Source organism: Pantoea sp. RSPAM1 (assembly GCF_038816185.1).
GTDB classification, from domain to species: Bacteria; Pseudomonadota; Gammaproteobacteria; order Enterobacterales; family Enterobacteriaceae; genus Pantoea; species Pantoea ananatis.
In genome coordinates this window covers 1,436,208-1,493,878 of the sequence record NZ_CP046137.1, presented here as the reverse complement: position 1 = coordinate 1,493,878, position 57,671 = coordinate 1,436,208, and the positions used below count along the sequence as shown (strand labels likewise).

Genomic DNA, 57,671 nt, shown 5'->3' with positions numbered 1-57,671 from the left:
ATCCCCAAACAGTGACGTCAGGCTGATGGTCGGCGTTTGTGTGAAGATACCAATGGTGGCGCTATTGCTGGCTACGTTACCGACGGCATCGGTGACAGTCACGCCCAGCGTCAGATTGCCATTAAGCAAGGAAGAGAGATCGCCGGACGGCAGCGTCACGCTCCAGTTGCCACCGGCCTGCACCGTGGTGTTATACGTCTTCGTCCCCAGGATAACGGTCACGCGTGAACCCACTGCCGCGTTCTCAATGATCCCGCCAATCTGTTGATCGACTGCGGCCTCGGCAATATTCAGCAGATTATCGCCGCCAAACAGGCCGGTCAGGTTATTCACGACCGGTACGGCATTCACGATGGCATTGACCGTTTCACCCACGCTGCGGCTGTTGCCTGCTGCATCGGTTAACGTCACGTTCAGGGCCAGTTCACCGTCGCTCAGCAGGCCGAGAACACTCGGGGGAACAATAATCGCCCACTTCCCGTCCTGGCCCACAGCGCTGGTCAGGGTGGTGCCGCCGATTGTGACTGCGACGGTTGCGCCTACGCCTGCAGAGGTAGCCGTACCGGTAATGGTCTGGGCAATCGTGGTGTCGATCGCGCTCAGCGTGCCATCACCAAAGACGGAATCCACTACCAGCGTCAAGGCGGCATTGACCACTTTGTTTACGGTAAGCGTGGCATCCGTCTGGTTGCCAGCCTGATCGTTAACGCGTACGCCAAAGACCAGCGCGCCGTCGTTGAGGCTGGACAGCACCTGCGGCGTGAGGTCAATGCTCCAGACGCCGTTAGCGCCAATGATTCCGGTGGCAACAGGGGCGCCATCGCCCACGTACAGGGAGATGGTTTGCCCCTCTTCCGCACCGGTTGTCCGGCCCGTTAATACCTGCCCGACAGCAATATCGGCGGCGTTAATCAGGTTATCGCCGAGGAAGGCGTCAATCTCAATCAGGGGGGCTGCGGTATCGACGTTAATGGTCCGGCTGGCACTGCCCACGTTACCGGCGGCATCGGTCAACTGCGCATTAATGGTCGTTTCACCGTTGGCCAACGCCTGCATATCACTGGCTGGCACGCTGGTAGACCAGGTGCCGTCGCCCTGCACGATCCCCGTGTAGGTTTTGCCATTCAGGGTTACCGTTACCGTACGTCCCGTTTCGCTGGTGTCCGCCGTACCGCTAATGATCTGACGCGTCGAACTTTCACTGGCGTTAACCACATCGTCACCCGTGAAGCTGTTAATCGTCAGTACCGGTGCCGTCAGGTCGATCTGAACGGTGCCGCTGGTGGTCACGGTATCCGTTCCGTCGGTGGCATTGACGGTAATCGTGACCGGGCCATCAGTGCTGCCAAAATCACTGACCGCTAAGGTTGTCGTCGTCCAGTTGCCGTTAGCATCAATCGTCGTGCTGTAATCCACGCCGTTGATCACGACGGTAACGACACCGGTGGCACCGAGATTTTGTGACGTTCCACTCACCACGACGCCACCTGCCTGCTGATCGACCGTGCTGATGATGTTATCACCCGATACGGTGCCCAGCGTGACCAGCGGTCCTGGTGGTGGTGTAAGATCAACTGACACCGTCAGATCCTGCGTGACCGGATTGCCCGCGAGGTCCCTGACGGCAAGCGTTAACGTGGTATCCGGTGCGACGAAGGTGCTCATTTGTTCTGGCGTCAGGGTCAGACTCCATGCACCGTTAGCACCGACAACCGCCGTACCTAATAGCGTGCCGTTATAGGTGACGGTTAACTCTGACCCGGTCTCCGCACCGTTGGCGATGCCGCTTAACACCTGAGGCTGAATACTCTCGGCATAATCCAGCCCATCATTACCTGCAAACGTCACACCGGTGATCGTTGGCGCCGTGGTGTCGATGACCAGGGATTCGGTGAGCGTCGTACTGTTACCGGCAGGATCGGTGACGGTAATGGCTAACGAATAGGTGCCATCGGTTAGGGCGCTCAGTTGCGCGTTACTCAACGGCAATGTCCAGCTTCCATCCGCCGCTATCTGGGCAGTGAAATCGGTGGTGCCGATAGTCACCACAACCTGTTGCCCGGCACCGGTTTCACCGGTATTGCCCGTCAGAGTGATACCGTTCTCGACGTCAGTGGCATTGACATAGCCGTTGCGTGGCAGCGGATCCACACTCGGGGCTGGCGGTGTCAGATCGGCGGTAAAATCAAACTGTGCCGTAGCCGGATTACCCGTTGCATCCACCACATTCACCGTCACGCTGTGCGGGCCACTTCCGATGGCATTCAACGCATTAGGTGGGATCGTGACGCTCCAGTTACCATTCGCATCAACGGTACCCGGATAGCGTGTTCCATCCAGATCCACGCTGATGCTTGCCGCCTGGTTTGCACCAAGGCTACCGGTCGTCCCGGTCAGCGTTACGCCAGCAGCAGCCTCGCTAATGTTCAGCACGTTATCACCACCAAACTGCAGGTCAGCAAAGGTGGGCACGGGAACGGTGACGGCGGTGACCACATTGAGCGTGGTGTTGTCGGTGTTGCCGGCAATATCCGTGGCGTTGACGGTAATAACATGACTGCCGTTGGGGATCTGCGCCATCTGCGCCGGCGTCAGGACCAGTGACCAGCTTCCGTCCGGCAGAACGGTTGCATTGAGTGGCAAATCGTTATTAAAGCCGCTAATGGTCACCGTGACTGTCTGGCCCTCGCCGCTGATACCTGTCGAGCCGGTCAGCGTCTGGTCTTGTGCCGCTTCAGCCGCATTCAGTGCTCCATCGCCGAACGGCAGAGTCAGGCTGACATCCGGCAGGGTTTGTATTGCCACCACAATGTTGCTGTTTATCGTGGCCGTATTGCCGTTGGTGTCCGTCATGGTTACCGCGACGGGCCAGTTACCGTCTGGCAGCGTCTGCAGTAATGCCGATGGCAGAGCCAGGGACCAGGTGCCATCACCGTTGAGCGTGGCGGCATAAGCCGTACCGTTGACGGTTACCGTAACGGAGGCGGCATTATCAATATTCAGATTGCCGCTCAGTGTGCCATCTGCCTGCGCCTCTATCGCGTTGATACGGCCATCACCAAATGGCGTATTCAGCGTCGGCGCGGGGATAGGTGCCGTGGCCGTCGTGAAGTCTTGCGTAACGGCAACAGAAGTATTCCCGGCCCGGTCAGTGGTGATCACGCTGATCGTGTGCGTTCCGTCTGCCAGACCGGCAATCACGTCGGGCGGCAGACTGGCGCTCCAGTTACCGTTCGCATCGACAGAGACGGTTAACGCCGTGCCGTCTACACTGACGCTGACGGTTTGTCCATCGCCAAACGGCGTAGTGCCGGTGATTAGCTGCACGGAGGCGGCTTCATTGGTATTAATCACATTATCGCCAAACAACGTGGCGGCTATCGTCGGATTGGCCGGTACGGTCACCAGAATCTCAACGCCTGCGCTGACTTCAGCCGGGTTGCCTGCCGCATCGCTGGCCGTCACCACCACCTGGGTCAGGCCATCAGGTAATGCATCGAGTGCGCCCGGCGCCAGCGTTAAGGTCCATGCACCATTGGCACCGACGGTCGTATTAAATGGCTGATCGCCGATCGTCACCACGATCGGGCTGCCCTCTGGCAGATTAGTCGCACTGCCGCTCAGGGTGAGCTCACCGGCCGCATCGGCCTGACTGACGATGCCATCACCAAACGGCGTATCCAGCGTCAGCTCTGGCAGTGTGCGGAAGGCCACATCCAGCGTGGTGCTGGTGTTGGTAGTGACATTGCCGCTGGCGTCCGTTGCGGTAATCGTCAGCGTCTGGAGCCCGTCATTGAGCTGCTGCAAATCCGCGGCGGGGATCGCCAGTGACCAGACACCATTCTCATCTGCACGGGTGGTGTAGGTGACCTGGTTCAGGACGACGGTGATCTGCGCGCCCGGATCGCTGTTGCCATTCACGGTCATATCCTGCAGCGACTCGGCCAGATTAAGCGATGTGCCTGCACTTAGGCTGATATCACTCAATACCGGTAATGTCGTGTCAATCGCAACATTGTGGTTAGCCAGGGCAGTATTACCTGCCACGTCATTTGCCGTGACGACAAAGGTCTGTTGCGAGCCGGAAGGCAGACCACTTAGAGCTGAAGACGGCACGGAGACCGTCCAGTTACCCGCCGCGTCAACGGTGCCGGTGTAGCCGACGTTGTTCAGCGTAACGGTCACTACCGTTCCCTCTGCCAGTTGCGTACTGCTGCCGCTGACATCCAGATCCGATCCGGCTTCAATGGCGTTGATAATGTCATCACTGGCGACCACATTCACGCTCAGGGTCGGCAGCGCCGCGTCACTGGCGATAACATTGAGGGTTGCGTCGCTGCTGGTCGGATTGCCTGCGCTGTCGGCGGCACTCACCACCACGCTCTGAGGCCCGTCCGGTAAGGCACTGACGTCAGCCTGTGGAATGGTCACCGTCCAGCGGCCATCTGCCTGCACTTCCCCAGTGTAGCTTTGCCCGTTGAGCAAAACGGTGATCACCTGACCCGCGGTCAAATTGGTACTGCCGCCGCTGATGGTTAAGTCCGCAGCCGCTTCGCCCTGGTTAAGGTAGTTATCCCCGCTGATGGCATCGAGTGTCAGTACCGGAAGCGACGCGCTGTCAGCGACCCGCGTCAGGGTCTGGGTGAGCGTGGTCTGGTTGCCTGCGGCATCGGTCAGCGTGACGTCCAGTGAGTAAGGGCCATCCGGTAAGCCCTGCATGACGCTGGCAGGTATCTCAAGAACCCAGGTGCCGTCAGACAAGACAAGGGTTTGATAGGTTTCGCCCTGAAGCGTCACCGTCACCGTTTGCCCTGCATCGGCCAGCGATGCAGTACCCGAAACGGGAATATTTTGCAGTATTTCCAGTGAGTTAATCAGATTATCACCGGTTACAGGATTCAGGCTGAGTTCCGGTGGGGTAAAGTCGACGATGATTGCGCTGCTCAAGCTGCCGCTGCTGCCTGTCGCATCGCTGACGGTGACGACAAGCGTATTCGCGCCTTCGGGCAAGGCCTGCAGGACGGTACTACTCAGCGTGACCGTCCAGTTGCCCTGAGCATCCACCGTGGCTGCATAGTCATTACCGCCTAGCGTGACGGTCACAATCTGGCCTGCGCCGGTCAGCCCTGTCGTGCCTGTCAGCGTTTGTTCACTGGCTGCCTCAATCTGCCCCAGATAGCTGTCGGCAAAGGGCGTATCAATGCTTATCGCTAATGTACCGGTCGCCACGGTAATATCACGGGTTTCAGTTGAAAGGTTACCCGCAGGATCGCTGACGCTCACCGTCAGGGTATAACTGCCCGCTACGACGTCTGCCAGGGTGCCTGCGGGCAGCGCAAAGCTCCAGTTGCCGTCAGCGCCTACCGTGGTGTTCCATACCTGTTTATTCAGGACGATGGTCACAATCTGCCCTTCACCCGCATCGCTGCTGCCGCTCAGGACGATCGGCGCCGTGCTTTCAGCGGCGTCTACGATATTGTCACCGGCGACGGGATCAAGCGTCAGGGTCGGTGGTGTGAGGTCAAGATTAACGTTACCGCTTACCTCGCGGCTGTTCCCTGCCGCGTCCGTGACCGTGACGGTATAGCTCGTGTTGCCTTCATTTAGTGCGACTAAGGCATTGGCAGGAAGACTCACTCGCCAGTTGCCATTTCCGTCTACCGTACCGGTATAAACGTTGCCGCCCAGGGAAACGCTCACGGTCTGGCCCACACCGCTTACGCCGGTCGTTCCGCTCAGCTGCTGTACGCTGGAAATATCCGTGGCATTCAGGATCCCGTCGCCGAAGGCCGTGATCACCACAGGATTGGGAACATTGTTAATCGCGACATTGAGCGTGCCTGAACTGCTCAGCGCCGCGCCCGTGGTATCCGTCGTCGTTACCGTTAAGGTCGCAGGGCCATCCGTGAGGGCTGCCAGAGCGGATGGTGGGACAATCACGCTCCATGTACCGCCAGCAGAGACCACGGCGGTGTAAGTGACATTATTAAACTGCAGCGTGACAGTGCTGTCTGGTGCCACATTGACGGTGGTTCCCGTAATGATTAACGGTTCTCCCGCCTCGCTGGCATTCAGGAAGTTATCTCCGCTTATCGTATCAAGTGCCACACCGGAAGCATTACTGTTGACCGTCAACGCAAGATCCGTCGAGGTGGTATTGCCTGCGGCATCGCTCACGGCAACCGTATAGGTGGCGCTACCATCAGCCAGAGTCGACAGAACGGAAGCAGGAACCGTGAGGCGCCACGATCCGTCCGCCAGGACGGTACCGCTAAACACATCACTGCCCACGGTCAGCGTCACAACCTGCCCCGCCTCCACGTTGGTGGTGGTGCCCGACAGTTCCTGATTGACCTGACGTTCAGCGCCGTCTACCAGATTGTCACCGGCAAATGGGTTCAGGGTCAGCGTGGGTAATGAAGCCGCATCGGCTTTCACCGTCAGGCTGCTGGTGTTCGTTGTGATATTGCCCGCTGTGTCGGTAGCGGTGATGGTCAGGGGATAGCTGCCGTTGGTCAGACCGTTCAGTGCCGCAGCCGGTACTTCCAGCGTCCAGCTACCGTCCGGATTGGCGGTGGTGCTGACGCTGGTTCCGTTAATGTTGACTACGATAACGGCATTACCTTCGCTGTTACCGCTCAGGACCAGGGGCTGCTGAAGTTCAACGGCATTAAGAACGCCATCGCCAGACGGTGTTGCTACCGTCAGGACTGGCGGTAAGGTATCAACCGTTACGTTGCCGGCGGCATTACTGGTGTTGCCGGCAATGTCGGTAAGGGTAACCGTATAAGGCACCGATCCTTGTGGCAGGGTTGAGAGCACCGCTGAAGGAATGTTCACCTGCCAGTTACCGGTGTTATCGACAATACCGTTGTAGTTGACGCCATTGAGCGTAACCACCACGCGCTGGCCTTCCCCGGTTACGCCACTGTTGCCGGTGATGGCACCGCCCGCTGCCGCTTCACTGCCGTTCAGTACGCCATCGACAAACGCATTGCCCGGTGTCGCAACCGGTAAATCAGTCGCCACAACGTTGATATTCGAGGTGCTGGTTGCCAGCGTATTGCCGTCCCCATCGGTAATGGTGGTGGTCACAGGAAGCGCGCCGTTGGGTAAGCCAACGAGGCTGCCCGCTGGCAGCGTCACCGTCCAGGTGCCATCCGCGCCTACCGTACCGGTGTAGCTGTTACCGTTAACGGTGACGTTAACAATGCTGCCAGCCGGGATATTGCTGGTGCTACCGCTGAGCACGACCTCACTGGCCACGTCATCGGCATTAAGATAATTGTTGTTTCCTGCCGGAGCCAGGGCAACGCTGCTTCCTGTTGCGTCAACCTGGAAGGTCAGTTCGGTGCTGGTGGTATTACCTGCGGCATTCACCACGGTGACGGCCAGAGCCTGGCTGCCCTGAGCCAGCGTTGCCAGTGCTACGGGTGGTATAACAATGCTCCAGTTACCGCTGGCTTCTACCGTACCGGTATAGGTTATGCCGTTAATGGTAACGCTAACTTGCTGTCCGGCCTCTACGTTTGTTGAAGTACCGGTGAGCGTTTGTGGCAGTTTTTGTTCTGAGCCATCCAGTACGCCATCACCCGCAAAGGTGCCGCTGTTCACACTCAATGTTGGCTGCACTTCTGGTGCCGTTGCGACGTTCAGTTCGCTGGTGAACGTCGTCTGACTGCCATTGGCGTTGGTAATGGTGACGGTAAAAGGATTTCTACCCGAGGGTAACGCGGCCAAATCGGACTGATCGATAAGCAATGACCAGCGTCCATTGGTGCTGACCAGCGTGCGGTAGAATCTGCCGTTAAGTGACATCGTGACCTGATCGCCATTTTGCCCGGTACCGCTCAATATCAGCGGCTGTGTCAGATCGCTTACGCTGAGCGTATTGTCACCGCTCACGGGATCCACACCTAATGAAGGCGGTTGCGTATCAACATTGATCGTGCTGGTCTGGGTCACCACATTCCCGGCCTGATCGATCGCGCTCACCACAAGCGGATTATTGCCCTGTGGCAGTGCAGCCAGATCGGCCGCAGGTATAGTCACACTCCAGCTTCCGTCATTATTGACTGGCAGGTCATAGATTTTACCGCCGAGCTGAACCTGTACCTGCTGGCCAGCCCCGGTGACGCCGGTATTACCGCTTAAAACCTGATCGCTGCTGCTTTCGATATTATTGAGAATACCGTCACTTAGCGAGCCGCTGTCAAGCGAGATAGCAGGCAGCGTAGTGGCCTGCAGGGTCATATCGGCGGTGTTGGACAGCAGATTACCATTGGCATCCACGGTGCTGATGGTGATTTGTTTCACCCCATCACTGACGCCACTGAAGGCACCGGACGGAATGATGACGGACCACAGTCCATTGGCATCAACGGTGCCGGTGTAATCGACACCATTGAAGTTCACAACGACCTGCTGCCCCTGGGCCACCCCTGCGACCGATCCTTTTACGGTCAATCCTTGTGCGACTTCCTGAGCGTTAATGAAACCGTCGCCGCCCAGCGGCTGCGTGATAACCAGTGTACCTGTTGCACCTGCTGGCGCTTCGACGGTAAACGGTTGACTGTCTGTCGCATTGTTACCTGCGCTGTTCGTCACACTTGCGTCGATGGTGGCCGCTCCCGCCGCTAACCCAGCAAGCGCTACCGACGGCACGATCAGGCTCCAGCTGCCGTCCGGCCCGACTGTGGTGGTGTAGGTCTGGCCGCCCAGCGTCACGGTGACGGTCTGGCCCGCCTCCACATTGCTGGTGGTCCCGGAGACCAGCTGATCGCTGGTCTTCTCGCTGTTGTCCAGGACGTTGTCACCCGCAAAGTCATTCACCGTTATCGTCGGTGGGCCGGGAGGAGTAACGGGCGCGTCAACCGTAATCACCTGCTCAGCACTGGCCGCCGTTCCCGCCGCGTTGCTCACGGTCACGCTGAGCGTGGTGGTGCCCGCGGCCAGCGCGGTCAGCGCCGCCGACGGCACGCTCAGGCTCCAGCTGCCGTCCGGCCCGACTGTGGTGGTATAGGTCTGGCCGCCCAGCGTCACGGTGACGGTCTGGCCCGCCTCCACGTTGCTGGTGGTGCCGGAGACCAGCTGATCGCTGGTCTTCTCGCTGTTGTCCAGGACGTTGTCACCGGCAAAAGGATTAACGGTCAGGGTCGGTGCGCCCGGCGTGGTAACCGGCGCATCAACCGTAATCACCTGCTCAGCACTGGCCGCCGTTCCCGCCGCATTGCTCACGGTCACGCTGAGCGTGGTGGTGCCCGCGGCCAGCGCGGTCAGCGCCGCCGACGGCACGCTCAGGCTCCAGCTGCCGTCCGGCCCGACTGTGGTGGTGTAGGTCTGGCCGCCCAGCGTCACGGTGACGGTCTGGCCCGCCTCCACGTTGCTGGTGGTGCCGGAGACCAGCTGATCGCTGGCCTTCTCGCTGTTGTCCAGGACGTTGTCACCGGCAAAGGGATTAACGGTCAGGGTCGGTGCGCCCGGCGTGGTTACCGGCGCGTCGACCGTAATCACCTGCTCAGCACTCGCCGCCGTTCCCGCCGCATTGCTCACGGTCACGCTGAGCGTGGTGGTGCCCGCGGCCAGCGCGGTCAGCGCCGCCGACGGCACGCTCAGGCTCCAGCTGCCGTCCGGCCCGACTGTGGTGGTATAGGTCTGGCCGCCCAGCGTCACGGTGACGGTCTGGCCCGCCTCCACGTTGCTGGTGGTGCCGGAGACCAGCTGATCGCTGGCCTTCTCGCTGTTGTCCAGGACGTTGTCACCGGCAAAGGGATTAACGGTCAGGGTCGGTGTTGCTGGCGTTCCAGGCGTTCCCGGTGCTGCCGGTGTGTCACCGCCTCCGCCTCCGCCGCGACTGGTGCCCAGTGCTACACCCGCCAGTCCCAACAGGCCAACACCACTCGCCGTCATCAGGCCGGTAGAAATATTGCTGTTATCAGCCAGCAGGAGCGGCTCCACGTTATCCAGTGACTCAAAACCGGGCGTCATGGATGTCGTCGCTAAATCTGTTGCGCCTGCCGTTGTCGGAAAGAGTGCATGCTCTGGTGGGTTCACGCCATCATCAAAGACCAGTTCACTGTGGTCACCTGCGGCATCGTCGAGGAAGAATTTTTTATAGCGAACGGTGCTTCCGTCACGCATCTGGACGATGAGATCGTCGCCCTGACGTTGGTATTGTACGACAGCCTCACGCGTACCATTAATGCGTACTACGCTCGGTTCATTAAGAGTGATTGTTTGCGTTAAGCCGCCGTCGACCTGAGACGTAAGCGTACCATTTGCACGAGAAATGATATCGACGCGACTTTGAGTGAGTTCTGCCATCTTAAGCCTTCTCCACCATAATATCTAATAAGCTGAAATGAAAAACATAAAAATAAGTTATGATTTTCATTGGCGTTTTTTCATGCTGCATGTTGAAAAACGTTTCAACCTGGTGGAGGCAACTTAAGCAAACAGACTAATAAAAGGGCTGGCCTGCAAGTAATGATGTTTTTTTCTAAAACCTTTAGTAATCGATGCTCACAAATGGCAACATCGTGCAATCAATATTTAACTGACTGCGTTTAAAAATCAATCATAAGATGCAGTTTTATTTATGAATTAATGAAAATAACATTAGCAATTTTTGTTATTTAACGTGGAGGGAAAGGGCGGAATACATGTTTTTTCGTGTCAAAACATTGCTAAATATTTCCAGTAAATTGCAAAAGTGCCGGAAAAATCTCTGTTTTTTTGCTTTCTGGGTTGCTGCACGATACTCAAATTCAGCTAAGCAATTCACATCACTAAACTGTGATGCAGATCGTTCCTGAAAGAGGGCCGGTGCGGGAGTTCACCCGCGGGTTATGCCAGGAAAGTTCTGGAAAAAAAATTTGTCGCGATAAAAGTGGGTACACTGGCCTCTGACCGGGCTGATAAACGCGGTCCGTATAACCTGTTAAACCTGTGTTCTCACAACGTTTTGCAGCAAATTAATGCTACACTTTTCTGCTTTGCTACTGATGAATTAGGGCCATGACAGCATTGGACGCCGCAAAATCAACACCCTCTCACCGTCGCCTGAGCGGGGGCACACGCACCATTTTTTTGGTCAATGGACTGGGAATGTCAGCCTGGGCGCCACTGGTGCCCTATGCACGCGATCGCTTGCATTTAGATGGTGCTTCCCTGGGGGCCCTGTTGCTGTGTCTGGGTATCGGTTCATTACTCGCGATGCCGGTAACCGGCACGTTAGTGGCGCGCTTTGGCTGCCGGACAGTGATGATATTTTCAACGCTACTGGTGTTATGCATGATGCCGGTGCTCGCCACGGTGCAAACGCATCTTTTCATGGCCGCCGCGTTGATGCTGTTTGGTGCCGGACTGGGCATGCTGGACGTCGCCATGAATTATCAGGCCGTTGAAGTGGAAAAAGCGGCCGGCAAGCCGATGATGTCAGGCTTTCATGCTTTCTTTAGCCTGGGCGGTATTCTGGGCGCCGGGGCGGTCAGCCTGCTGTTGAGCCTGGCTTTGACGCCTCTGTTTTCCGTGCTGATTGTGATGGCCGTGATGATGGTGCTGTTGCTGTGGCGAGTGCCCACCTTTATGAATCAGCGTTTGCACCAACCCGATCAGCCGTGGCTGGTCATGCCACGCGGACGCGTCGCTTTTCTGGGTATGCTGTGTTTTATTCTGTTTTTAGCAGAGGGCGCCGTGCTCGACTGGGGCGCACTCCTGCTGTTGCAAAACCCTGTTATGACCACCGCGCATGCCGGGCTCGGTTACGCGCTGTTTTCCGTTGCCATGACGGTTGGGCGCTTTACCGGGGATAAAATTATTCATCGCTTCGGCCGTTATCCGGTCATGTTAGTGGGCGCGCTGGCGGCGGCATCAGGAATGGCATTAGCGGTGCTCCTCCCATGGCCCGAAGCTTCATTGCTGGCGTTCTTACTGGTCGGCTTTGGATTATCGAATACCGTGCCGATGTTGTTCAATGCGGCAGGTAACCAGCATGATATGCCGGCTAATCTGGCGATTTCTGCCATGACAACGTTGGGATATGCAGGTATTCTTTCTGGTCCGGCGTTGATCGGGTTCATTTCTCAATGGATTAGCCTTAGCGGTGCGTTTTTACTCATAGCACTGTTATTGTTGGCTGTGGCTGTCAGTGCGCGCAACGTTGCGCGATAATTCAGGTATCTGAGACGCTATGTTGTACAAGTTTCCGCTGACATCCGGCAATGTCACTCGCTTTTTTATCGTATTCAATCTGGTGCTGTTACTGGCGCTGGGCTTTATGGTGCAAAACTCCGTCAATGCCTGGTTGACCGACAAACGTTACGCCATGGCGGATATGGCGCGAGATATTCAGAAACGTATTGATGCCTACCGTTTCGTTACCTGGCAGATTTATGAAAACCTGTCGACCAGTGCCGCCGGTACACCTCCTGCCAGTAATCTGCAAGAGACGCGCCTGCGCCCGGATGTCTACTATCTGGAAAAAACGCGCCGCAAAACCGAAGCGCTGATTTTCGGGTCTCATGACAGCAGCACGCTGGATATGTCGATGCGAATGTCCAGCTATCTGGACACCTTATGGGGTGCAGAAACGCCGACCTGGTCCATGTACTTTTTAAATGGTCAGGACAACAGCCTGATCATGATCTCCACCCTGCCGTTGAAAGACATGACAACGCGTTACAAAGAGAATGCCATCAGTTCTCTGGTTGAGGCGCGGCGTGCTGAAATGCTGCAGCAAGCCAATGCGCTGGATGAGCGTGAAAGTTTTTCTCCCCTTCGCCATCTTGCCTTTCAGAACGACCATTATTTTACGTTGCGCACCACGTTTAATCAGCCCGGTCATCTGGCGACCGTGGTGGCATTTGATCTGCCCATCAACGACTTAATTCCCCTGAATATGCCGGTGGAGAATTTCCAGCTGCGTCAGGATGCCACGCTGAATAACAACGCCAGCAGCAATCAGGACGATGTTGAAACCACACAGGTAGCCCTGGTCAATCACGATATTGAAATCGCCGCCGCACTCCCCAGCACATCGCTACAGCTGGTTTACCGTGTGCCGCTCTTACGCCTGTTGCTCGACAGCGCGCATAATTTGATGTGGCCGCTGCTGATTAACCTGGTGCTGTTTTTACTCTCGCTTAGCGGCATGTTGTTGCTACGTCAGCAGTCTCTGCGACCCAGTGAGAATCAAAGCGCCGAGCTGGATTCGCTCCGGGTGCTCAATCAGGAGATTGTGGCCAGTTTGCCCGTTGGCCTGTTGGTCTATGATTTTGCCAATAACCGCACGCTGTTGAGCAATAAAATCGCTGAGCATCTTTTGCCTCACCTGAATCTGCAGAAAATCATCAATATGTCCGACCAGCATCAGGGCGTACTGCAAGCCACCATCAACAATGAAGTGTATGAGATTCGTCACGCACGAAGCGTGCTGTCTCCGCATACCCAATTGTTCATGATGCGCGATCAGGATCGCGAGCTGCTGGTGAACAAGAAACTGCAAAAAGCGCAACAGGTGTTAGATCGCAACCACCAGATGCGTCAGCAACTGCTGCATCATCTTGGTCACGCGTTAAATCAGCCGCTGGAAAAAATTGTCTCGCAGCTGGTGCACCTCAGCCAGCGAGACAATGACGAAAGCGTGCTGGATATTCTGGATGAGAGCCAGTCACTGGCACGTCTGGTCGACGATATCGTGCTGCTGAATCGCCTTGAAGCGCACGACTGGTCGCCTGACGCCAGTGTGTTTAATCTGCAGGAACTGCTGGACGAAATCGCGCTGGAAAGCCTGCCACTGCTGCGTCGTAAAGGGTTATCGCTGGTGGTGAATAATCATCAGCCAAACGATGAAGTACGCTTTGGCGATCGCCGTGCGCTGCGCAAAGTGCTGACGACGCTAATGCACTACGCCCTGATCACCACGCGCTGGGGCAAGATTACCCTTGAGGTAAAAACCGCCGAACAGCATCCTGACCGACTCTATATCGAGCTGGTGGACACGGGCGCTGGGCTCACGGTCGATGAACTGGCCAATGTCGATTTTCCGTTCCTGGGCGATACCAGCCAGGATCGTTATGGTCAGGCTTCGGGCATGGCTTTTTTCCTGTGCAAACAGCTGTGCAAGCAAATGGGCGGCAGCCTGGAAATCGTTGCCAAGGCGGACATTGGCACCCGATATAACATTCAGCTTCCGCTCACGCTTGAAGAGAAGCACGAAGAGGATGAAGAGAAAATTCTGGAAGGGATTACCGCCCTGGTTGAGATTGCCGTTGAAGACGTGCACAAGATCGTCTGTCGCCATCTGGAGAACTGGGGCGCACGCTGCCTGACGCCGGATGAACGTATCTCAGGCCAGGATCACGATGTACAGATTACTGACGATCCCAGCAAACTCAGCGGCTGGGCTTTATTGCTGGCGGAGGATGAACCCGGCCATTATGCTTTAAACGACCAACAGTACCGCGTCAATTTTAATCTCAGCAATGCATTACTTGATGCCTTGCTGGCACTGATTGAGAAGCAATTGTCCCACGATGTGATGGAGGATGACACTGAAGATGACGCCGGCACGGCACTGTTAAGTGGAGGCTATTTCCAGCTGTTCACGGAGACAGTACCGGATGATGTAAAGAGATTGTATACTGAGTCAGCGATATCAGATTATGCCTCGCTTGCTCAGACAGCTCATCGCCTTAAGGGCGTGTTTGCTATGCTCAATTTGACACCGGGCAAACAGCTTTGTGAAGCGTTAGAACACCACATCAAAGTATGTGACGATTCAAACATTAAAAATACCACCAGTAATATTGACGCTTATGTCAATCAACTGCTGCAGCAAGGTAACCAATAAGATGAATAACTTGAATGTAATTATTGCCGATGATCACCCAATTGTTCTTTTCGGTATCCGAAAGTCTCTGGAACAAATTGAGTGGGTTAACGTTGTAGGTGAATTTGAAGATTCAACGGCGCTGATCAACAACCTGTCCAAACTTGATGCGAACGTCCTGATCACCGACCTCTCTATGCCAGGGGAAAAATACGGCGACGGCATTACGCTGATTAAATATATCAAACGTCACTATCCCGATCTGTCCATCATTGTTCTGACAATGAACAATAACCCAGCCATTCTGAGCTCGGTGCTGGATCTGGATATTGAAGGCATTGTCCTGAAACAGGGAGCGCCAACCGATTTGCCAAAAGCGCTGGCGGCACTGCAGAAAGGCAAGAAATATACGCCGGAAAGCGTCGCCAAACTGCTGGAGAAAATCAGCGCAGGCGGCTATGGCGATAAACGTCTGTCACCGAAAGAGAGCGAAGTATTACGCCTCTTTGCTGAAGGTTTCCTGGTGACCGAAATTGCCAAGAAGCTGAACCGCAGTATTAAGACCATCAGTAGCCAGAAAAAATCGGCCATGATGAAGTTGGGCGTTGATAACGATATCGCCCTGCTCAACTATCTGTCGTCCGTCAGTGCGACACAAATCGATAAAGATTAAGTCTCCAGGCGGTGCGTTTCGCACCGCCTCTTTTCCCTGCTACCCTACCCGCGTTTTCCGTACCCGCTCTGCATAAATGCCCAGCGTGTTTTTCAACACGTCTAAGGTCACCGGCTTCGATAAACAGTTGTCCATCCCTGCATCCATGCAGCGCTGTTTTTCTTCTGCCAGCGCGTTGGCGGTGACGCCGACCACCGGGAACACGTGCCCCAGCTGGCGCAGCCGCTGCGTCAGGCGATAGCCATCCATATTCGGCATGTTGACGTCGGTAAGCACGATATCGATGTTATTACGACTGAGAACGTTTAACGCATCGACGCCGTCCTGAGCGGTTTTAACCTGATAACCCAGGGTGCCAAGCTGTTCTGACAGCAGCATACGGTTGATAGGATGATCGTCAACGATCAGTACCATAATGTCGTCATTATGAATTTTCTCTTCAACCGGACCGTCGAGCGCCAGGCCATCGTTCACCTCCGCGTCGACCGTAATCCGGTAAATGCGCGCCAGCAGCGTGGGTAACTCATGCAAAGTTGCCGTGCTGTGGATCCAGCGTCCCGTCTGAGGCTCACGAGGCATGTCCACGTGCGTACCGTCAAACGTGATAACCGCCCGCACCGGCACGTGGATGTCGGGCACGTAATCTGCCAGCACCACATCATCACTGCCCGGCTGGGCCTGATATTCAGCAACCTGGATACCATGCTGCTTCAGCAGCCGTTCAAGGTACTGCCCCAGATATTCATTGCGCATCGCCAGCCAGATTTTCTTATCCTGTAAGCCGTCCAGCAGAGGAATAGAAGGCTGTTTACCGTTGTAGATCGGAATTCGGACAATAAACTGGCTTCCCATCCCCGGCTCAGACTCAACCTCAATGTCACCGTCCATCATGTTGATCAGTTTTTCACAGATCGCCAGCCCCAATCCGGTACCCTGGAAATTACGCTGTACGCCGTTGCCCACCTGGAAAAAAGGATCAAACAGTCGGGTCAACTCTTTAGCCGGAATACCCACACCGGTATCGCGCGTACGGAATGCCAGATAGCCTTGTGTGACATAGGCATGCAGAATAATACAGCCCGTATGGGTGAATTTAATGGCGTTATTCAGCAGGTTAGAAATCACCTGCTGCAGTCGCAGAGGATCACCATCAAGTGCCTGCGGAACATCGTGCTCGATATAGCAGTAAAGCGTCAGGCGCTTCTTCACCACCAGCGAGAGATAATTTCCGACAATATGGGTGATCACTTCGCGCGGCGAGAAAGGCCGCGGCTCTATTTTCAACTGTTCCGATTCAATTTTGGAGAAGTCGAGAATATCGCTGATGATCTTCAGCAGCAGGCTGGAAGAGTTATTCATCGCGGTCACCAGCGAGTCTATGCCGCTCGGCAGCTGCCGCGTCTGCAGCAGATCCAGGTTACCAATGATGCCATACAACGGCGTACGAAGTTCGTGACTGACCGTTGCCAGGAACATGGATTTCGACTGGCTGGCCTGCTCTGCCGCGTGGGCCATTTCCTGTAAGGATTGCTCCATGCGCACGCGGGCAGATACATCTACCAGCACACAGATTGCCACGTTTTCATTGCGGTAGCGGGAATGCACAAAGCTGATTTGCAGGTTAGTATTACTGCCCGTCAGGACATCAACAAAGTTAACCTGCTGGCCGCCGATGATCTCATTTAATCGCTTACGGTCTTCCTGCGTCAGCAGCGTCAGATAGTTGTGTGCCAACTCGTTACTGAGAATATTGGTACCATCGCTGGTGCGTAAAATGCAGATCCCTACCGGCGCTGAAGCGACAATTTTCCGGTTGAACTGCTCGTGCTCTTCCAGCCGGTGTGCGTTTTCTTCCGCCGGCAAAAACATACGTCTCTCAAACAGCCAGGCAAGCGTGAACAGCAGGATGGCGCTCAGGATATTCAGCAACAGGGCATTGATCATCATTAGTTTGAGCTGATCGACCAGCACATCGGTAGAGACCGACCACACCACGTTAAGATTCGACGGTGGCAACGGTTTTTTCAGCACCAGTTGACGGTAACCGTCAAGGTAGCCAAACCAGGTTTTATCATCCGGCAATTCATTTAATGAAAAGCCCAAACCGCCCCGGCGCGAGGTCAGGAGCGGCGCGTAATTTTCATCCGTAATCGTCGCCGTGACGGGCAGGCTACCGGGCTGAATAAACGCATCAAGCTGGATATTTTGCTCGACGCCCAGCAGGGCCTGAAGTTTATCTGCCACGTAGATCGGCATGATAACAGACAAGTTCCCTACGCCTGGCTGGGCGCTACTGTTTACCCAGTAGACCGGGTTGCGACGCTCCTCTTCCGAACTGTTGCGGAAGCGCTGAAGGTTTTCCTGCAGTAGCTTGAGGCTGTTATCGCGGTTAACGTTGTTACCAATAGCAAAATCCGCCAGACACTTGTTATCGCCACCGATGAGGAACACCCGGTTGAGCTCATAAGATGAGGCGAAATGACTTCTCCAGTAATTAATATAGTTGCTGAGTGACTCCAGTGAGTTGCGCCAGGTCGCGCTCATGGCGGTGCAGTCATTACTGGAAAAAAGGGGGGTAAACTGCGGTTGAATCGTCTTTCCTGCCGCTGACCGATTCGAGGCCTCTCCCCCGCCGCTGGCGCTGGTGAGGTGGTTTTCAGCGATGAACTTAAGCTCGCGCATCTTGGCCGCTGAATGGCGAACGTACCAGTCAATTGTGCCGTAGTTGCCAGCAAATTCCTGCCGTACCTTGTTCTCTTTATCGTGGAGTACGCTAATGATGTAGAAGGTGGTCAGCACCGCGCCCAGTAGCCAGATTAGCAGCGCCAGCGCGCGAAACAGATAGCGCGAAATGCGAAGCGTCGTGCGGAAAGAGACTAGATATTTCAAAGGTAACTCGCAGGTGGCAAGGTTAGTCGCATCGTGGGATTTTTAATGCTCATACACTAGCTTTATCGCAGCAAAAAAGCCAGTCGGTGACGGGCACCCGGCGCAGTTTGGGACTTTTTGCCACTGAGGAAATCATCCTTTGCCAAACCCGCCGCAAAAAAAACGGCAGGTCGGGTGATCCCTGACCTGCCGTTGCACTTAACGTACGACGCGCTAATTACTCATCGTCGTCCGCTGCGGGTACGTAATCGTCGTCACTGTCGACTTCAGGTACGATATCGTCATCCCCTTCCGCCACGCTGCCGTCGATGGAGTCGAGCTCCTCTTCTTCCACCGGCTCAGCCACGCGTTGCAGTCCGACCACGTTCTCGTCCTCTGCCGTACGAATCAGAATCACACCCTGGGTGTTACGGCCCACGATGCTGACTTCAGACACACGGGTTCTCACCAGGGTGCCGGCATCGGTGATCATCATGATCTGATCGCTGTCGACCACCTGCACTGCACCAATCACCGGGCCATTGCGCTCGGTCACTTTGATGGAGATTACGCCCTGCGTCGCACGGGACTTGGTTGGATACTCACTGTTCGCGGTACGCTTACCGTAGCCGTTCTGCGTCACGGTGAGAATGGCGCCCTCTTCACGCGGCACAATCAGGGAAACCACACGATCGTTTTGCGCCAGCTTGATACCGCGTACGCCCGAGGCCGTACGGCCCATGGCACGCACGGCAGATTCAGCGAAGCGAACCACTTTACCGGCGGCCGAGAACAGCATCGCCTCGTCGTTACCGTTGGTCAGCGCTACGCCAATCAGCTCGTCATCATCGCGCAGGTTAATGGCGATGATGCCGGCGCTGCGTGGACGGCTGAACTCCTGCAGACCGGTTTTCTTCACCGTGCCGCTCGCGGTTGCCATAAAGATATTGAAGCCTTCGGTATATTCGCGCACAGGCAGAATCGCTGTGATACGTTCATTCGCTTCAAGCGGCAACAGGTTGACGATTGGACGTCCACGTGCCCCACGGCTGGCTTCCGGCAGCTGGTAAACCTTCATCCAGTAGAGTCGGCCACGGCTGGAGAAGCACAGAATCGTATCGTGGGTGTTTGCCACCAACAGACGATCGATAAAATCTTCTTCTTTAATGCGGGCGGCAGACTTGCCTTTGCCACCGCGACGCTGCGCTTCGTAATCACTCAGCGGCTGATATTTTACATAGCCCTGATGCGACAGCGTGACGACCACATCTTCCTGATTGATCAGGTCCTCGATGTTGATGTCTGCGCTGTTCGCAGTGATTTCCGTGCGGCGCTCATCGCCGAACTGATCGCGCATCAGTTCCAGCTCTTCACGAATGACTTCCATCAGGCGCTCAGAACTTCCCAAAATGTGGAGCAACTCCGCAATTTGATCCAGCAGCTGTTTGTATTCATCCAGCAGCTTTTCATGCTCAAGCCCGGTCAGTTTCTGTAAGCGTAAGTCCAGAATGGCCTGAGCCTGCTGTTCAGTCAGGTAATATTTACCCTCACGAATACCGAACTGCGCTTCCAGCCACTCCGGGCGGGCAGCATCATCACCGGCACGCTCCAGCATGGCTGACACGTTGCCCAGATCCCAGGATTGTGAGATCAGGCCCGCTTTCGCTTCGGCAGGCGTGGGCGCACGGCGGATCAGCTCAATGATCGGATCGATGTTAGCCAGCGCAATCGCCAGGCCTTCAAGGATGTGCGCACGATCGCGCGCCTTGCGCAGTTCAAATATAGTACGGCGCGTGACCACTTCACGACGATGGCGAACGAAGGCTTCCAGAATCTCCTTCAGTGCCATAATCTTCGGCTGGCCCTGATGCAGCGCCACCATGTTGATGCCGAAAGAGGTTTGCAACTGAGTCAGGGAATAGAGGTTATTGAGCACCACCTCACCAACCGCATCGCGCTTGATTTCAATGACAATACGCATGCCGTCTTTGTCAGACTCATCACGCAGCGCACTGATGCCTTCAACGCGTTTTTCTTTCACCAGCTCGGCGATTTTCTCAATCAGGCGCGCTTTGTTCACCTGATACGGCAGTTCGTGAATGATGATGGTTTCACGCCCGGTTTTGGCGTCCACTTCCACTTCACCACGGGCACGGATATACACTTTACCGCGACCGGTGCGATAGGCTTCTTCAATGCCGCGGCGACCGTTAATGATGGCCGCTGTCGGGAAGTCAGGCCCCGGAATATGCTCCATCAGCCCTTCGACGCTGATGTTTTCATCTTCGATATAGGCGAGACAGCCATTGATCACTTCACGCAGGTTGTGCGGTGGAATGTTGGTTGCCATGCCGACTGCGATACCGGACGAACCGTTGACCAGCAGGTTAGGAATTTTGGTGGGCAGAACTTCAGGGATCTGCTCGGTGCCGTCGTAGTTCGGAACGAAATCAACGGTCTCTTTTTCCAGGTCAGCTAACAGGTCGTGGGCGATTTTGGACATGCGCACTTCGGTATAACGCATCGCCGCAGCGGAGTCGCCGTCGATGGATCCGAAGTTGCCTTGACCGTCCACCAGCATGTAACGCAGGGAGAAAGGCTGGGCCATACGTACAATGGTGTTGTAAACGGCAGAATCACCATGGGGGTGATATTTACCGATAACGTCACCGACGACGCGGGCAGATTTTTTATAGGGTTTGTTCCAGTCATTACCCAGTTCGCTCATCGCGTATAGTACGCGGCGATGTACTGGCTTCAGGCCATCACGCACATCGGGTAAAGCTCGGCCAACGATGACCGACATGGCGTAATCGAGGTAAGAATTTTTTAACTCTTCTTCGATATTAACCGGTGTAATTTCTCTCGCAAGGTCGCTCATGGAGCCGCTATCCCTCTACTAATCCCGGATTTTAAAGGTGCGAAAGTATATCACACCGCAATTCGCTGGTGAACGTTAACCACTTTATTAAGGTGCTTTTCCTCAAGTTGATAAGGTGCGTCAGAGTCAGTTAAGCGTTTATACTGATGTCACGTTTTGTCAGGAGTCACGATTCAATGAATGCACAACCACAGAATCATCAGCACAATGTCGATGCACAGGAAATTGCCAAGTTTGAGGCCGTTGCCTCGCGCTGGTGGGATCTGGAGGGCGAATTTAAACCGCTGCACCGTATTAACCCCCTGCGGCTGGGCTATATTGCACAACACAGCAATGGGCTGTTCGGCAAGAAAGTCCTGGATGTTGGCTGTGGCGGCGGCATCCTGGCCGAAAGCATGGCGCGGGAAGGCGCGGTGGTCACCGGGCTGGATATGGGTGCCGAACCGCTGGAAGTGGCGCGTCTGCATGCCCTGGAGAGCGGCGTCACGCTCAGCTATGTCCAGCAAACGGTTGAAGAGCACGCCAGCCAACACGCGGGCGAATACGACGTGGTGACCTGCATGGAGATGCTGGAACATGTGCCCGATCCGCGTTCAGTGGTGCACGCCTGCGCGCAGTTGGTGAAACCCGGCGGTGAAGTGTTCTTCTCGACTATCAACCGCAATCCTAAAGCCTGGCTGATGGCCATTTTTGGTGCTGAATATGTGCTGCGCATGGTGCCGCGGGGCACCCACGATGTGAAGAAGTTTATTCGCCCTTCCGAACTGCTGGGCTGGGTCGATGAAACGCCGCTACGTGAGCGCAATATGATTGGCCTGCACTACAACCCCATCACCGATAAGTTTCGTCTGGGCAACGGTGTGGATGTGAACTACATGATACATACTCATCACGGCGACGCCTGATAATCCTGCAGCGTGCGGCTCTGCCCTGCCCACGCTGCTGTCATCCTGTTGTCATCTGCGCACGTTAGCGTTTTGCAGGGGCGGATCCAGGGCGTTGACTGAGACAGTATCTGCACGTTTTGCTCTCCCGCTCTGAAGTGTTGGAAAAGTTAGCGCAATGTTTGAAAAATCAGCGGTCGATCATAAATTGCAATATTTTCTCTGAATGGTTGACACGACCTGCGGCCTTACGAGACGCGGCTTAAGAAAACCCTCAGAAAATACAACCCCCGTAGACATCATTTTTTCCTCTTGTTAAGCGCCAGCAAAATACTAGAATAAGCCTCCATATTGTTATGCATATCGTCAACAACCCCAAGATGTAGTGTTTATCCACAACATTATTCACAATGAATATGCTGTGTATAAATCGGGATTTCTTTTAATTATTGGATACTCACGCAAAGGTAAAAACGCGACATGAACCAAAGTCTGCTCGTTACTAAACGCGATGGCCGCCAGGAGCGCATTGATCTCGACAAAATCCACCGTGTCCTCGACTGGGCGGCCGAAGGGCTGAACAATGTGTCGGTTTCACAGGTAGAGCTGCGTTCCCACATTCAGTTTTATGATGGCATCAAAACGTCTGACATCCATGAAACGATCATCAAGGCCGCTGCAGACCTTATTTCTCGCGATGCCCCTGACTATCAATACCTTGCTGCCCGACTGGCAATCTTCCACCTGCGTAAAAAAGCTTACGGTCAGTTTGAACCGCCCGCGCTGTACGATCAGGTTGTTAAGATGGTCGATCTGGGCAAGTACGATCGCCATCTGCTGGAAGACTACAGCTGTGAAGAGTTCGAGCAGATGGATGGCTTTCTCGACCACTGGCGCGATATGAATTTCTCCTACGCGGCCGTGAAGCAGTTAGAAGGCAAATACCTGGTTCAGAACCGCGTCTCCGGTGAGATCTACGAAAGCGCTCAGTTCCTGTATATCCTGGTCGCCGCCTGCCTGTTCTCAGGTTATCCCCGCGATACGCGTATGGATTACATCAAGCGTTTCTACGATGCGGTCTCGACCTTTAAAATCTCGCTGCCAACGCCCATCATGTCGGGCGTGCGTACGCCAACCCGTCAGTTCAGCTCCTGCGTGCTGATTGAGTGCGGCGACAGCCTGGATTCGATCAATGCCACTTCCAGCGCCATTGTGAAATACGTTTCTCAGCGCGCGGGCATTGGTATCAACGCCGGACGTATCCGCGCGCTGGGCAGCCCTATCCGCGGTGGCGAAGCCTTCCATACCGGGTGTATTCCGTTCTACAAACATTTCCAGACGGCGGTGAAATCCTGTTCGCAGGGCGGCGTTCGTGGCGGCGCAGCCACGCTGTTCTACCCAATGTGGCACCTGGAAGTCGAAAGCCTGTTAGTGCTGAAAAACAACCGTGGTGTAGAAGGCAATCGCGTGCGTCATATGGACTATGGCGTGCAGCTCAACAAAATGATGTACCAGCGTCTGCTGAAAGGCGAAGACATCACGCTGTTCAGCCCGTCAGACGTGCCTGGCCTGTACGATGCCTTCTTTGCCGATCAGGATGAGTTTGAGCGTCTCTACACCAAATATGAACAAGACAGCAGCATTCGCAAGCAGCGAGTGAAAGCCGTCGATTTGTTCTCCCTGATGATGCAGGAACGCGCCTCAACGGGCCGTATCTACATTCAGAACGTCGATCACTGCAATACACACAGCCCGTTTGACGCCAGCATTGCGCCGGTTCGCCAGTCTAACCTGTGTCTTGAAATTGCGCTGCCGACCAAACCGCTCAATGACGTCAACGACGAGAACGGTGAAATTGCGCTGTGTACGCTGTCAGCGTTCAACCTGGGCGCCATTGACAGCCTGGACGATTTGGAAGAGCTGGCGACCCTGGCGGTACGTGCGCTGGATGCCCTGCTCGATTATCAGGATTACCCGATTCCTGCCGCACAACGCGGTGCGATGGGCCGTCGCACGCTGGGTATTGGCGTGATTAACTTTGCTTACTACCTGGCGAAGCACGGCGTGCGTTACTCCGACGGCAGCGCCAACGGCCTGACGCACAAAACCTTTGAAGCCATTCAGTATTACCTGCTGAAAGCCTCAAACGAGCTGGCGAAAGAGCAAGGCGCCTGCCCGTGGTTTAATGAAACCACCTATGCGCAGGGCGTACTGCCGATCGACACCTACAAGAAAGATCTGGATGCGATTTGCAATGAGCCGCTGCACCTGGACTGGGAAACCCTGCGTGAGCAGATTAAAACCCACGGTCTGCGTAACTCAACGCTTTCTGCGCTGATGCCGTCTGAAACCTCATCGCAGATTTCAAACGCTACCAATGGTATTGAACCGCCGCGTGGTCATATCAGCATTAAGGCATCCAAAGACGGTATTCTGCGTCAGGTGGTGCCGGAGTATGAGCGTCTTAAAGATCAGTACGAACTGCTGTGGGATATGCCCTCCAACGACGGTTACCTGCAGCTGGTTGGCGTAATGCAGAAATTTATCGATCAGGCGATTTCGTCTAACACCAACTACGATCCGTCACGCTTCCCGAATGGCAAAGTGCCGATGAAACAGTTGCTGAAAGATCTGCTGACCGCCTATAAGTTTGGCGTGAAGACGCTCTATTATCAAAACACCCGTGATGGTGCGGAAGATGCGCAGGATGATCTGGCACCTTCTATTCAGGATGATGGCTGCGAAAGCGGCGCCTGTAAGATCTGACGGTCGGGCGGGAGCCATTCCCGCCCACATTTTCCCGCGAGGCCGGTGCTGAGCCTCGTCTACATTGGACAGTTTTTTATGGCTTACTCCACTTTTTCTCAGAATAAAAATGACCAGTTGAAAGAGCCGATGTTTTTCGGTCAGTCCGTTAACGTGGCCCGTTTTGACCAGCAGAAATACGATATCTTTGAAAAGCTGATCGAAAAGCAGCTTTCGTTCTTCTGGCGTCCTGAAGAGGTCGATGTTTCACGCGATCGCATCGACTACCAGGCCCTGCCCGATCACGAAAAACACATTTTTATCAGCAACCTGAAATATCAGACGCTGCTGGACTCCATTCAGGGACGCAGCCCGAACGTGGCGCTGCTGCCGCTGATCTCCATTCCTGAACTGGAAACCTGGATCGAAACCTGGGCATTTTCAGAGACGATCCACTCACGCTCTTACACCCACATCATTCGTAACATCGTAAACGACCCGGCGGTGGTGTTTGACGATATCGTGACCAACCAGCAGATACTGGCTCGTGCTCAGGATATCTCGCAGTATTACGATGATCTGATTGAGATGACCAGCTACTGGCATCTGTTAGGTGAAGGCACCCATCAGGTTAACGGTAAGTCCGTCACCGTCAACCTGCGTGCCCTGAAAAAGCAGTTGTACATCTGTCTGATGAGCGTCAACGCGCTGGAAGCCATCCGTTTCTATGTCAGCTTTGCCTGCTCGTTTGCGTTTGCCGAGCGTGAGCTGATGGAAGGCAATGCGAAAATCATCAAGCTGATTGCCCGCGACGAAGCCTTACATCTGACCGGTACTCAGCACATGCTGAACCTGCTGCGCACGGGCGAAGACGATCCTGAAATGAAAGAGATCGCTGCCGAATGTCGTGAAGAGTGTTTTGAACTGTTCAAAAAAGCGGCGTTACAGGAAAAAGAGTGGGCGGAATACCTGTTCAGCGGCGGTTCGATGATCGGCCTGAACAAAGATATCCTGTGTCAGTATATTGAATATATCACCAATATTCGTATGCAGGCGGTTGGCCTCGATCTGCCCTTCGAAACGCGTTCTAACCCGATTCCCTGGATCAACGCCTGGCTGGTGTCGGACAACGTTCAGGTGGCACCGCAGGAAGTGGAAGTCAGCTCCTATCTGGTCGGTCAGATTGACTCCGAAGTGGGCGAAAACGACTTCGACGATTTCCAGCTATAACGATGAGCCGTTCTGTTGTTATTCTGCGCAGTTCCGGTACCCGACTAGAGTGCGCAGACGATCACCCTAACCTGCTGACGATGCTGGAAGCGAATAACCTGTGCGTAGAGTTTCAGTGCCGGGAAGGCTATTGCGGCTCCTGCCGTATGCGGCTACTGAGCGGCGAAGTCGACTACGCGGAAAAGCCGCTGGCGTTTATTGAGCAGGGCGAGATCCTGCCCTGCTGCTGTAAGGCGAAGGGTGAGATCGAGCTTGAACTTTAGTCACTCATCTCAGGCAGTTAAAAAACCGTCATTCCAACCGAATGGCGGTTTTTTTATGGCGCTGGCTCAGGGAATGCGGGCAATCACCTTGATTTCAAAACCGACGCCAGTCAGGTGAGATCAACAACGCCACGTCCGCAGCATAAAACCGTCAGCGCGCGCCGCTTAACGGTTTGTCGGCGCTGTCATAAGACAGGCTGGGCGACGCCAGCCCCTTGGGTAAGCTCAGGCTTAGTGCTTCACCGTTTCGATCACGTCGATCCAGCCGTGCCCCGTGCTGACTTCACTGCCGTGTAGCCAACGGCGCAACATGTTCATCGCCATCATCGCCACCACTTTTTGCCGGGTTTCCAGATTATGGCGACCGTGATTAAACTTCACGCGTTGTCCCCAGGTCGCTTCCGGCGTGTGTAGCGCAACGGAAATCTCGCCTTCACTCAGGTTGCCGACCGACAGGGCCAACGGCGTCTGCAGCCTCGCCGCCAGCGCCTGCGTGCGCATCACCTGTACCTCAAGGCTTTCGTCCTGCTGCGGCAGAATTTCGGTGGCGCTCAGAGGAACCTCAGCCGAAGCCAACTGCCAGTTGAGTAACCCCGCGGTGTACTGCTCGCTGATTGCGAGACGCAGGTTACGTTGATTCAGCTCACGCGCCAACAGCGCAGGCAGCCCCTCCATGCCCTCAAAAATCGTGCATTCCGCCAGCAGTAAACGCACCTGCTGCCAGACCTGCTCCATCGCCACGCGCTGTGAGGCAGGCCCGGTGAGCTTAATTTCGATAATGGGCATTGATGAACGGTAGCCCATCAACACGTTTTCCGGCAGCGTCAGCGGCTCAAGTTCACTAGCGATATCGCTTTCACCCCGACCAAAGGTCGTCAGCCGCAGGCACAGTGGCGGCTCTGGCAGGTCAAATTTATTTTTCAGGCGAGGGATGATTTGTTGTTCAACCATCACTTTAAATTCGGAGGGTACGCCGGGGGTAAAAAACAGCCAGCAACGGTTGAGCTGCAGGGCGAATCCACAGGCGGTGCCTACCGGATTATCGAGCATCTCAGCATTGGCAGGAATTTCAGCCTGTTTGCGATTGCTGTCGGCCATCACACGTCCACGGCTGGCGAACCAGGCTTCCATGGTTTCCAGCCAGGCTTCCTGCATCACCAGTTCAACACCACTCGCCATCGCAGCGGCCTGGGCGCTAAGGTCATCAGATGTGGGCCCCAGGCCGCCGTTAACAATGAGCACATCCGCTTCAAGACTCCGGGCCTGTAAGGTCTCAACCAGGGACGACAGGGAATCACCTACCGTTGTACGGCTGGTCATCGGCATCCCGTGCTGAAATAACACATCAGCCAGCCAGGCCGCGTTACTATCGACGATTTGACCGTGTAACACTTCATCGCCCGTGGACAACATTTCGACTCTAATCACGTTCTTTCTCCTTGTGCCATTAGGTTCACTTTAGAAAGCCCCTGCGTAAAACACAATCCGTAAGCGAGATTTAACGTCGAATAAGGCCGCGTCTGGCGAGAGGATAAGGAGGAGATAAGAGGATATAAAGCAGGCAAGGGATATTCAGAAAACGCAAACGGACAAGCGAGCCTGTCCGTTGTACGTACCACGCGTTTAGCCTAGCGGCGAGCCAGCAGCAGGCCTAAAACCAGCCCTGCCGTTGCCCCAATACCGATGCCCTTCCACGGTTTCTCATGGACGTAATCGTCGGCACGGTAAGCAACCTGTTTAGCACGATAGTAGTAGCTATCAGACGCCTGACTAACACGTGACTTTACATCTTCCAGCGCGCGTTCAGCTTTGGTTTTCAGTTCGATGTATTTCTGGTCGGCCGGATCCCCTGATGACTTCAGCACTTCTTCCAGCGTTTCGGTCAGCAGTGCGATATCGTCGTCATAGCCAGTTTCGAAAGATTCAGTCTGTTTTACCATCATTTCCTCCATGTGAATTGCAATGCACCTGGTTAACTATAGTCACAAAACAGGGCTTTGCGTGGAACTCTGCCAGGAATTGCCTGAAAATCAGCGTGCGTAAACAAAACGGCAGTGAATCTGTGTCACGCTGAACGCTACGCAAAGAAGTGTAAGAGATGGCCCACTGGCAGCGATTTCGCTTCGCTTATTTGATTTATCTGATAAATTTTCAGCGAAATGAATTTTTATCTACGCCGACTGTCGTACCCAGCTGTTGCCTGTAATAATCAGGCCATGTGCAAATCAATGCGCTGACACGACAGTCACAGCAAACTCGAACAGCTAAGGAATGATCTCTGGCATGAATCGCAGAATGTTTATGAAAGCGTCAATGGCCTTTTCCGCCGTAAGCGGTATGACAGGCTTATCAACGCTGTTCGCGCAATCCGCCTGGGCAGATGATGGCATTGCTGACGGAACCGCAGTACGCTTCGATTTCAATGAGTTGAAGAAGAATGCGGCCGCGCTGGCTAAAAAGCCGTGGGGCGGCCCGCCAGGCCCGCTTCCGCAAACGCTGGCAAACCTGACGCCGCAGGCTTACAACGATATTCAGTACGACGCCAACCACTCGCTGTGGAACAACATTCCTGACCGCGAGCTTGATGTACAGTTTTTCCACGTTGGCATGGGCTTTAAGCGGCGCATCCGGATGTTCTCCGTCGACAGTGCCAGCCGTGAAGCGCGCGAGATTCACTTCCGCACCGAGCTGTTTAATTACAACGATGCGAAAGTTGACACCAAACAGTTGGAAGGTAAAACCGACCTGGGCTTTGCCGGTTTCCGCGCCTTTAAAAAACCTGAGCTGGCCCGCCGCGACATTGTCTCGTTTCTGGGTGCCAGCTATTTCCGCGCGGTCGATGACACTTATCAGTACGGCCTGTCCGCGCGTGGCGTGGCCATCAACACCTTCAGCAACGGTCAGGAAGAGTTTCCAGACTTTACAGCCTTCTGGTTTGAAACGCCGAAAGCGGAAGACACCACCTTTACCTGCTATGCCTTACTGGACGGCGCCAGCATCACCGGGGCCTATAAGTTTGTCATTCACTGCGAAGCCGAACGCGTGGTGATGGAGATTGAGAATCACCTCTTTGCCCGCAAGGATATTCGTCAGCTAGGCATCTCGCCGATGACCAGTATGTTCAGCTGCGGCACCAACGAACGCCGGATGTGTAACACCTACCATCCGCAGATTCATGACTCCGATCGCCTGGCGATGTGGAGCGGCAAAGGTGAATGGATTGCCCGGCCGTTAAATAATCCTCAGCGCCTGCAGTTCAACGCCTACGAAGACGAAAACCCGCGCGGCTTTGGCCTGCTCCAGCTTGACCATGACTTTGAGAACTATCAGGACGTGATTGGCTGGTATAACAAACGCCCAAGCCTGTGGGTGGAACCGGTAGGCAAATGGGGCAAAGGCGCCATTAACCTGATGGAAATTCCAACCACCGGCGAAACGCTTGATAACATCGTCTGTTTCTGGCAGCCCGCAGAGCCGATCAAAGCCGGTAGCGAATACAGTTTTGCCTACAAGCTGTACTGGAGCGCCCTGCCGCCCGTTCAGAGCGATCTGGCCCGCGTTGATGCGACCCGCACCGGCATTGGTGGTTTCCCCGAAGGCTGGGCGCCGGGCGAGCACTTCCCGGATGTCTGGTGTCGCCGTTTCGCTGTGGACTTTATCGGTGGCGACTTGCAGGCAGCCGCACCGAAAGGCATTGAACCGGTGATTACGGTTTCCTCAGGCACCTTTAAACAGGTAGAGATCCTGTATGTCGAACCGATAAAAGGTTACCGCATCCTGTTCGACTGGTATCCCAACAGCGACAGCGTGCAGCCCGTCGAGATGCGCCTGTTCCTGCGCACCAAAGACGAAACCCTGAGTGAGACCTGGCTCTATCAGTATGTACCACCGCCGCCGGACCAGCGTAAATATGTTGACGATCGCCAGATGACCGTGAGCTAACGCTTGCGCCTTGCGTGAAATGCATCTCAGGCCAACCGCCGGGATGCATTTTTTTTGCCTGCTCCCTATAGCGACATACTCACCCGGAAAAAGGAAAGCGCACAACGTTAATCCATTTTAGGTGGGCGTGGAAATGCGCAGGTCAGGCATCAGACAGTGAGCGGCGCTTTACTGCCCTGCTCTGCGCATATCGATATGGGGAATACCGTCCTCAAGGTAGCTGTCGCTGACCGTGATAAAGCCATGTCGCTGATAGAACGTTTTAAGGTGCGCCTGAGCAGAGAGAAATTGTGAATGCCCCGGCCAGTGCTGCTCACAACTGGCGATGGCCTGTGTCATCAGCTGGTTGCCTAAGTTCAGGCCACGTGCCTTACTGGATATGATCACGCGTCCGATTTTCACCTCTGCCCCTGCGCGATCGGGTGACAATATGCGCGCGTAAGCCAGCAGATCCCCCTGCGCCATGCCGAGAATGTGACGATTCTCGCCCTGCAAATCCAGGCCATCAATGTCCAGATAGGCGCACTGCTGCTCAACGACGAATACCTCACAGCGTAACGCCAGCGCCGCGTAGAGCTGCGAAACGCTTAAGGCTTGATGCTCAAGATCCAGCCAACTGATTTGCATGTCTTATCCTTACTAAATGGGCCGCCTGCCCGGGAGGCATCACATCACTGTACCGCGCCGGCCTTTCTGCAGCCAGTGAAGATAATGTTGAGGCCAGGCCATGGTTGGCGTGCCGGGTTTTCCCATACCAAAACCATGTCCGCCAGTGGCATAGAGAAGCATCTCGACCTCAACCTGCTGTCGGTGACAGGCGCGATCCATAATCAGGATATTATGAGGATCGGCTATAGGGTCATCTTTAGCCTGCACCAGAAAGAAAGGCGGCGATGCTGCTGTGACCGTATTTTGCACCGACCAGGCGGCCTCGGCCTTTGCGCCAGGATGATCGCCCAGCAAAACACGGTGAACCGATGTGTGCGTGTAAGGCGCTTCCAGTGTGATGACGGGATAAATCAGCGCGGCACCATCAACCTGAACGGGTACGCTGTTCTGAATCGCCATCACGGCGCCCAGGCGCGCACCTGTCGTGCTAACGGCCATACCGAGCAAATGCGCACCGGCCGAGAAGCCCAGTACCGTTAACCGTGTTGCCTGCGGCCTCAGCAACTGCATGGCACGCAACGCATCCTGCAGGGCGACCCGGTTGCCCTCTCCCCATCGTTCGGCGGGCAGACGGTAACGCAATATTGCGGCAGTGTAGCCACGCGCGGTTAACCAGTGCGCCGCAGGCCAGGCTTCTTTTGCCATTTCTATTCGTTTATAGCCGCCACCGCCAGCAATCAGGACGACATGCCCGTTCGCCATATCGGGGCGCAACACGGTTAACGTCGGTACCGCGATATGATGCTCCGCGCCGGAAGGCGATGTCACAACCGGCCCTTCCGGTCCGCCACCGCCCGGAGGCGTGCCGGACCAGAGAGGAAGGACAGTTTGCGTGACCGCAGACTGCGCTGCATGTAACAGCGTGCTTTTTGCGGTCAGTAGCGTAGCGGCACAACTCAGCAGAAAATGTCGGCGATCCACAGGCTTTGTTCCCCCTCGTCTGAACGGGCTTATTTCAGCACGAAACTATGGAAACAAAATGAAGATGGTTTTTTATACACAAAAAGGAATGGGCTGATGTATGGCAAGAGGAAATCAGTGGAGCGCCAACGTCCAGGCAAAAAAAATCAGGCCCGAGGGCCTGATTCAGTATGACAATCGACGGTTACATCAGGGGCTGAGCCATCTGCACCAGTTTGATTAACGGCTGTGGATAAACACCTAACAGCAGCACCAGAATCGCAGAAATCAGCACCACCACGCCGCCCGCGGTGAAGGCCCAGTTATCAGGTGTATCACGGTTAAGCAGCTCTGGTGGGCTCAGGTACAGGCTCACGGTAACGCGCAGATAGTAGTACAGGCCGATAGCACTCCCCACCACCACCGCACCGGTCAACCACCACAGGTGCGCACTCACGCCAGAGGCAATCACGTAGAACTTACCAATAAAGCCCAGCGTCATCGGAATACCGGCCAGCGACAGCATCATCACCGTCATCACCGCAGACAGAACCGGACGACGCCAGAACAAACCGCGATATGAGTAAAGTGAATCCGCATCCGGACCGCGATAAGGGCTGGACATCAGGCTCACGACACCAAAGGCACCCAGGCTGCTGAACAGGTAACCGGCCAGGTATACGCCTGAGGTTTCCAGCGACAGTTGATGATCTTTTACCGCAATCAGCGCCACCAGCAGATAACCCAGATGCGCGATGGAGGAGTAACCCAACAGGCGCTTAATGTTGCTCTGCGAGATCGCCATCAGGTTACCGAACAGGATGGAGACAAAGGCAATCACGCCCAGGACCGTCCGCACGGCTTCGCTGTCGGTCACCGGCGCATACATGAACAAGCGCATGACGACACCGAAGATGGCGATTTTACTGGCCGTGGCCAGGAAAGTTGAAACCGGAGCCGGTGCCCCCTGATACACGTCTGGTGTCCACAGGTGGAACGGCACCAGCGACAGCTTAAAGCCCAGACCGATAATCAACATGCCCAGGCCAACCAGCAGTAACGGCGCCTGAATCATGCTGTCAGTCAGGCTTTTGCCCAGGCTGACGAAGCCCAGGTTGCCAGAGTCAGCGTAAATCAGCGCGATACCAAACAGCAGGAAGGACGATGCCGCCGCCGACAGAATGGTGTATTTCAGGGCCGCTTCCAGCGAACGTTTCTGGCGGAACGCATACCCAATCAAACCAAACAGCGGCAGTGACAGCAGTTCAATGCCAATGAACAGGGACGCAAGATGGTTTGACGCTGACAGCACGATACCGCCCAGCGCGGCAATCAGGACCAGCAGATAAAACTCGTCCTTGTTGTCCGGGAAAGTCGCCAGCCATGGATAGGCAAACGTACAGGTTGCCAGGCTGGCCAGCATCACCAGTGCGGTATAGAACATCGAGTAAGCATCAACGCGCAGCAGCGGCGTGACGTCCATCGCCCCGACCTGGCCCACAAAATACAGCGACAGCAGAGCCAGGTTCAGGCCAACCACTGTTAGCGTGGCGTTAACAAAGTGGTTGCGTCGCCAGGCAATGGACAGCATCACAACCACCACCGTCAATCCGACGATTAACAGCGGCAGCAACGCGATCAATTGTTGAGGAGTTATTGTCATGGCGAATTACGGCCTTGTAGTTGAAATTGAAGCGGTAAACCACTGCTGAATATTGCTCATTGCAGCATGTGAGGTATCCAGAATCGGCTGAGGATAAACACCTAACAGCACCAGCAGAACCACGAGCACGCCAATGGTCAGGAATTCACGTGCCGACATTCCCGGCAGTGGATCTTTAGATTTCGCTTCGCCGTAGTAGGCACGCTGCATCATGACCAGCGAATAAACCGAAGCGAAAACCAGACCAAAGGTCGCAATCACAATAATGACAGGAACGACCTGGAAGCTGCCGGTGAGGATCATAAATTCCCCCACGAAGTTACCGGTACCCGGCATCCCCAGATTGGCGACAGCAAAGAACAGTGATAAACCCGGAATCCATTTAATGCGTGACCACAGACCGCCCATCTGACGCATATCACGCGTGTGCAGGCGCTCATACAGCTGACCACACAGGATAAACAGGGCCGCCGCAGACAGGCCGTGCGCAATCATCTGTATCACCGCGCCCTGAATAGCCAGCTGGCTGCCGGTATAAATCGCAATCAGCACAAAGCCCATATGGGAAATCGAGGTGTAGGCAATCAGGCGTTTAATATCCGTCTGCGAGAACGCCATCCAGGCACCGTAGAAGATACCGATGATACCTAGCCACATCGCGATAGGGGCAAACTCAGCGGATGCATTCGGGAACAGCGGCAGGCTGAAGCGCAGCAGACCGTAGGCGGCGGTTTTCAACAAAATACCCGCCAGGTCAACGGAACCTGCGGTCGGCGCCTGGCTGTGCGCATCGGGTAACCAGCCGTGAAGCGGCACCACCGGCATTTTCACCGCGAACGCGATAAAGAAGCCCAGCATCAGCAGATATTCGACGGTGTGCGACATCGGGGTTTTCAACAGCTGTTCGTAGTTGAACGTCCAGACGCCAGTGGCGTTGTAATGGACAAACACCAGCGCCAGAATCGCAATTAACATCACCAGACCGGATGCCTGGGTATAGATAAAGAATTTGGTGGCCGCCGTGATACGGGTTTTCCCGTCCGAGGCTTTATGTCCCCACAGTGCGATGAGGAAGTACATCGGCACCAGCATCATTTCCCAGAAGAAGAAGAACAGGAACATGTCGATGGCGAGGAACACACCGATAACGCCGCCCAGAATCCACATCAGGTTCAGATGAAAGAAGCCCTGATACTTCTCAATCTCGTTCCAGGAACACAGCACCGCCATCAGGCCGAGCAGTCCGGTCAGCACCACCATTAACAGCGAAAGGCCATCAAGCGCTAAATGGAAATTAATGCCGAAACGGGGGATCCAGGGTACTGAGAAGCTCGATTGCCACTGCGGAATACCCGCTGCCTGCGTCAGTGAATAGCCTCCCTGCAACCACAGCTGCAGTGAAAGCGCCAACGTCAGCCCCATGGTGATCAGTGCAATCCAGCGTGGCACTTTCGCGCCGAAGCGCTCGGCGAGCCAGCAGATAAAACCACCGAAGAAGGGTATGAAAATTAGCCAAGGTAATAACACGGCATACTTCCCTTTTATGGCCTTTTATGAGCTATCTTACTTGCCATTTTCATCCCCGGCAGTGCTCGCAATCCTCACGTACTTCAGTACGCTCCGGTTGCTGTGCGCTGGCGGTAATGAAACTGGCTGCGACGATTGCGCTCATTACTCGGTTATTTGGACATTCTTAACTGGGGTAAGCGAACTCACCCCGCTCATCAATCTTTAAATTACCAGCAACAGCGCCAGAACCACGACGGCACCCACGCTCATCGACGCCACGTACCAGCGCAGATAACCGTTTTCACTGACCACCAGACCTTTATTGGCGATACGTGAAAGCAACGCAGGCAGGTTCATCACGCCGTTGAGCGGATCGCGTTTTAACAGCCACGCAATGCCCAAGTACGGTTTGACAAACACCTTGTCGTAGAGCCAGTCGAAGCCCCAGGCAGCAAACCACCAGGTGCCGAAGAAGCGGCCCGGTGCGCTGTTGGCAATACGGGTCACCAGCTGACGTTTGCCCAGCCAAAGTGCGGCTGCAATCACGATGCCGGAAACGGCGACCAGACCCGATGCAATCTCCAGCGTCACTTTACCGTTTTCACCAAACTCATTGGCCGGTAAAACGCCCGCCAGTGGTGGAGTAATCAGTGCGCCAACGAAGGTAGAGAGCACCAGCAGCACCAGCAGCGGCAGATGATGGGTAATGCCTTTACCCGCATGAGCGTGAATCTTCTCTTCACCATGGAACACGATGAAGATCATGCGGAAGGTGTAGATTGAGGTCAGGAACGCACCCACCAGCCCCGCAACCATCAGGTTAAGATGACCGTTCGCCAGCGCACCAAACAGGATTTCATCTTTACTGTAGAAACCGGCGGTAATCAGCGGCAGGGCTGCCAGGGCCGCACCGCCCACCAGGAAGCAGGTGTACACCAGCGGGATGCTTTTACGCAGTCCGCCCATCTTAAAGATGTTCTGCTCGTGGTGGCAGGCCAGAATAACCGAACCTGAAGACAGGAACAGCAAGGCTTTAAAGAAGGCGTGGGTCATCAGGTGGAAAATCGCGGCATCCCACGCCTGAACGCCCAGCGCCAGAAACATGTAGCCAATCTGGCTCATGGTGGAGTAAGCAAGAACGCGTTTGATGTCCGTCTGAACCAGGGCAGCAAAACCTGCCAGCACCAGCGTAATCGCACCGATAATACCCACCAGATGCAGGACTTCAGGCGTTAACAGGAACAGGCCATGCGTGCGGGCGATCAGGTACACACCTGCCGTCACCATGGTGGCGGCGTGGATCAGTGCCGATACCGGCGTTGGACCCGCCATCGCATCCGCCAGCCACGTCTGAAGCGGCAACTGTGCAGACTTACCTACCGCACCGCCCAACAGCATCAACGTGGCCCATTGCAGCATGTGATTATCCGCCGCAAAGTGTGCTGGTGCCAGCTCTGCCATTTCACGGAAGTTGAGCGTACCCAGTTCGTTGTAAAGAATGAACAGCGCAAACGCCAGGAATACGTCGCCAACACGCGTGATGATAAAGGCTTTCATCGCCGCTTTGCCGTTTTCCGGGTTGCTGTAGTAGAAGCCGATCAGCAGGTAAGAACACAGCCCTACCCCTTCCCAGCCCAGATACATCAGCATCAGGTTGTCCGCCAGAACCAGAACCACCATGCTGGCGATAAACAGGTTGGTATAAGCGAAGAAACGTGAATAGCCTTCTTCTCCGCGCATATACCAGGAGGCGAACATATGGATCAGGAAACCGACGCCGGTAACCACCGACAGCATGGTAAGCGAGAGGCCATCCAGAGTCAGATTGACCTGAATGTTGAAATTGCCCACGTGAATCCAGGTCCACAGTGCTTGAGTAAAGACTTGCTGCCCATGGGCAAAGAAGTCGAAGCCGACAAACACCGTGGTGAGCGCAGCCAGACCGACCGATCCCATTCCCACCGTTGCAGACAGATTCTCTGACCAGCGGCCACGGGAGAACGCTAACAGCAGGAAGCCAATTAGCGGAAATAAGACAGTTAAATAGAGAAGGTTCATCCGCGCATCTCGCTCACAGTATCAATGTTCAGCGTCTGACGACGACGATAGAGCTGAAGCAGCAGGGCCAGCCCAATACTGGCTTCCGCTGCGGCGAGACTGATAGCCAGAATATACATCACCTGACCGTCAGCCTGTCCCCAGTAGCTGCCTGCAACAACCAGCGCCAGCGCAGCGGCATTGATCATGATTTCAAGGCTAATCAGCATAAACAGCAGGTTGCGGCGCAGCACCAGCGAGGTCAGACCTAGCACAAACAGCACTGCCGCCAGAATCAATCCATGTTGTAAGGGAATCATGCTTGCTCCTTATTCGCCTGCGCGGCATCGTTTGAACGGTTGCTTAGCACTTCGCCCTGGCGCTCTTCACGTCCCAGGTGGAAGGCCACAACCAGACCAGCCAGCAACAGCATTGACGCCAGTTCAACCGCCAGGACATAGGGGCCAAACAGACTGATACCTACCGCTTTCGCATCGATGATTTTGCCGTCAATGCCCTGATCCTGTGCCGTCAGGATGGCGTAAATCATAACGGCCAGTAGCAGCAGCGAGACCAGGCCAGGGCCAATCCACAGAGACGGACTCAACCATTCACGCTCCTGCTTCTGCGTCGCTTTGCCCAGGTTCAGCATCATTACAACGAACACGAACAGCACCATAATGGCACCGGCATATACGATAATTTCCAGCGCGCCTGCAAAGTAGGCACCCAGTGAGAAGAAGACGCCAGCCACTGATAACAGCGAAACGATCAGGTACAGCAACGCATGTACCGGATTAGTGTGAGTGATAACGCGCAACGTCGTTACCACCGCCACCAGTCCGCAAAGATAAAACGCAAATTCCATGCCCTGCTCCTTAAGGTAGTAAGCCTTTGACGTCGATAGGTTTCGCTTCGTTCTCTGCGTCACCTTTATCTTTACCGTCAATTGCCATACCTGCCATGCGGTAGAAGTTATATTCCGGATATTTACCCGGCCCCGAGATCAGCAGGTCTTCTTTTTCGTATACCAGATCCTGACGCTTAAACTCGCCCAGTTCGAAATCCGGCGTCAGCTGGATAGCGGTGGTTGGGCAGGCCTCTTCACACAGGCCACAGAAAATGCAGCGTGAGAAGTTAATACGGAAAAATTCTGGATACCAGCGGCCGTCTTTGGTTTCGGCCTTTTGCAGCGAGATACAGCCTACCGGACAGGCTACTGCACACAGGTTACAGGCAACGCAACGCTCTGCCCCATCGGGATCGCGAGTCAAAACGATACGACCACGATAGCGCGGTGGCAGGTAGACCGGCTCTTCCGGATACATCTGGGTTTCGCGTTTCGCGAAGGCATGCATGCCAATCATCCAGATACTGCGCACTGTCGTGCCGAAGCCTACGACAATATCTTTTAACGTCATTTCTTACCCCTTACTGCGCTGTGTACAGAATCACTGCGGCGGTCGCCAGCAGGTTCAACAGCGTCAACGGCAGACACACTTTCCAGCCGAACGACAGCACCTGGTCATAGCGTGGACGCGGAAGCGCAGCACGAATCAGGATGAACATCATCATAAAGAACGCCGTTTTCAGGGCGAACCAGATGAAAGGCGGCAGGAAAGGCCCATGCCAGCCCCCGAAGAACAGCGTCACAATCAGCGCTGAAACGGTGGTAATCGCAACGTATTCGCCCACAAAGAACAGGCCGAATTTCATCCCGGCATATTCAATGTGATAACCGTCGGCCAGCTCTTGCTCAGCTTCTGGCTGGTCAAAAGGATGACGGTGACAGACCGCAACGCCCGCAATACAGAAGGTCACAAAACCAAAGAACTGCGGGATGATGTTCCACAGGTGCGTCTGGCTGTTAACGATATCGGTCATGTTAAACGAACCCGCCTGTGCCACTACGCCCATCAGTGACAGTCCCAGGAACACTTCGTAACTCAGCGTCTGAGCCGAGGCGCGCATGGCACCCAACAGCGAGTATTTGTTATTACTCGCCCAGCCGGCGAACAGTACGGCATAGACTGCCAGGCCCGCCATCATCAGGAAGAACAGCAGACCGATGTTCAGGTCAGTGACGACCCAGGTCGGCGAAACCGGAACGATGGCAAAGGCCAGCAGCAGTGACACAAAGGCGATGACCGGCGCCAGGGTAAAGATAAAGCGGTCGGTGAACGGGGGAACCCAGTCCTCTTTAAAGAACATCTTGATCATGTCAGCGACCAGCTGCAACGATCCGCCCCAGCCTACGCGGTTCGGTCCATAGCGGTTCTGGAACAGGCCGAGCAGACGGCGCTCGGCAAAGCTCATAAACGCACCGCAGCCCACCACGACCAGCAGAATCACCAGCGCTTTACCCACGGCGATCAGAATGTCGATAACACCCGGAGTTAACCAGCTCATTGCGCCGCCTCCTGCAGAGAATCAATTTTTGCATTCGCCAGGAATGGCGGCACGCCCGGCAGGCCGAGTGGAAGCCCCACCTGCCCTGCCTGCAGCGAAGCGGAGAAACGCACAGGCAAGCGTAGGGTTTCACCGGCACAGGTTAATTCCACAGACGCGCCACTGTTCACGCCCAGCTTAGCGGCATCTTCCGGGTTCAGAACCAGGGTTGGTGCCGGCATGCGCTGCTGGATCACCGGCGCACGCTGCGTCATTTCTTCACTTCCGAATAACTGGTAGTAAGGCGCGACGCGGAACTGACCGTTAGTGGTATACGCGCCAGGTACGCTGCTGAACCAGGCTAACTGCGCCTCGCTGGCTTCGAACAGACGCACGCCGGGATCGCCGTGACGCAGTTTACCGCCCACTTCATCCTGGAATTTGTTCCATGCCTGCGGTGAGTTCCAGCCTGGCGCCCACGCAAACGGAATCTGCGAACGCGCTGCGCTCGGCTGGTTGTTCCCTTCCATTGAGAAGGCAAACATCGTGTCCTGATCCTGTGGCTGACGCGGTTCGTGCACGCTGATATTGGCACGCGCGGCGGTACGTCCACTGGCACGATGCGGAGAACGCGCCAGTTTCTGACCACGAATGCGGAAGCTGGCATCCGGCGCCGCCTCTTTAATGCCCTTCAGCTGTGGCAGGCTTGCCACCACGGCATCAATGACATGGTCCAGCTGCGTCCAGTCAACGTGACGACTTTCCAGCGCGCTGTGCAGCGAATGCAGCCAGCGCCAGCTTTCCAGCATCACGATGCTGTTGTCATAATAGGCAGGGTCGTAAACCTGGAAGAAACGCTGTGCGCGCCCTTCGTGGTTGATCGAGGTGCCGTCGCTTTCTGCAAAACTGGCTGCCGAGAGCACCAGTCCGGCTTTTTCGAGCGTGGCGGTGCGCTGATGATCGACCACAATCACGTTGGCCGCATGATTCAGCGCCGCATCCACCTGCGCTTTCGGCGCGTGACGGTACAAATCGTTTTCCAGTACCACGACCGCATCGGCTTCGCCTTTCTGCAACTGTTCCAGTGCCTGGTCCAGGGTGTTTCCGCCCATCAGACCCAGCCCCATGCTGTTGGCATGGCCGGCCAGTAAGGTGATACCGACATCAGCGCCGCGCGCTTTCAGCGCTTTCGCCACGTTCGCGGCCGCTTCAATCATGGCACTGCTGCCTGAGTGAACACCGGAAACGATCAGCGGTTTTTTAGCACCAGACAGCGCCTGCACGACGACATCCAGCTTGCCGTTCAGCGCAGGGTCGAAATCGCTTACGGCCGGGGCGGTTTCGTCCAGCGCATTCGCGATGGCAAATCCAAGACGCGCCTGATCTTCAACCGGGGCACGGTAGCTCCACGCGGCAATATCATCAAGACGCGTTTCATCGACGTTGGTGACAAAGAGTGGATGCTTAGCGTGCTGACCGATATTCATGATGGCCGCAATTTGCCAGTCTGCGACTTTCTGTGCAGCGGCCATTTCACGGGCTTTCCCTTTCACGGCCTGACGCACAGACAGGGCCACGCGCGCGCCAACCTGGGTCAGGTCTTCGCCCAACACCAGTACCGCATCGTAGCTTTCAATCTCACGCAGCGAAGGCGTGTAAATGCCGCCTTCACGCAGCACTTTCAGCAGTAATTCAAGACGTGCCTGCTCGCCTGCGGGCATACCGGTTGAGAAGTTTTCTGCCCCCACCAGCTCGCGCAGGGCAAAGTTGCTTTCAATGCTGGCTCGCGGCGAGCCAATACCGATTACGCGTTTCGCCTGGCGCAGGACATCAGCACCCACGTTAACAGCCTGTTCGGCATTCAGCTTCACGCTGTCGTTGCCACGCAGTTGTACCGGATGACGAGGACGGTCTTTCAGATTAACGTAACCGTAACCAAAGCGACCACGGTCACACAGGAAGTAGTGGTTAACGCTGCCGTTATAGCGGTTTTCGATACGACGCAGTTCGCCATAGCGCTCACCTGGACTGGTATTACAGCCTACGCTGCACTGTTGGCAAATGCTGGGCGCGAACTGCATGTCCCATTTGCGGTTATAGCGTTCTGAGTGAGTTTTATCCGTGAACACACCGGTTGGGCAGATTTCAACCAGGTTACCGGAAAACTCGCTTTCCAGCGTGCCATCTTCAGGACGACCAAAGTAAACGTTGTCGTGCGCACCATACACGCCAAGATCGGTACCGTCGGCATAATCTTTGTAGTAACGCACACAGCGGTAGCAGGCGATACAGCGGTTCATCTCATGAGAGATAAACGGGCCGAGATCCTGATTGCGGTGAGTACGTTTAGTGAAGCGATAGCGGCGGAAGCTGTGGCCGGTCATAACCGTCATATCCTGCAGGTGACAGTTACCGCCCTCTTCACATACCGGACAATCGTGCGGATGGTTAGTCATTAACCACTCCACCACGCTTTCACGGAACTCTTTCGCTTCGCCATCATCAATCGAGATGAAGGTGCCGTCGGACGCCGGCGTCATACAGGACATGACAAGGCGGCCGCGGGTATCTTCAGCGTTCTGGAATTGCTTTACCGCACACTGGCGGCAGGCACCCACGCTTCCCAGCGCCGGATGCCAGCAAAAATAAGGAATATCAAGGCCCAGAGACAGACATGCCTGTAGCAGGTTGTCCGCTCCGTTCACATCATATTCTTTACCGTCTACATGGATTGTAGCCATAGTGACATGCTTCCGTAAGGCTCGTCACAGACGAGCGTTAATCAAATTCTTGTTCCTGCACACTGCAGCAGGAACGGCGGCACAGGGCCAGCTCCCGTGGATAACGGCGAATTACCAGCGCGCTTTCAGCAGGTTTGGCTGAATACCACCGATCGATCGGGTATTACCAAACACCTGCGGCGCGATACCGGCTTCAAACTCTTCACGGAAATATTTAATGGCGCTTTGCAGCGGTTCGACTGCACCGGGTGCGTGGGCGCAGAACGTCTTGCCTGGGCCGAGCTGGCGGCAAAGCTGCTCCAGGGTTTCAATATCCCCCGGCTGGCCTTTTTTCTGCTCCAGCGCACGCAGGATCTTCACGCTCCACGGCAGGCCATCACGGCATGGCGTACACCAGCCGCACGATTCGCGGGCAAAGAACTCTTCCAGGTTACGCACCAGGGAAACCATATTGATTTCATGGTCCACGGCCATGGCCAGCGCCGTACCCAGACGGCTGCCTGCTTTCCCGATGCTGGCGAACTCCATCGGCAGATCCAGATGCTGTTCCGTCAGGAAGTCCGTTCCCGCCCCGCCCGGCTGCCACGCTTTAAAGCGCAGGCCATCGCGCATGCCGCCGGCGTAGTCTTCCAGGATTTCGCGCGCTGTAATGCCAAAGGGAAGCTCCCAAACGCCCGGATTTTTTACCCGACCAGAGAAGCCCATCAACTTGGTCCCGGCATCGTCGCTTTTTGATAAGCCTTTGTACCAGTCGACGCCATTAGCCAAAATAGCCGGCACGTTTGACAGCGTTTCAACGTTGTTCACGCAGGTCGGTTTGCCCCACACGCCCGCACTGGCGGGGAAAGGTGGCTTAGAGCGCGGGTTAGCACGGCGACCTTCCAGAGAGTTAATGAGCGCCGTTTCTTCACCACAGATGTAACGCCCTGCACCGGTATGCACAAACAGTTCAAAATCAAAACCGGTACCCAGAATGTTTTTGCCCAGCAGCCCGGCTTCTGTGGCTTCTGCAATTGCACGACGCAGATGCACTGCGGCTTCAATGTATTCACCGCGCAGGAAGATGTAGCCACGGTAGGCTTTCAGGGCAAACGCACTGATCAGCATGCCTTCAACCAACTGATGCGGCATCTGCTCCATCAACAGGCGGTCTTTATAGGTGCCCGGCTCCATTTCATCGGCGTTACACAGCAGGTAACGGATGTTCATGGATTCGTCCTTCGGCATCAGGCTCCACTTCAAACCGGTAGAGAAGCCTGCACCACCGCGCCCCTTGAGGCCGGAATCTTTCACCAGCGCCACGATCTCGTCAGGTGCCATGCCCTTCAGTGCTTTTTCCGCACCGGCGTAGCCGTTTTTGCTGCGGTACTCATCCAGCCATACTGGCTGCTGATCGTCACGCATGCGCCACGTCAGTGGATGGGTTTCGGCAGTACGAATGATCTGTTTGATTGTCATTGATACTGCTCCAGCAAAGAGGCGATGCCTTCCGGCGTCAGATGAACGTGCGTATCTTCATCCACCATCATGGTTGGGCCTTTATCGCAGTTACCCAGACAGCAGGTCGGCAGCAATGTAAAGCGGCCGTCGGTTGTGGTCTGGCCGGGCTTGATATTGAGGTTTTCTTCCAGAGCGGCCTGAATGCCCTGAAAACCGGTGATGTGACAGACGACGCTGTCGCAGTAGCGAATCACGTGACGGCCAACCGGCTGACGGAAGATCTGGCTGTAGAACGTGGCTACGCCCTCGACGTCGCTGGCAGGAATCCCTAACACCTCTGCGATCGCATGGATCGCACCGTCAGGCACCCAACCACGCTGCTTCTGCACAATTTTCAGTGCTTCAATGGACGCCGCGCGGGCATCCTCGTAATGGTGTTTTTCGTGCTCAATCGCATGGTGCTCTTCCGCACTCAGCACGAAGACCTCGTTAGGGTCGATCGTTTTAATAGCAATGTGTTGATCGTGCATAATTAGCGGTCCACGTCTGACATAACAAAGTCGATACTACCGAGGTAAACGATCAGGTCGGATACCAGGCTGCCACGGATTACCGAAGGAATCTGCTGCAGGTGCGGGAAGCTCGGTGTACGCACACGCGTGCGGTAGCTCATCGTGCTGCCATCGCTGGTCAGGTAGTAACTGTTAATCCCTTTAGTCGCCTCAATCATCTGGAAGGATTCGTTGGCCGGCATCACCGGGCCCCAGGAAACCTGCAGGAAGTGAGTGATCAGGGTTTCAATGTGCTGCAGCGTGCGCTCTTTTGGCGGCGGGGTTGTCAGCGGATGATCTGCTTTAAACGGCCCTTCCGGCATGTTGTTCAGGCACTGTTCCAGAATACGCAGCGACTGCCACATCTCTTCCATTTTCAGCTGTACGCGCGTATAGGCATCGCTGATACCGGCACCCACGGGCACTTCGAAGTCGAAGTTTTCGTAGCCTGAATACGGACGCCATTTACGCACGTCAAAATCGAGACCGGTGGCACGCAGGGCTGCACCTGTGGTGCCCCAGGCCAGCGCTTCTTCCATATTGTAGGCTGCTACACCTTGCGAACGGCCCATCAGAACGGTGTTGCGCAGTGCCGCTTTGTCGTACTCTTTCAGGCGCTTTGGCATCCAGTCCAGGAAGTCACGCAGCAGGCGTTCCCAGCCTTTCGGCAGGTCGTGTGCCACACCGCCAATACGGAACCAGGCCGGGTGCATACGGAAACCGGTAATCGCCTCAACCACATCATAAATTTTCTGACGGTCGGTAAAGGCAAAGAACACCGGCGTCATTGCGCCAACGTCCTGAATAAAGGTTGAGATGTACAGCAGGTGACTGTTGATGCGGAACAGCTCTGAAAGCATCACGCGAATAACATTCACGCGGTCAGGCACCACGATACCAGCCAGTTTCTCAACGGCCAGTACGTAAGGCATTTCGTTAACGCAGCCACCAAGGTACTCAATACGGTCGGTGTAAGGAATGTAGCTGTGCCAGGACTGACGTTCGCCCATTTTCTCTGCGCCACGGTGGTGATAACCAATATCCGGGACGCAATCGACGATCTCTTCCCCATCCAACTGCAAAATGATGCGGAAAGCACCGTGCGCTGACGGGTGGTTTGGACCGAGGTTGAGGAACATGAAATCTTCGTTGGCGGTGCTGCGCTTCATGCCCCAGTCTTCCGGCTTGAAGGTCAGCGCTTCCATTTCCAGATCTTCTTTCTGCTTCGTCAGCGTGAAAGGATCGAATTCGGTCGCACGCGCAGGGTAGTCCTTGCGCAGCGGATGCCCTTCCCAGGTCTGCGGCATCATAATGCGCGTCAGATGCGGGTGACCATCGAAGGTGATACCAAACATCTCCCAGGTTTCGCGCTCATACCAGTTGGCATTGGCGAAAATATTGGTGATGGTCGGCACATGCATATCGTTTTCAGATAAAGCCACCTTGAGCATGATGTCGCGATTGCGTTCAATCGAGAGCAGGTGGTAGAAAACGGAAAAATCCGCGGCAGGTAAACCGGCGCGGTGGGTACGTAAGCGTTCGTCCATGCCATGCAGGTCATAGAGCATGACGTACGGCTTAGGAAGTTTTCGCAGGAATGTAATGATTTCCAGCAGCTGTTCACGCTTTACCCAAACAACCGGAATACCGGTACGGGTCGCCTGAACGGTAAAGGCATCCGGCCCAAAACGATTACGCAGCTCGCCGATCACCGGGTCATCCAGGTGATCCCGGGTTTGCCATAGCGGCTGAGCGAGATCTTGCGTGGTCAAATCTGTCATACGTTACTCACCATTCCGGCCTGATAACAGGCGCTCAAATGAAGGCGTCAGGATGGTGCCATGCATTAATTTGTGGTGTTGTCTGCTGCAGGCACTGATTCCATCCATACGGTTAACTTAAACTTCGTCTGGTGTACGCAGGTTGGTTACTGCAATACGTTCGCCACGCTTACGTTCACGCTCAGACTGCATATTGGCACGGTAAACGCCCTGGTCTCCGACCACCCACGAAAGGGGACGGCGCTCTTTGCCAATGGATTCCTGCAGCAGCAGCAGTGCCTGCATGTAAGCTTCAGGGCGCGGCGGGCAACCCGGTATATACACGTCAACCGGCAGAAACTTATCCACGCCCTGCACGACAGAATAGATATCGTACATGCCGCCTGAGTTGGCACAGGCACCCATGGAAATCACCCATTTCGGCTCCAGCATCTGATCGTACAAACGCTGAATCACCGGGGCCATTTTGGTAAACGGCGTACCGGCAATGACCATGAAGTCGGCCTGACGTGGCGATGCACGCATAACCTCTGCGCCGAAACGCGCAACGTCGTGCACGGCGGTGAAGGAGGTGGTCATCTCAACGTAGCAGCATGAAAGACCAAAGTTGTAAGGCCACAGGGAGTTTTTACGTCCCCAGTTCACCATGTCGTGCAGGGCGTGTTCGAGCTTGCCCATGTAGACGCTGCGATGAACGTGCTGCTCCAGCGGATCGCTGACGATTTCCTGCTTTTGCAGAGGGTAACGGTCGTTCTCACCACCGTTTGGGTCTATGCGGGTGAGCGTATAGTCCATCTTATTGCCTCTCTTTTACTGCTTATGAGGATTGGTGTGACTTACCGTGGGCGTTTTAACCACGATTCGCCGGCGTGCAGGCGTCCAGTCCAACGCGCCAATGCGCACCAGATAAACCAGGCCCGCCAGGAGCACCAAAATGAAAATTGCGGCTTCCACAAAGCCGACCCAGCCGCTTTCGCGGATAGAGGTCGCCCATGCGTATAAAAAGAGAGCTTCTACGTCGAAGATAACGAAGAACATCGCTACCAGGTAGAATTTTGCTGATAAGCGGAGGTGAGTGTCACCGACGGATTCAATGCCGGACTCAAAAGGTGTGTCTTTGTAACGGGCACGCGCTCTGCCGCCAAGCAGCCAGCCTCCGGTTAACATGAACGCACAGAGACCAAAAGCGATGACGATAAATACGACGAATGCCCAATGCTGAGCGATGATTTCGGTGGTAGTTGACATACTCATTGCTTACTCATCAAAAGTGGCGCGGGCATCCTGCTCGGGTTCTGGCAGCAAACTCACCACATCGATTCAAAGGGAAGGATAAAAACCTTACAAATTTTGCTGTTACTCTGCAATAAGCAGCAATTTTATGGGGTTTTTTACTCCTTTCTATAACCTTTTGTCAACTTTGACAAAAGTATCCAAACTTTATTTTACACCTGCATCATATTATTAACATATGATGCGCGTGTTTCCAGCTAAATCGCTTCAGTCTGTAAGGGTAATTTTAGTGTAGCGGGTATTTGCGCGCATGGATCGTGCAATTAACCCTCATATTTTGACAGGATTTCGGGGGTTTTCCTTCCCTTGGGAATGGCTATTTTGTTGATCCAGAACACAGAATTATCTTTTTTGTGTTAAATTTCAGCAGTTATCAGACTGATTCGAATCAAATATTTCACATTTTGCCTCTCGCCCGCCATTTACATCGCCCTGAAATGCCTGCGGACAGGCGATAAAACTTACCCTCTCCGGGCAGTTTTTATTTCGCAGGAAAAAGGCCAAAAAAAAAGCCTCTTGTTCTTTTTACAGAACAAGAGGCGTATTTACAGCCATTATCTTACCGGCGAATGACGTTTTTTTTGCGACAGCGTGAAAATGTTACTCTTCGTCATCCAGCAACAGCGTGCCGTCAGCGTTGGCCACCATGTTGTACGGATCGTGCGTGGACTGCATAGCATTAAAGATGGCCAGCGCCAGCTCGTTGTCGCTGTCGGCATTACGGCACAGCAGATACTGTGTATCCGGTAAAACCGGCAAGCCTTCCGCTGCGCCCATCACACGCAGTTCCGGGCTCATCATTTCTACCGGACGTGCCGTTACACCCAATCCTGCTTTAACTGCCGCACGAACGGCCGCCAGGGTTGATGCAACGTAAGAGATACGCCATGGGATACCGGCTTCGTTGAGATGATCAATTGCCATATCACGATACGGACTTGGTTCATCAAGCAGTACCAATGGAATAGCTTCTCCACGCTGGAACACATAATCCGCCGCGCAATACCACAGGGTCGGAGAGGTACGCAGAACCTGATGGGTAAAGTTACCCGGGCTTGACGTCGTGACGACTAAGTCAACTTCGCCCTGATTCAGCATTTCCATCATGAACGGATTGCGTTTCACGCGAACATCAATCGCCAGTTTTGGATAGACAGAGGTCACGCGGTTTAACAGGAACGGCAGAATGGTATCTGAGGTATCGTCAGAAGCGCCAATCGTCAGTACACCCTGGATGTTGCTGTACATTAGTGAAGTACAGGCTTCATCGTTAAAACGCAGGATTTTCCTGGCATAGCCCAGAAGCTGAATGCCGTGTTCAGTTAACAACTTGTTGCGGCCGTGTCTTGCGAACAACTCTTTACCAACCAGTTGTTCCAGACGCTGCATCTGCTGACTTACTGCCGATTGCGTTCTGCATACCGCAGCAGCCGCAGCCGCAAAGGTGTTCAAATCCGCAACAGCAACAAAAGTCCGGAGCAGATCGAGATCGAGATTGAGTATCGGACGATTTGCATTAGTCATGTTTTTTCTTCACTTATTAGATTTTTAAGAACTACTATCCTGGTGTTATTACAAGCTTATCAAAGCGATAAGCGGTAATGATGCTTCATGGCGTCCCGGCAAAGGGCCGACATAAAATTTACTTACGGAGGAAGACGGTACTTCCCTGCAAAACAGGAAAACCGGGTCCTGAAGACAGAGACAACTTCTGTACCGAAGGTACTGGATGCAAAAATGCGGGAAGCTGTGTAGTTGTCTTTTCCTACCCCCAAAGTGCCCTCAGGCAGGGGTAAACGGGTCTGTAATACGCTAACGGTACGCAGCGTTTAATCTCATCAAATAGTAAATTATACTTAATCATTTTTGACCGCAAAATGGAAATGTTTTTGTGAAAAGCATTGCATATTTTGATCAAATAGCATCTTACATCCCTTCGGGAACGTCCTGAGCGGACGTAACCTGCCTGAAAACAGGAAATACGACTTTTCAGCGATGAAACATGCATCGATAATGCTCCCGGTTGTCTCTTCCGGCCCTGAAAATCTTATAAAAAACCTTTGATATAAGATAGTTACCATCATGCACTATCGTTTTTTTTCAGGTAACGCTGAGTTGAGGTCGCTTTGTGCGTGCAAATTTTATGCATTAATAAAGCATAATTAAACTATTTCACTCATGACGCATCAAAGATTCTCAGATTGTTTTACGGCCTTAAGGTTCATTATCGGCAAAATAAAAGCAGACATTACCCAGTGTTTAATTTTTAATCGCAGCATAATAAACCAATAAAACTCAAAAAACCAGACGTTAAAACCGGGGTGCTTGATAACCAATACGCATTCCATCGTCTGGCTGGAGACAAAGATGCTGAACACGCCAAAACCGCGCCCTGCCCTTCTTTTGTCGGCCTGAGGAGAGTACATTGTGCAGGTTTGTTTTCAGCGGCAGGCACAAGGATTCTGCACATTAAGGCGGCCACAATGACTTTTCAAATTGATAAATCCGGCAAACTGGACAATGTCTGTTACGACATTCGTGGACCGGTTTTAAAAGAGGCTAAACGCCTTGAAGAAGAAGGTAATAAAGTTCTTAAGTTGAACATCGGCAATCCGGCCCCCTTTGGCTTCGAAGCGCCGGACGAGATTCTGGTTGATGTCATCCGTAACCTTCCCAGCGCTCAGGGATACTGCGACTCCAAAGGATTGTATTCTGCTCGTAAAGCCATCATGCAGCACTACCAGGCGCGTGACATGCGCGACGTCACGGTAGAAGACATCTATATTGGCAACGGTGTTTCTGAACTCATCGTCCAGGCCATGCAGGCGCTGCTGAACAGCGGTGACGAAATGCTGGTGCCGGCACCTGACTACCCGCTGTGGACCGCGGCCGTGTCGCTCTCAAGCGGCAAAGCCGTGCACTACCTGTGTGATGAGTCCGCAGGCTGGTTCCCGGATCTGGATGATATCCGCAGTAAAATTACGCCACGCACGCGCGGCATCGTGATTATCAATCCCAATAATCCAACCGGTGCGGTTTACAGCAAAGCACTGTTAATGGAAGTCGTTGAGATTGCCCGCCAGCATAACCTGATTATTTTCGCTGACGAGATCTACGATAAAATTCTGTACGACGACGCACAGCATCACTCTATTGCTGCACTGGCGCCGGACTTGCTGACCGTAACCTTTAACGGCCTGTCTAAAACCTATCGCGTAGCGGGTTTCCGCCAGGGCTGGATGGTGCTAAACGGCCCCAAAAAGCATGCTAAAGGGTATATCGAAGGGCTGGAGATGCTGGCATCCATGCGTCTGTGTGCCAACGTCCCCGCGCAGCATGCCATTCAGACTGCGTTGGGCGGCTATCAGAGCATCAGTGAATTTATTGTGCCTGGCGGGCGGCTCTATGAACAGCGTCAGCGCGCATGGGAACTGATCAATGATATTCCCGGCGTGAGTTGCGTGAAACCGCAGGGCGCGCTTTATATGTTCCCGCGTATTGATGCCAAAAAATTCAATATCCACGACGATCAGAAAATGGTGCTGGATTTTCTCCTACAGGAGAAAGTGCTACTGGTTCAGGGATCGGCGTTTAACTGGCCGTGGCCCGATCATCTGCGCATCGTGACGCTGCCGCGCGTCGACGACCTGGAAATGGCGATCAATAAGTTTGGCCGTTTTCTGCAAGGCTACCGCCAGTAGTCCGGATGCGCCTATACTGATGTGATTTCGGGGAGAGCACGTCTCTCCCCTGTCGCAAACAGGAATTACCATGACTCAGAGCCATTTCTTCGCCCACCTTTCCCGTCTCAAACTCATCAACCGCTGGCCGCTGATGCGCAACGTGCGCACCGAGAACGTCTCTGAACACAGTTTGCAGGTCGCGATGGTTGCCCACGCGCTGGCCATCATTAAAAACAAGAAGTTTAACGGCAACCTTAATGCCGAGCGCATCGCCATGATGGCGCTGTATCATGACGCCAGTGAAGTGCTGACCGGTGACTTACCCACGCCGGTGAAGTACTACAACGCGCAGATCGCCCACGAATACAAAAAGATTGAGAAAATCGCGCAGCAGAAGTTGATTGAGATGCTGCCGGGCGAGTTACAGGACGTTTACCGTCCGCTGATTGATGAGCATCTGCACAGTGAAGAAGAAAAAGCCGTCGTGAAACAAGCCGATGCGATCTGTGCCTACGTAAAATGCCTGGAAGAGCTGTCGGCCGGCAATAATGAGTTTTTGTTAGCAAAAGCGCGGCTGGAAAAAACCCTGAATCAGCGTCGTTCGCCCGAAATGAGCTATTTCGTGGAGGTATTCATCCCCAGCTTTAGCCTGTCTCTGGACGAAATCTCGCAGGACACGCCGCTCTGACAATGGCGGCTTCACGCCGCCCTTTTACCTAGCCTTGATGGTGAAACGCAAACTTGCCCGTCGATCGTTTGGTGACCACCAGCGATTCCAGTGAAGTCAGACGCAGCGCCACTTCGTCAATGCGTGGCGTATCATCAGGCGCATTCGCGGCGATCACCGCGCAGCCCGCAGCCAGCCCTGATATCACGCCTGCAGGCGCATCTTCAACCACCACGCAGTCGGCTGGCGACAGCCTTAACCTTTCTGCGCCCAGTAAGTAAGGATCGGGTTCTGGCTTGCCCTTCGCCACCTGTTCAGCCGTAATAAACACGGCAGGCTGAGGTAATCCTGCTGCTTTGTGACGTGCATGCGCCACTGGCACGGAGCCGGAGGTGACAATCGCCCAGGGAATTTGCAACGCATTCAGCTGCGTGAGCAACGCTTTTGCGCCAGGCAGCGCCCGCACGCCGTCCGTGTCTTCTGCTTCCGTTTTTTCCAGCGCCAGAAACTCGGCCTGAATTGCCGCTTCTGACTGGCCCGCCATAAAGTGGCGCAGTGAAGTAATAGCCTGCTTTCCGTGAATGAAGTTCAGAATCTCATCAGCCGCAATGCCATGACGTGCACCCCAGTTGCTCCAGGCGCGTTCAACCGCAGGTAGCGAATCCACTAAGGTGCCATCTAAATCAAATAAAAAACCACTGTACTCCACGCGTCACTCCTCATCAGGCGTTAATGATTTGCGCAATCTCGTTTACGCTTAAATGGTATTGGCGTGGACAAGTCTGCCACAAAGCCAGCATGCGTTGATACTTTTCCCACATCGGCGTTTGCGCATTAAAGCCATGCGTTCCCGCATCAAAATGGGTATAGCGCCCTTCGATGTTCACCATAAACCGCACATAACCGAGATAGCGGGATTCCGTTGCCGCATCAAAGCCAAGAAATGCCAGACGTCGGGGATCAATATCCCCCTGGACGTTGAGATTAGCCCAGGAGACCTGCAGCGCGTGGTGCATTTCCATCATGTCGATAAGCGTCCGGCAGGTCACTTCAGGGAGCTTGCCAAACTCTTTGTCCAGCTCACGCATTTGCAGGCCATAGCCACGCTCAATGATAGTCTGGTAGCGACGAAAACGTTCGGCACTCTCCGGTTCCAGCATTGCCATGATTTTGTACTGGTTAGTGAGGATCAAACGTTGCGCGTGGGTCATTTCCATCATCTTGTCCTTAAGCCCGCGGGCTGTTCAGGTTTTATACGATGGAAAGATAATTACACAGGGAAAGCGATGCGGGCGTCGCCACATCGCTTTTCATTGATTTAACCGCAGGTTTGCGTGCAATAATTTCTGCGCGGTGCGGATTAAAGATCGTCCAGAAAGGTGCGGTCCAACTGTTTAAAGGCGCGCTTAAGCAGATCGGCCAATGCCTGGTAAGTGGGTTTGCCTTCAACCGGTGCGATCGCCTGGCCTGCGGCTTCCAGCTTCGTGCGCACTTCATGAAACCAGCGCAGCAGCGTGGGAGGCAATGGCGTAACGGATCGCTTACCCAGCCACCATAATCCCTGCATAGGCAAACTACAGGCAAAGAGAGCCGTCGCCACTGCCGGGCCCAATTGCCCACCCATCGCGATCTGCCATGTGAGCGTAAAGACCGCCAGCGGCGGCATAAAGCGAATCGCAAAGCGCGTAGCCGTAGATACACGGTTCTCAGGAAAGACCGGTGCCAGGCGTTTATCGTTGGGCCAGGTCTTCATATAATGCTGTCCGCGTTGAAACATCCGGAACCAGCCGGTGTGAGATTCATTCGCCATGGCTCGCCTCAACTAATACTGTATTTTTTGAAAAATAATTATAACCACACAACTTTACGTAACATCCTTCAAATATTTTTGTCTTTAAAGGTGACTCCGGCTATTCTGACGCCGTTTCAACAGCGTCACTGCCGCAACTTCCCTTGTAACAGAGACGACAAGGCCCGTTTTAAGCGAAATTTCAATTTTATGCGCAAAGACTCAAATTTTTTTGCATGAAACGCACTATTTTGACCTGGGTATGACTTCTGTCATTAATCTGGCTGCGTCGATGGGCTACGCTGTAAGTCTGATTGCGTTATTTTTAGCCACTTTTAACAAATAGGTACTTCCATGTCGAGTAAGTTAGTACTGGTTCTGAATTGCGGCAGCTCTTCTCTCAAGTTTGCCATCCTCAATCCCACCAGCGGTGAAGAACTCCTCTCGGGTCTGGCTGAATGCTTCCACCTGCCCGAAGCACGGATCAAATGGAAACTTGATGGTCAGAAACAGGAAGCACCCTTGGGTGCTGGCGCAGCCCACAGCGAAGCGCTGAATTTCATTGTTAAAACAATTCTGGCACAAAAACCAGAGCTTTCAGCACAAATCGCTGCAATAGGTCACCGTATTGTTCACGGCGGTGAAAAACTTACGCAGTCAGTGGTCATTTCTCAGTCTGTTGTGCAGGGTATCAAAGATGCATCATCTTTTGCACCACTGCATAACCCAGCGGGCCTGATTGGCATTGATGAAGCCATGAAAAACTTTCCGCACTTGTCTGACAAGAATGTGGCGGTTTTTGACACCGCTTTCCATCAGACAATGCCGGAAGAGTCCTACCTGTATGCGCTGCCGTATGCCCTGTATAAAGAGCACGGCGTGCGCCGCTACGGTGCGCACGGTACCAGCCACTACTATGTCACCCACGAAGCGGCAAAAATGCTCAATAAGCCGCTGGATACGCTGAACATCATTACCTGTCATCTCGGTAACGGCGGGTCTGTTTCTGCTATCCGTAACGGTGAGTGTGTGGATACGTCTATGGGCCTGACCCCGCTGGAAGGCCTGGTCATGGGCACCCGCAGCGGCGATATGGATCCGGCCATTATCTTCTTCCTGCACGACACGCTGGGCATGAGCGTCGATGCCATTAACAAGATGCTGACCAAAGAGTCGGGTCTGTTAGGGCTGACCGAAGTCACCAGCGACTGCCGTTATGTCGAAGACAACTACGCCACTAAAGAAGATGCCAAACGCGCAATGGATGTCTTCTGCCACCGTCTGGCCAAATACATTGGCAGCTATACCGCGCTGATGGACGGTCGTCTCGACGGCGTGGTTTTCACTGGCGGTATCGGTGAAAATGCGGCGATGGTGCGTGAGCTGACCCTGGACAAGCTGGCGCTGCTGGGCTTTGACATTGACCACGAGAGCAACCTGGCGGCTCGCTTTGGCAAGTCAGGTTTTATCAACAAAGAAGGCACTCGCCCGGCAGTGGTGATCCCCACTAATGAAGAGTTAGTGATTGCCCGAGATGCCGCTCGCCTTACCGCCTGATCTCCTTTCGTCGTCAGCTCCGGCTGACGACGTTGTTTTGACACCCAGTGAAATCTGAGAGGTTCAATCGTGTCACGTACAATTATGCTCATTCCGACCGGCACCAGCGTCGGTCTGACCAGCGTTAGCCTTGGCGTTATTCGCGCCATGGAACGTAAAGGCGTTCGACTGAGCGTTTTCAAACCCATTGCACAACCGCGTGCGGGCGGCAATGCACCTGACCAGACTACCAGCATTGTGCGCAAGAGTTCAGGCATCCCGGCCGCAGAGCCGCTGTCGATGTCCCGTGTGGAATCGCTGCTGGGTTCTAATCAGCAAGACGTGCTGATGGAAGAAATTATTGCCCGCTACCACGCCAATGCGCAGGATGCAGAAGTGGTTCTGGTTGAAGGCCTGGTGCCTACGCGTAAGCACCAGTTTGCCAGCGCGCTGAACTATGAAATCGCCAAAACGTTAAACGCTGAAATCGTCTTCGTGACCGCGCTGGGTAACGATTCTCCCGCACAGCTCAAAGAGCGTATTGAACTGACACAAAGCAGCTTTGGCGGTTCGAAGAATAAAAGCATCACCGGTGTGATCATCAACAAGCTGAACGCGCCCGTTGATGAGCAGGGCCGCACGCGCCCTGACCTGTCTGAAATTTTCGATGACTCATCGAAGGCCAGCGTCGCGAATATCAATCCTGACCAGCTGTTTGCCAACAGCCCCTTGCCCATTTTGGGTTGTGTGCCCTGGAGCTTCGACCTGATTGCGACCCGCGCAATTGATATGTGCCGCCACCTGAACGCCCGGATTATTAACGAAGGTGAAATTCAGACCCGCCGTGTCAAATCAGTGACCTTCTGCGCTCGCAGCATCCCGCACATGCTTGAGCACTTTCGCCCGGGTTCGCTGCTGGTCACCTCGGCTGACCGCCCTGACGTGCTGGTTGCCGCCTGTCTGGCCGCGATGAACGGTATTGAGATCGGTGCCATTCTTTTAACCGGTAACTATGAAATTGACGAGCGCATCGCCAAACTGTGCGATCGCGCCTTCCAGACCGGCCTGCCGGTCTTCATGGTCAAAACCAATACCTGGCAGACCTCGCTCAGCCTGCAAAGCTTTAACCTTGAAGTACCGGTTGATGACACGCAGCGCATTGAAAAAGTACAGGAATACGTCGCAAGTTACATTAACGCGGACTGGATCGAGTCGTTGACCGCCACGTCTGAACGCAGTCGCCGCCTGTCGCCGCCGGCTTTCCGCTATCAATTAACCGAACTGGCTCGCAAGGCTGGCAAGCGCATCGTTCTGCCGGAAGGGGATGAACCCCGTACCGTTAAAGCCGCAGCAATCTGCGCCGACCGCGGCATTGCGACCTGTGTCCTGCTGGGTAATCCGGATGAAATCCAGCGCGTTGCGGCAGCCCAGGGCGTTGAGCTGGGTAAAGGCATTGAGATAGTCGATCCTGAAGTGGTGCGTCAGAACTATGTTCCGCGTCTGGTTGAACTGCGCAAAAGCAAAGGCATGACCGAAGTGGTTGCGCAGGAACAGCTGGAAGATAACGTGGTGCTGGGCACCATGATGCTGGAAAGCGGGGAAGTTGACGGGCTGGTCTCGGGCGCGGTACATACCACGGCCAATACCATTCGTCCGCCGTTACAGCTGATCAAAACCGCGCCCAACAGCTCACTGGTGTCATCCGTGTTCTTTATGTTGCTGCCGGAGCAGGTGCTGGTCTACGGCGATTGCGCGATCAACCCGGATCCAACGGCTGAACAGCTGGCAGAAATTGCCATTCAGTCTGCCGATTCAGCGAAAGCCTTCGGCATCGATCCACGCGTCGCCATGATCTCCTACTCAACCGGCAATTCAGGTGCCGGTAGCGATGTGGAGAAAGTGCGTGAAGCCACGCGTCTTGCGCAGGAAAAACGCCCGGATCTGGTGATTGATGGGCCGTTGCAGTACGACGCGGCGATTATGGAAGACGTGGCAAAATCCAAGGCGCCCAACTCGCAGGTTGCCGGACGCGCAACAGTCTTTATTTTCCCGGATCTCAACACCGGGAACACCACCTACAAAGCGGTGCAGCGTTCCGCTGACCTGATTTCAATCGGGCCAATGCTGCAGGGCATGCGTAAGCCGGTTAACGACCTGTCACGCGGCGCCCTGGTAGACGATATCGTCTACACCATCGCCCTGACGGCGATTCAGTCGCAACAGGCAGAAGGTTAATCCCTTCCCGTTGAACAAGAGCATGCAGACGGCATGCTCTTTTTTTTATGCCTATTGCAGCGTAACGTCGAGCGCGCGCAGGTGCTGAGGTTGCCAGGATAACGTCACTTCACTGCCCGCCGTCCAGCCGGGTGAGACCGCCGATGAGGCCATTTTCACCATAAAATTTCCCTGGCCGGCAACTTCCGTCAGCATTCTCACGTGGTCGCCCAAATAGATAAACTGCTGGATTCGGGCCTGGACCGACTGATCGCCCGGTTTAGCTGCATTAACGTTGATGCGTTCAGGGCGGATACTGAGCTGTATTTTCTTGCCCGGAGAACTGGGCCGCACCTTCAGCGCATCCAGCTGGATACCGTTATCCAACGTCACCTGATAGTAATCACCCTGCTGCCCTGACTGGGTTGCCAGCAGGCTGTTATTCTCGCCAATAAACTGCGCCACGAAAGCGTTGTCGGGCTGTTCATAAAGCT

37 protein-coding genes (2 of these 37 cut by a window edge) are annotated in these 57,671 nt (G+C 54.6%); 12 read left to right on the top strand and 25 right to left on the bottom strand.

Going from position 1 to position 57,671, the window contains the following annotated elements:
- Window positions 1–10,323, bottom strand: the 5' portion of a protein-coding gene (locus tag GKC68_RS07590) for an Ig-like domain-containing protein (RefSeq protein ID WP_342656727.1). 2,835 nt of this gene lie to the left of the window's left edge; only the first 10,323 of its 13,158 coding nucleotides appear in the window; it begins with the start codon at window positions 10,321–10,323; its stop codon lies beyond the left edge, outside the window.
- 693 nt (window positions 10,324–11,016) lie between these two features.
- Here GKC68_RS07590 and GKC68_RS07585 point away from each other — a divergent pair.
- From GKC68_RS07585 to rcsB, 3 genes are read left to right on the top strand one after another with little or no spacing between them, the layout of a single operon-like run.
- Window positions 11,017–12,171: an MFS transporter gene (locus GKC68_RS07585; RefSeq protein ID WP_342656726.1), complete on the top strand. Its 1,155-nt coding sequence runs from the start codon at window positions 11,017–11,019 to the stop codon at window positions 12,169–12,171.
- A gap of 19 nt (window positions 12,172–12,190) precedes the next feature.
- On the top strand, window positions 12,191–14,851 hold the full coding sequence (gene rcsD, locus GKC68_RS07580) for a phosphotransferase RcsD (protein WP_058706918.1): 2,661 nt from the start codon (window positions 12,191–12,193) through the stop codon (window positions 14,849–14,851).
- Window position 14,852: 1 nt separating this feature from the next.
- Complete coding sequence (gene rcsB / locus GKC68_RS07575; RefSeq protein ID WP_014605387.1) at window positions 14,853–15,503, top strand: response regulator transcription factor RcsB; 651 nt, start codon at window positions 14,853–14,855, stop codon at window positions 15,501–15,503.
- A 39-nt stretch (window positions 15,504–15,542) separates the two neighbouring features.
- Here rcsB and rcsC read toward each other — a convergent pair whose 3' ends face one another.
- Entirely contained in the window at window positions 15,543–18,392 is a 2,850-nt protein-coding gene (rcsC, locus tag GKC68_RS07570; protein ID WP_342656725.1) for a two-component system sensor histidine kinase RcsC, read from the bottom strand.
- 217 nt (window positions 18,393–18,609) lie between these two features.
- Window positions 18,610–21,252, bottom strand: a complete 2,643-nt coding sequence (gene gyrA, locus GKC68_RS07565) for a DNA topoisomerase (ATP-hydrolyzing) subunit A (protein WP_342656724.1) — start codon at window positions 21,250–21,252, stop codon at window positions 18,610–18,612.
- Window positions 21,253–21,428: 176 nt separating this feature from the next.
- On the opposite strand from gyrA, the gene ubiG reads away from it, so the two are divergent.
- The 4 genes from ubiG (at window position 21,429) to yfaE (ending at window position 26,374) form a co-directional block, all read left to right on the top strand.
- Entirely contained in the window at window positions 21,429–22,157 is a 729-nt protein-coding gene (gene ubiG, locus GKC68_RS07560; RefSeq protein WP_015699856.1) for a bifunctional 2-polyprenyl-6-hydroxyphenol methylase/3-demethylubiquinol 3-O-methyltransferase UbiG, read from the top strand.
- Window positions 22,158–22,616: 459 nt separating this feature from the next.
- A complete protein-coding gene (gene nrdA / locus GKC68_RS07555) occupies window positions 22,617–24,902 on the top strand; it encodes a class 1a ribonucleoside-diphosphate reductase subunit alpha (protein WP_342656723.1) in 2,286 nt (761 codons plus the stop codon).
- Between the two features lie 78 nt (window positions 24,903–24,980).
- A complete protein-coding gene (nrdB, locus tag GKC68_RS07550; protein WP_028724961.1) occupies window positions 24,981–26,111 on the top strand; it encodes a class Ia ribonucleoside-diphosphate reductase subunit beta in 1,131 nt (376 codons plus the stop codon).
- Window positions 26,112–26,113: 2 nt separating this feature from the next.
- Entirely contained in the window at window positions 26,114–26,374 is a 261-nt protein-coding gene (gene yfaE, locus GKC68_RS07545) for a class I ribonucleotide reductase maintenance protein YfaE (RefSeq protein ID WP_028724962.1), read from the top strand.
- A gap of 231 nt (window positions 26,375–26,605) precedes the next feature.
- Here the strand turns inward: yfaE and GKC68_RS07540 are convergent, their stop codons facing one another.
- Window positions 26,606–27,802: a nicotinamide mononucleotide deamidase-related protein YfaY gene (locus GKC68_RS07540; RefSeq protein WP_047714196.1), complete on the bottom strand. Its 1,197-nt coding sequence runs from the start codon at window positions 27,800–27,802 to the stop codon at window positions 26,606–26,608.
- A 200-nt stretch (window positions 27,803–28,002) separates the two neighbouring features.
- Window positions 28,003–28,314, bottom strand: a complete 312-nt coding sequence (elaB, locus tag GKC68_RS07535) for a stress response protein ElaB (RefSeq protein WP_015699853.1) — start codon at window positions 28,312–28,314, stop codon at window positions 28,003–28,005.
- 343 nt (window positions 28,315–28,657) lie between these two features.
- Between elaB and GKC68_RS07530 the strand changes: the two genes are divergently transcribed.
- Entirely contained in the window at window positions 28,658–30,316 is a 1,659-nt protein-coding gene (locus tag GKC68_RS07530; RefSeq protein WP_028724964.1) for a glucan biosynthesis protein, read from the top strand.
- A gap of 168 nt (window positions 30,317–30,484) precedes the next feature.
- Here GKC68_RS07530 and GKC68_RS07525 read toward each other — a convergent pair whose 3' ends face one another.
- From GKC68_RS07525 to lrhA, 16 genes are all read right to left on the bottom strand, one after another.
- Complete coding sequence (locus GKC68_RS07525; protein WP_089528018.1) at window positions 30,485–30,943, bottom strand: GNAT family N-acetyltransferase; 459 nt, start codon at window positions 30,941–30,943, stop codon at window positions 30,485–30,487.
- 39 nt (window positions 30,944–30,982) lie between these two features.
- A complete protein-coding gene (locus tag GKC68_RS07520) occupies window positions 30,983–31,906 on the bottom strand; it encodes an alpha/beta hydrolase (protein ID WP_288431055.1) in 924 nt (307 codons plus the stop codon).
- A 184-nt stretch (window positions 31,907–32,090) separates the two neighbouring features.
- A complete protein-coding gene (nuoN, locus tag GKC68_RS07515; RefSeq protein ID WP_028724967.1) occupies window positions 32,091–33,548 on the bottom strand; it encodes an NADH-quinone oxidoreductase subunit NuoN in 1,458 nt (485 codons plus the stop codon).
- A 6-nt stretch (window positions 33,549–33,554) separates the two neighbouring features.
- The gene (gene nuoM, locus GKC68_RS07510; protein WP_028724968.1) at window positions 33,555–35,075 is read right to left on the bottom strand and encodes an NADH-quinone oxidoreductase subunit M; all 1,521 of its coding nucleotides are present in this window, start codon (window positions 35,073–35,075) and stop codon (window positions 33,555–33,557) included.
- A gap of 204 nt (window positions 35,076–35,279) precedes the next feature.
- A complete protein-coding gene (nuoL, locus tag GKC68_RS07505) occupies window positions 35,280–37,115 on the bottom strand; it encodes an NADH-quinone oxidoreductase subunit L (RefSeq protein ID WP_028724969.1) in 1,836 nt (611 codons plus the stop codon).
- Window positions 37,112–37,414, bottom strand: a complete 303-nt coding sequence (gene nuoK, locus GKC68_RS07500; protein ID WP_028724970.1) for an NADH-quinone oxidoreductase subunit NuoK — start codon at window positions 37,412–37,414, stop codon at window positions 37,112–37,114. The genes nuoL and nuoK overlap by 4 nt, the downstream gene beginning before the upstream one ends.
- Window positions 37,411–37,962: an NADH-quinone oxidoreductase subunit J gene (gene nuoJ / locus GKC68_RS07495; RefSeq protein WP_028724971.1), complete on the bottom strand. Its 552-nt coding sequence runs from the start codon at window positions 37,960–37,962 to the stop codon at window positions 37,411–37,413. Before nuoJ ends, nuoK begins: the two co-directional genes overlap by 4 nt.
- 10 nt (window positions 37,963–37,972) lie before the next feature.
- Window positions 37,973–38,515, bottom strand: a complete 543-nt coding sequence (nuoI, locus tag GKC68_RS07490) for an NADH-quinone oxidoreductase subunit NuoI (RefSeq protein ID WP_006120020.1) — start codon at window positions 38,513–38,515, stop codon at window positions 37,973–37,975.
- A gap of 10 nt (window positions 38,516–38,525) precedes the next feature.
- Window positions 38,526–39,503 (bottom strand): NADH-quinone oxidoreductase subunit NuoH, encoded by a 978-nt coding sequence (gene nuoH, locus GKC68_RS07485; protein ID WP_028724972.1) that lies wholly within the window; start codon window positions 39,501–39,503, stop codon window positions 38,526–38,528.
- Window positions 39,500–42,223, bottom strand: a complete 2,724-nt coding sequence (gene nuoG / locus GKC68_RS07480) for an NADH-quinone oxidoreductase subunit NuoG (protein WP_342656722.1) — start codon at window positions 42,221–42,223, stop codon at window positions 39,500–39,502. Before nuoG ends, nuoH begins: the two co-directional genes overlap by 4 nt.
- Before the next feature lie 111 nt (window positions 42,224–42,334).
- Window positions 42,335–43,675, bottom strand: a complete 1,341-nt coding sequence (gene nuoF, locus GKC68_RS07475) for an NADH-quinone oxidoreductase subunit NuoF (protein ID WP_028724974.1) — start codon at window positions 43,673–43,675, stop codon at window positions 42,335–42,337.
- Between the two features lie 2 nt (window positions 43,676–43,677).
- A complete protein-coding gene (gene nuoE, locus GKC68_RS07470; protein WP_006120024.1) occupies window positions 43,678–44,193 on the bottom strand; it encodes an NADH-quinone oxidoreductase subunit NuoE in 516 nt (171 codons plus the stop codon).
- Window positions 44,194–44,195: 2 nt separating this feature from the next.
- Window positions 44,196–45,995 (bottom strand): NADH-quinone oxidoreductase subunit C/D, encoded by a 1,800-nt coding sequence (nuoC, locus tag GKC68_RS07465; protein WP_013026513.1) that lies wholly within the window; start codon window positions 45,993–45,995, stop codon window positions 44,196–44,198.
- Window positions 45,996–46,112: 117 nt separating this feature from the next.
- On the bottom strand, window positions 46,113–46,790 hold the full coding sequence (locus tag GKC68_RS07460) for an NADH-quinone oxidoreductase subunit B (protein ID WP_006120026.1): 678 nt from the start codon (window positions 46,788–46,790) through the stop codon (window positions 46,113–46,115).
- Between the two features lie 15 nt (window positions 46,791–46,805).
- Complete coding sequence (locus tag GKC68_RS07455; RefSeq protein ID WP_013026514.1) at window positions 46,806–47,249, bottom strand: NADH-quinone oxidoreductase subunit A; 444 nt, start codon at window positions 47,247–47,249, stop codon at window positions 46,806–46,808.
- Between the two features lie 639 nt (window positions 47,250–47,888).
- Complete coding sequence (gene lrhA, locus GKC68_RS07450; protein ID WP_013026515.1) at window positions 47,889–48,812, bottom strand: transcriptional regulator LrhA; 924 nt, start codon at window positions 48,810–48,812, stop codon at window positions 47,889–47,891.
- Window positions 48,813–49,771: 959 nt separating this feature from the next.
- Here lrhA and GKC68_RS07445 point away from each other — a divergent pair.
- On the top strand, window positions 49,772–50,989 hold the full coding sequence (locus GKC68_RS07445; protein WP_047714199.1) for a pyridoxal phosphate-dependent aminotransferase: 1,218 nt from the start codon (window positions 49,772–49,774) through the stop codon (window positions 50,987–50,989).
- 70 nt (window positions 50,990–51,059) lie between these two features.
- Window positions 51,060–51,659, top strand: a complete 600-nt coding sequence (yfbR, locus tag GKC68_RS07440; RefSeq protein ID WP_028724979.1) for a 5'-deoxynucleotidase — start codon at window positions 51,060–51,062, stop codon at window positions 51,657–51,659.
- Between the two features lie 28 nt (window positions 51,660–51,687).
- Here yfbR and GKC68_RS07435 read toward each other — a convergent pair whose 3' ends face one another.
- The 3 genes from GKC68_RS07435 to yfbV form a co-directional block, all read right to left on the bottom strand.
- Complete coding sequence (locus GKC68_RS07435) at window positions 51,688–52,347, bottom strand: sugar phosphatase (RefSeq protein ID WP_064365693.1); 660 nt, start codon at window positions 52,345–52,347, stop codon at window positions 51,688–51,690.
- A gap of 13 nt (window positions 52,348–52,360) precedes the next feature.
- Entirely contained in the window at window positions 52,361–52,855 is a 495-nt protein-coding gene (locus GKC68_RS07430; RefSeq protein ID WP_342656879.1) for a YfbU family protein, read from the bottom strand.
- Between the two features lie 143 nt (window positions 52,856–52,998).
- Entirely contained in the window at window positions 52,999–53,448 is a 450-nt protein-coding gene (gene yfbV, locus GKC68_RS07425) for a terminus macrodomain insulation protein YfbV (protein ID WP_014605378.1), read from the bottom strand.
- A 333-nt stretch (window positions 53,449–53,781) separates the two neighbouring features.
- Here yfbV and ackA point away from each other — a divergent pair, with 333 nt between their 5' ends.
- Together ackA and pta are read left to right on the top strand one after the other, a co-directional pair.
- Window positions 53,782–54,984, top strand: a complete 1,203-nt coding sequence (gene ackA, locus GKC68_RS07420) for an acetate kinase (RefSeq protein WP_342656721.1) — start codon at window positions 53,782–53,784, stop codon at window positions 54,982–54,984.
- 69 nt (window positions 54,985–55,053) lie between these two features.
- Window positions 55,054–57,198, top strand: a complete 2,145-nt coding sequence (gene pta, locus GKC68_RS07415; protein WP_028724983.1) for a phosphate acetyltransferase — start codon at window positions 55,054–55,056, stop codon at window positions 57,196–57,198.
- 51 nt (window positions 57,199–57,249) lie between these two features.
- Here pta and GKC68_RS07410 read toward each other — a convergent pair whose 3' ends face one another.
- Window positions 57,250–57,671 carry the end of an ABC transporter ATP-binding protein gene (locus GKC68_RS07410; RefSeq protein WP_028724984.1) on the bottom strand. It continues 664 nt past the right edge of the window, so 422 of the gene's 1,086 nt are visible here — the last part of the coding sequence; its start codon lies beyond the right edge, outside the window — the gene reads right to left on this strand; it ends in the stop codon at window positions 57,250–57,252.

Coding starts and splice junctions, on each gene's coding strand:
- GKC68_RS07585 (WP_342656726.1), top strand. CDS start 11,017: ATGACAGCATTGGACGCCGCAAAATCAACACCCTCTCACCGTCGCCTG.
- rcsD (WP_058706918.1), top strand. CDS start 12,191: ATGTTGTACAAGTTTCCGCTGACATCCGGCAATGTCACTCGCTTTTTT.
- rcsB (WP_014605387.1), top strand. CDS start 14,853: ATGAATAACTTGAATGTAATTATTGCCGATGATCACCCAATTGTTCTT.
- gyrA (WP_342656724.1), bottom strand. CDS start 21,252: ATGAGCGACCTTGCGAGAGAAATTACACCGGTTAATATCGAAGAAGAG.
- ubiG (WP_015699856.1), top strand. CDS start 21,429: ATGAATGCACAACCACAGAATCATCAGCACAATGTCGATGCACAGGAA.
- nrdA (WP_342656723.1), top strand. CDS start 22,617: ATGAACCAAAGTCTGCTCGTTACTAAACGCGATGGCCGCCAGGAGCGC.
- nrdB (WP_028724961.1), top strand. CDS start 24,981: ATGGCTTACTCCACTTTTTCTCAGAATAAAAATGACCAGTTGAAAGAG.
- yfaE (WP_028724962.1), top strand. CDS start 26,114: ATGAGCCGTTCTGTTGTTATTCTGCGCAGTTCCGGTACCCGACTAGAG.
- elaB (WP_015699853.1), bottom strand. CDS start 28,314: ATGGTAAAACAGACTGAATCTTTCGAAACTGGCTATGACGACGATATC.
- GKC68_RS07530 (WP_028724964.1), top strand. CDS start 28,658: ATGAATCGCAGAATGTTTATGAAAGCGTCAATGGCCTTTTCCGCCGTA.
- GKC68_RS07525 (WP_089528018.1), bottom strand. CDS start 30,943: ATGCAAATCAGTTGGCTGGATCTTGAGCATCAAGCCTTAAGCGTTTCG.
- nuoN (WP_028724967.1), bottom strand. CDS start 33,548: ATGACAATAACTCCTCAACAATTGATCGCGTTGCTGCCGCTGTTAATC.
- nuoL (WP_028724969.1), bottom strand. CDS start 37,115: ATGAACCTTCTCTATTTAACTGTCTTATTTCCGCTAATTGGCTTCCTG.
- nuoK (WP_028724970.1), bottom strand. CDS start 37,414: ATGATTCCCTTACAACATGGATTGATTCTGGCGGCAGTGCTGTTTGTG.
- nuoJ (WP_028724971.1), bottom strand. CDS start 37,962: ATGGAATTTGCGTTTTATCTTTGCGGACTGGTGGCGGTGGTAACGACG.
- nuoI (WP_006120020.1), bottom strand. CDS start 38,515: ATGACGTTAAAAGATATTGTCGTAGGCTTCGGCACGACAGTGCGCAGT.
- nuoH (WP_028724972.1), bottom strand. CDS start 39,503: ATGAGCTGGTTAACTCCGGGTGTTATCGACATTCTGATCGCCGTGGGT.
- nuoG (WP_342656722.1), bottom strand. CDS start 42,223: ATGGCTACAATCCATGTAGACGGTAAAGAATATGATGTGAACGGAGCG.
- nuoE (WP_006120024.1), bottom strand. CDS start 44,193: ATGCACGATCAACACATTGCTATTAAAACGATCGACCCTAACGAGGTC.
- nuoC (WP_013026513.1), bottom strand. CDS start 45,995: ATGACAGATTTGACCACGCAAGATCTCGCTCAGCCGCTATGGCAAACC.
- GKC68_RS07460 (WP_006120026.1), bottom strand. CDS start 46,790: ATGGACTATACGCTCACCCGCATAGACCCAAACGGTGGTGAGAACGAC.
- GKC68_RS07455 (WP_013026514.1), bottom strand. CDS start 47,249: ATGAGTATGTCAACTACCACCGAAATCATCGCTCAGCATTGGGCATTC.
- lrhA (WP_013026515.1), bottom strand. CDS start 48,812: ATGACTAATGCAAATCGTCCGATACTCAATCTCGATCTCGATCTGCTC.
- GKC68_RS07445 (WP_047714199.1), top strand. CDS start 49,772: ATGACTTTTCAAATTGATAAATCCGGCAAACTGGACAATGTCTGTTAC.
- yfbR (WP_028724979.1), top strand. CDS start 51,060: ATGACTCAGAGCCATTTCTTCGCCCACCTTTCCCGTCTCAAACTCATC.
- GKC68_RS07430 (WP_342656879.1), bottom strand. CDS start 52,855: ATGGAAATGACCCACGCGCAACGTTTGATCCTCACTAACCAGTACAAA.
- yfbV (WP_014605378.1), bottom strand. CDS start 53,448: ATGGCGAATGAATCTCACACCGGCTGGTTCCGGATGTTTCAACGCGGA.
- ackA (WP_342656721.1), top strand. CDS start 53,782: ATGTCGAGTAAGTTAGTACTGGTTCTGAATTGCGGCAGCTCTTCTCTC.